This window comes from Derxia gummosa DSM 723 (genome assembly GCF_000482785.1).
GTDB lineage: Bacteria > Pseudomonadota > Gammaproteobacteria > Burkholderiales > Burkholderiaceae_E > Derxia > Derxia gummosa.
On sequence record NZ_AXWS01000018.1, the window covers coordinates 55312 to 111026 of the forward strand.

56 protein-coding genes and 1 tRNA gene (1 of these 57 running past the window's edge) are annotated in these 55715 nt (G+C 67.3%); 36 read left to right on the forward strand and 21 right to left on the reverse strand.

Annotated features, from left to right (window positions below; genetic code table 11):
• The 6 genes from H566_RS0116730 to H566_RS0116755 all read right to left on the reverse strand — a co-directional run.
• Positions 1-476, reverse strand: the 5' portion of a protein-coding gene (locus tag H566_RS0116730) for a cytochrome b/b6 domain-containing protein (RefSeq protein WP_028312330.1). Its footprint begins 46 nt before the window's first position; 476 of the gene's 522 nt are visible here — the first part of the coding sequence; the start codon lies at positions 474-476; the stop codon falls past the left edge of the window.
• 1 nt (position 477) lies between these two features.
• A complete protein-coding gene (locus H566_RS0116735; RefSeq protein ID WP_028312331.1) occupies positions 478-747 on the reverse strand; it encodes a PepSY domain-containing protein in 270 nt (89 codons plus the stop codon).
• Positions 748-854: 107 nt separating this feature from the next.
• Positions 855-1535, reverse strand: a complete 681-nt coding sequence (locus H566_RS0116740) for a Fe2+-dependent dioxygenase (RefSeq protein ID WP_028312332.1) — start codon at positions 1533-1535, stop codon at positions 855-857.
• A 36-nt stretch (positions 1536-1571) separates the two neighbouring features.
• Positions 1572-2753, reverse strand: coding sequence for an alpha-hydroxy acid oxidase (locus H566_RS25910; RefSeq protein ID WP_084545219.1), 1182 nt, complete (start codon positions 2751-2753; stop codon positions 1572-1574).
• 127 nt (positions 2754-2880) lie between these two features.
• A complete protein-coding gene (locus tag H566_RS0116750) occupies positions 2881-5226 on the reverse strand; it encodes a TonB-dependent receptor (protein WP_028312333.1) in 2346 nt (781 codons plus the stop codon).
• Positions 5227-5483: 257 nt separating this feature from the next.
• Positions 5484-5888 carry an acyl-CoA thioesterase gene (locus H566_RS0116755; protein ID WP_028312334.1) on the reverse strand — a complete coding sequence of 135 codons (405 nt, stop codon included), beginning with the start codon at positions 5886-5888 and terminating at the stop codon, positions 5484-5486.
• A 236-nt stretch (positions 5889-6124) separates the two neighbouring features.
• Here H566_RS0116755 and H566_RS25915 point away from each other — a divergent pair, with 236 nt between their 5' ends.
• Complete coding sequence (locus H566_RS25915; protein WP_156924479.1) at positions 6125-7969, forward strand: ABCB family ABC transporter ATP-binding protein/permease; 1845 nt, start codon at positions 6125-6127, stop codon at positions 7967-7969.
• Between the two features lie 73 nt (positions 7970-8042).
• Here H566_RS25915 and H566_RS0116765 read toward each other — a convergent pair whose 3' ends face one another.
• Both H566_RS0116765 and H566_RS0116770 read right to left on the reverse strand, forming a co-directional pair.
• Positions 8043-8639, reverse strand: a complete 597-nt coding sequence (locus H566_RS0116765; RefSeq protein WP_028312335.1) for a glutathione S-transferase family protein — start codon at positions 8637-8639, stop codon at positions 8043-8045.
• Positions 8636-9175 carry a VOC family protein gene (locus tag H566_RS0116770; protein ID WP_084545220.1) on the reverse strand — a complete coding sequence of 180 codons (540 nt, stop codon included), beginning with the start codon at positions 9173-9175 and terminating at the stop codon, positions 8636-8638. The genes H566_RS0116765 and H566_RS0116770 overlap by 4 nt, the downstream gene beginning before the upstream one ends.
• Positions 9176-9256: 81 nt before the next feature.
• Between H566_RS0116770 and H566_RS0116775 the strand changes: the two genes are divergently transcribed.
• Positions 9257-10114 (forward strand): LysR family transcriptional regulator, encoded by an 858-nt coding sequence (locus H566_RS0116775; protein ID WP_028312337.1) that lies wholly within the window; start codon positions 9257-9259, stop codon positions 10112-10114.
• Between the two features lie 67 nt (positions 10115-10181).
• On the opposite strand, the gene H566_RS0116780 is transcribed toward H566_RS0116775, so the two are convergent.
• Together H566_RS0116780 and H566_RS0116785 are read right to left on the reverse strand one after the other, a co-directional pair.
• Positions 10182-10607, reverse strand: coding sequence for a PIN domain-containing protein (locus H566_RS0116780; protein ID WP_028312338.1), 426 nt, complete (start codon positions 10605-10607; stop codon positions 10182-10184).
• The gene (locus H566_RS0116785) at positions 10607-10858 is read right to left on the reverse strand and encodes a type II toxin-antitoxin system Phd/YefM family antitoxin (RefSeq protein WP_028312339.1); all 252 of its coding nucleotides are present in this window, start codon (positions 10856-10858) and stop codon (positions 10607-10609) included. Before H566_RS0116785 ends, H566_RS0116780 begins: the two co-directional genes overlap by 1 nt.
• 288 nt (positions 10859-11146) lie before the next feature.
• On the opposite strand from H566_RS0116785, the gene H566_RS0116790 reads away from it, so the two are divergent.
• Positions 11147-12214: an asparaginase gene (locus tag H566_RS0116790; protein ID WP_028312340.1), complete on the forward strand. Its 1068-nt coding sequence runs from the start codon at positions 11147-11149 to the stop codon at positions 12212-12214.
• Positions 12215-12333: 119 nt separating this feature from the next.
• Here the strand turns inward: H566_RS0116790 and H566_RS25920 are convergent, their stop codons facing one another.
• From H566_RS25920 to H566_RS29170, 3 genes are all read right to left on the reverse strand, one after another.
• Positions 12334-13602 carry an MFS transporter gene (locus tag H566_RS25920; RefSeq protein ID WP_051378902.1) on the reverse strand — a complete coding sequence of 423 codons (1269 nt, stop codon included), beginning with the start codon at positions 13600-13602 and terminating at the stop codon, positions 12334-12336.
• Positions 13603-13675: 73 nt separating this feature from the next.
• On the reverse strand, positions 13676-14188 hold the full coding sequence (locus H566_RS0116800; protein ID WP_034412066.1) for a glycine zipper family protein: 513 nt from the start codon (positions 14186-14188) through the stop codon (positions 13676-13678).
• The gene (locus H566_RS29170; protein ID WP_156924480.1) at positions 14185-14478 is read right to left on the reverse strand and encodes a hypothetical protein; all 294 of its coding nucleotides are present in this window, start codon (positions 14476-14478) and stop codon (positions 14185-14187) included. Before H566_RS29170 ends, H566_RS0116800 begins: the two co-directional genes overlap by 4 nt.
• 270 nt (positions 14479-14748) lie before the next feature.
• Between H566_RS29170 and H566_RS0116805 the strand changes: the two genes are divergently transcribed.
• The 5 genes from H566_RS0116805 to H566_RS29500 all read left to right on the forward strand — a co-directional run bounded on the left by H566_RS0116805 (position 14749) and on the right by H566_RS29500 (position 18161).
• Positions 14749-15672, forward strand: a complete 924-nt coding sequence (locus H566_RS0116805; protein WP_028312342.1) for an amino acid ABC transporter substrate-binding protein — start codon at positions 14749-14751, stop codon at positions 15670-15672.
• Positions 15673-15797: 125 nt separating this feature from the next.
• Positions 15798-16514, forward strand: a complete 717-nt coding sequence (locus H566_RS0116810) for an amino acid ABC transporter permease (protein WP_028312343.1) — start codon at positions 15798-15800, stop codon at positions 16512-16514.
• A gap of 1 nt (position 16515) precedes the next feature.
• On the forward strand, positions 16516-17184 hold the full coding sequence (locus H566_RS0116815; protein ID WP_028312344.1) for an amino acid ABC transporter permease: 669 nt from the start codon (positions 16516-16518) through the stop codon (positions 17182-17184).
• A 40-nt stretch (positions 17185-17224) separates the two neighbouring features.
• A complete protein-coding gene (locus H566_RS0116820) occupies positions 17225-17959 on the forward strand; it encodes an amino acid ABC transporter ATP-binding protein (RefSeq protein ID WP_028312345.1) in 735 nt (244 codons plus the stop codon).
• Between the two features lie 31 nt (positions 17960-17990).
• Positions 17991-18161 carry a hypothetical protein gene (locus H566_RS29500; RefSeq protein WP_169732548.1) on the forward strand — a complete coding sequence of 57 codons (171 nt, stop codon included), beginning with the start codon at positions 17991-17993 and terminating at the stop codon, positions 18159-18161.
• Positions 18162-18228: 67 nt separating this feature from the next.
• Here the strand turns inward: H566_RS29500 and H566_RS0116830 are convergent, their stop codons facing one another.
• On the reverse strand, positions 18229-18768 hold the full coding sequence (locus tag H566_RS0116830; RefSeq protein WP_028312346.1) for a hypothetical protein: 540 nt from the start codon (positions 18766-18768) through the stop codon (positions 18229-18231).
• A gap of 276 nt (positions 18769-19044) precedes the next feature.
• On the opposite strand from H566_RS0116830, the gene H566_RS0116835 reads away from it, so the two are divergent.
• Entirely contained in the window at positions 19045-20394 is a 1350-nt protein-coding gene (locus H566_RS0116835) for a carbohydrate porin (RefSeq protein ID WP_156924481.1), read from the forward strand.
• Between the two features lie 126 nt (positions 20395-20520).
• A complete protein-coding gene (locus H566_RS0116840) occupies positions 20521-20757 on the forward strand; it encodes an FmdB family zinc ribbon protein (RefSeq protein WP_028312348.1) in 237 nt (78 codons plus the stop codon).
• A gap of 199 nt (positions 20758-20956) precedes the next feature.
• Here the strand turns inward: H566_RS0116840 and H566_RS25925 are convergent, their stop codons facing one another.
• Positions 20957-22357, reverse strand: a complete 1401-nt coding sequence (locus H566_RS25925; RefSeq protein ID WP_034412067.1) for a (Fe-S)-binding protein — start codon at positions 22355-22357, stop codon at positions 20957-20959.
• 235 nt (positions 22358-22592) lie between these two features.
• On the opposite strand from H566_RS25925, the gene H566_RS0116850 reads away from it, so the two are divergent.
• The 3 genes from H566_RS0116850 (at position 22593) to H566_RS0116860 (ending at position 25108) form a co-directional block, all read left to right on the forward strand.
• Positions 22593-23588: an LLM class flavin-dependent oxidoreductase gene (locus tag H566_RS0116850; RefSeq protein ID WP_028312349.1), complete on the forward strand. Its 996-nt coding sequence runs from the start codon at positions 22593-22595 to the stop codon at positions 23586-23588.
• Between the two features lie 46 nt (positions 23589-23634).
• Positions 23635-24696 (forward strand): dihydroorotase, encoded by a 1062-nt coding sequence (gene pyrC, locus H566_RS0116855; protein ID WP_028312350.1) that lies wholly within the window; start codon positions 23635-23637, stop codon positions 24694-24696.
• 124 nt (positions 24697-24820) lie between these two features.
• A complete protein-coding gene (locus H566_RS0116860) occupies positions 24821-25108 on the forward strand; it encodes a high-potential iron-sulfur protein (protein ID WP_028312351.1) in 288 nt (95 codons plus the stop codon).
• A gap of 151 nt (positions 25109-25259) precedes the next feature.
• Here the strand turns inward: H566_RS0116860 and H566_RS0116865 are convergent.
• A tRNA-Phe gene (locus tag H566_RS0116865) sits at positions 25260-25335 on the reverse strand.
• 146 nt (positions 25336-25481) lie between these two features.
• On the opposite strand from H566_RS0116865, the gene H566_RS0116870 reads away from it, so the two are divergent.
• The 5 genes from H566_RS0116870 to H566_RS0116890 all read left to right on the forward strand — a co-directional run bounded on the left by H566_RS0116870 (position 25482) and on the right by H566_RS0116890 (position 31031).
• Positions 25482-26690 carry an FAD-dependent monooxygenase gene (locus H566_RS0116870; RefSeq protein WP_028312352.1) on the forward strand — a complete coding sequence of 403 codons (1209 nt, stop codon included), beginning with the start codon at positions 25482-25484 and terminating at the stop codon, positions 26688-26690.
• 19 nt (positions 26691-26709) lie between these two features.
• Positions 26710-27528, forward strand: coding sequence for a DsbC family protein (locus tag H566_RS25930; RefSeq protein ID WP_084545221.1), 819 nt, complete (start codon positions 26710-26712; stop codon positions 27526-27528).
• A gap of 282 nt (positions 27529-27810) precedes the next feature.
• Entirely contained in the window at positions 27811-28359 is a 549-nt protein-coding gene (locus H566_RS0116880; protein ID WP_028312353.1) for a GbsR/MarR family transcriptional regulator, read from the forward strand.
• A gap of 267 nt (positions 28360-28626) precedes the next feature.
• Positions 28627-29985 (forward strand): cytochrome ubiquinol oxidase subunit I, encoded by a 1359-nt coding sequence (locus H566_RS25935; protein ID WP_034412068.1) that lies wholly within the window; start codon positions 28627-28629, stop codon positions 29983-29985.
• On the forward strand, positions 29982-31031 hold the full coding sequence (locus tag H566_RS0116890; protein WP_028312354.1) for a cytochrome d ubiquinol oxidase subunit II: 1050 nt from the start codon (positions 29982-29984) through the stop codon (positions 31029-31031). The genes H566_RS25935 and H566_RS0116890 overlap by 4 nt, the downstream gene beginning before the upstream one ends.
• Before the next feature lie 835 nt (positions 31032-31866).
• Here the strand turns inward: H566_RS0116890 and mltA are convergent.
• Positions 31867-33192: a murein transglycosylase A gene (gene mltA, locus H566_RS25940; RefSeq protein WP_051378911.1), complete on the reverse strand. Its 1326-nt coding sequence runs from the start codon at positions 33190-33192 to the stop codon at positions 31867-31869.
• Between the two features lie 55 nt (positions 33193-33247).
• Here mltA and H566_RS29505 point away from each other — a divergent pair, with 55 nt between their 5' ends.
• Positions 33248-33553, forward strand: coding sequence for a hypothetical protein (locus H566_RS29505; protein ID WP_169732547.1), 306 nt, complete (start codon positions 33248-33250; stop codon positions 33551-33553).
• 3 nt (positions 33554-33556) lie between these two features.
• Here H566_RS29505 and apaG read toward each other — a convergent pair whose 3' ends face one another.
• Positions 33557-33937, reverse strand: a complete 381-nt coding sequence (gene apaG, locus H566_RS0116905) for a Co2+/Mg2+ efflux protein ApaG (RefSeq protein ID WP_028312355.1) — start codon at positions 33935-33937, stop codon at positions 33557-33559.
• 108 nt (positions 33938-34045) lie between these two features.
• On the opposite strand from apaG, the gene rpe reads away from it, so the two are divergent.
• The 5 genes from rpe (at position 34046) to trpD (ending at position 39281) form a co-directional block, all read left to right on the forward strand.
• On the forward strand, positions 34046-34765 hold the full coding sequence (gene rpe / locus H566_RS0116910) for a ribulose-phosphate 3-epimerase (protein WP_028312356.1): 720 nt from the start codon (positions 34046-34048) through the stop codon (positions 34763-34765).
• 235 nt (positions 34766-35000) lie between these two features.
• Positions 35001-35702, forward strand: coding sequence for a phosphoglycolate phosphatase (gene gph, locus H566_RS0116915; RefSeq protein ID WP_028312357.1), 702 nt, complete (start codon positions 35001-35003; stop codon positions 35700-35702).
• A 322-nt stretch (positions 35703-36024) separates the two neighbouring features.
• Positions 36025-37545, forward strand: coding sequence for an anthranilate synthase component I (trpE, locus tag H566_RS0116920; RefSeq protein ID WP_028312358.1), 1521 nt, complete (start codon positions 36025-36027; stop codon positions 37543-37545).
• Between the two features lie 34 nt (positions 37546-37579).
• Positions 37580-38161, forward strand: a complete 582-nt coding sequence (locus H566_RS0116925; RefSeq protein ID WP_028312359.1) for an aminodeoxychorismate/anthranilate synthase component II — start codon at positions 37580-37582, stop codon at positions 38159-38161.
• Between the two features lie 70 nt (positions 38162-38231).
• Complete coding sequence (gene trpD, locus H566_RS0116930) at positions 38232-39281, forward strand: anthranilate phosphoribosyltransferase (RefSeq protein ID WP_028312360.1); 1050 nt, start codon at positions 38232-38234, stop codon at positions 39279-39281.
• Positions 39282-39397: 116 nt separating this feature from the next.
• Here the strand turns inward: trpD and H566_RS0116935 are convergent, their stop codons facing one another.
• Positions 39398-40171 (reverse strand): hypothetical protein, encoded by a 774-nt coding sequence (locus H566_RS0116935; RefSeq protein WP_156924482.1) that lies wholly within the window; start codon positions 40169-40171, stop codon positions 39398-39400.
• A gap of 181 nt (positions 40172-40352) precedes the next feature.
• Between H566_RS0116935 and H566_RS0116940 the strand changes: the two genes are divergently transcribed.
• The 11 genes from H566_RS0116940 to H566_RS28530 all read left to right on the forward strand — a co-directional run bounded on the left by H566_RS0116940 (position 40353) and on the right by H566_RS28530 (position 51781).
• A complete protein-coding gene (locus tag H566_RS0116940) occupies positions 40353-41276 on the forward strand; it encodes a hypothetical protein (protein ID WP_156924483.1) in 924 nt (307 codons plus the stop codon).
• A 154-nt stretch (positions 41277-41430) separates the two neighbouring features.
• Positions 41431-42846: an oxygen-independent coproporphyrinogen III oxidase gene (hemN, locus tag H566_RS0116945; protein WP_245591394.1), complete on the forward strand. Its 1416-nt coding sequence runs from the start codon at positions 41431-41433 to the stop codon at positions 42844-42846.
• A gap of 42 nt (positions 42847-42888) precedes the next feature.
• Positions 42889-43734, forward strand: a complete 846-nt coding sequence (locus H566_RS25950) for a sulfite exporter TauE/SafE family protein (protein ID WP_084545223.1) — start codon at positions 42889-42891, stop codon at positions 43732-43734.
• Entirely contained in the window at positions 43731-46136 is a 2406-nt protein-coding gene (locus H566_RS0116955) for a heavy metal translocating P-type ATPase (RefSeq protein WP_028312364.1), read from the forward strand. Before H566_RS25950 ends, H566_RS0116955 begins: the two co-directional genes overlap by 4 nt.
• 20 nt (positions 46137-46156) lie before the next feature.
• The gene (gene ccoS / locus H566_RS0116960; RefSeq protein ID WP_028312365.1) at positions 46157-46348 is read left to right on the forward strand and encodes a cbb3-type cytochrome oxidase assembly protein CcoS; all 192 of its coding nucleotides are present in this window, start codon (positions 46157-46159) and stop codon (positions 46346-46348) included.
• Positions 46349-46461: 113 nt separating this feature from the next.
• Positions 46462-47898 carry a cytochrome-c oxidase, cbb3-type subunit I gene (gene ccoN / locus H566_RS0116965; RefSeq protein ID WP_028312366.1) on the forward strand — a complete coding sequence of 479 codons (1437 nt, stop codon included), beginning with the start codon at positions 46462-46464 and terminating at the stop codon, positions 47896-47898.
• A gap of 17 nt (positions 47899-47915) precedes the next feature.
• On the forward strand, positions 47916-48527 hold the full coding sequence (ccoO, locus tag H566_RS0116970) for a cytochrome-c oxidase, cbb3-type subunit II (RefSeq protein ID WP_028312367.1): 612 nt from the start codon (positions 47916-47918) through the stop codon (positions 48525-48527).
• Between the two features lie 27 nt (positions 48528-48554).
• Positions 48555-48716, forward strand: a complete 162-nt coding sequence (locus H566_RS0116975) for a cbb3-type cytochrome oxidase subunit 3 (RefSeq protein ID WP_028312368.1) — start codon at positions 48555-48557, stop codon at positions 48714-48716.
• A 12-nt stretch (positions 48717-48728) separates the two neighbouring features.
• Complete coding sequence (gene ccoP, locus H566_RS0116980; RefSeq protein WP_028312369.1) at positions 48729-49658, forward strand: cytochrome-c oxidase, cbb3-type subunit III; 930 nt, start codon at positions 48729-48731, stop codon at positions 49656-49658.
• Positions 49659-49719: 61 nt separating this feature from the next.
• Positions 49720-51243 carry a cytochrome c oxidase accessory protein CcoG gene (ccoG, locus tag H566_RS28525; RefSeq protein WP_084545226.1) on the forward strand — a complete coding sequence of 508 codons (1524 nt, stop codon included), beginning with the start codon at positions 49720-49722 and terminating at the stop codon, positions 51241-51243.
• Between the two features lie 16 nt (positions 51244-51259).
• Complete coding sequence (locus H566_RS28530; RefSeq protein WP_169732549.1) at positions 51260-51781, forward strand: FixH family protein; 522 nt, start codon at positions 51260-51262, stop codon at positions 51779-51781.
• A gap of 282 nt (positions 51782-52063) precedes the next feature.
• Here the strand turns inward: H566_RS28530 and fnr are convergent, their stop codons facing one another.
• Complete coding sequence (gene fnr, locus H566_RS28540) at positions 52064-52843, reverse strand: fumarate/nitrate reduction transcriptional regulator Fnr (RefSeq protein ID WP_084545228.1); 780 nt, start codon at positions 52841-52843, stop codon at positions 52064-52066.
• Positions 52844-52990: 147 nt separating this feature from the next.
• On the opposite strand from fnr, the gene trpC reads away from it, so the two are divergent.
• The gene (gene trpC, locus H566_RS0116985; RefSeq protein WP_028312370.1) at positions 52991-53797 is read left to right on the forward strand and encodes an indole-3-glycerol phosphate synthase TrpC; all 807 of its coding nucleotides are present in this window, start codon (positions 52991-52993) and stop codon (positions 53795-53797) included.
• On the opposite strand, the gene H566_RS25955 is transcribed toward trpC, so the two are convergent.
• Positions 53789-55639 carry a M61 family metallopeptidase gene (locus H566_RS25955; RefSeq protein WP_051378903.1) on the reverse strand — a complete coding sequence of 617 codons (1851 nt, stop codon included), beginning with the start codon at positions 55637-55639 and terminating at the stop codon, positions 53789-53791. The genes trpC and H566_RS25955 overlap by 9 nt on opposite strands.
• Positions 55640-55715: the final 76 nt, after the last annotated feature.

The following is a 55715-nucleotide window of genomic DNA, read 5'->3' on the forward strand; positions in this document are numbered from 1 at the left end:
CGCACCAGATTCTCCCGCTGCCGATGGCCGGTAAACACCACCCCGGCCACATGCAGCGGCACCAGCGCGACGACGATCCAGCCCAGCGTCGCGTGCGTGAGATAGAGCCATTCGTAGCCCCAGAGCCAGTCGCTCACATACAGCGCGCCGCTCAGCGCGAGCGCGCCGGCGCTGCCGAGCAGCGCCAGCACCATCCAGCCGCCGAGCGGGTTGTGGCCGAGGTGATGCGGCTCGGTACCGGCCAGCACCGCGCGCGCATAGGCCAGCGTCGCGCGCGGCCCGCGCACGAACTGGGCGAAGCGCGCGTACCGCCCGCCGGCAAAGCCCCACACCACGCGCGCGAGCACGACCGCGCCCGCGCCGTAGCCGAGCCATTCATGCAGCGGTCCGGAACTGCCGCCGGTGCTCCAGGCCGCGATGACGAGCGCCGCGAGGCTCCAGTGCAGCAGCCGTACCGGCAGGTCCCAGACCTTCATCTCACTTGGCCTCGACCTGCTCGAAGGTCTTGGGATCGAAGAAGGCCTCGACGCGCTTGCCGTCCGGCGTCTTGGCATAGACCTCGTAGCAGGTGGGAGTCTTTTCCATGCGGCGCACGGTCCAGCCTTCCTTCGTGAGCTTGTCCTGAAGCTCGGTGTGCGGGCGCCATTCTTCCTTCGGGTACTTGGGGCAGCTGACGTCGCCGTGGGCCGAGGCGGCGGTGGCGAGGCCGGCGAGCGCGAGGGCGGCGAGGACGGATTGCAGCTTCATGGGGGTTTCCTTCGGTGGGTGATGCCCCGCGCGGGGCGGGCTTGCACGCCCGCGAGCGGGCGATCCGGGGGCGCGCCGCGTGGCGTCGGGCCGGCGGCGCGGCGGGTTCAGGTCACGGCCCAGCGCCGCAGCAGGTTGTGATAGACGCCGGTCAGGCCCAGCAGCTGGTCGTTGTCGCGGCCGACGACGGGCGTGAGTCCCTGGATGGCGCGGTCGAGGTCGAACAGCAGGCCGCGCTCGCCTTCGTCGCGCACGAGGCTCTCGATCCAGAAGAAGGAGCAGACGCGCGCGCCGCGCGTCACGGGCGTGACGCGGTGCAGGCTGGTGGACGGGTAGAGGATCAGGTCGCCGGCGTCGAGCTTGACCGACTGCACGCCGTACACGGTCTCGATCTCGAGTTCGCCGCCGTCGTACTCGTCGGCGTCGCACAGGAAGAGCGTGGCCGACAGGTCGGTGCGCAGCGTGCTGCCGTCGGGCAGGTTCATGACCGCGCCGTCCACATGCGCGCCATAGGTGCCGCCGTCGGCATAGCGGTTGAACTTGGGCGGATGGATGCGGCGCGGCAGCGCGGCCGACACGAACAGCGGGTTGGCGCCGAGCTTGCGCAGGATGTGGTGGCCGAGCGCGATGGCGGTCTCGCTCGCGTCGTCGAGCTGCTGGTTGCGCTTGACGAGCACGGCGAGGGCGCCGGCGGTGGCGGCGCCGTCCTGCCACTGGGCGGCGTCGAGCCGGGCGCGGAATTGCGCGACCTCGTCGCGGCTGAGCACGCCTTCGATCGGGATGAGCATGGGCTGGCCTGTGCGGTGTGCGGTGAAGGGCGGCGGTCAGTCCGCCGGCCCGCAGGGATGAGGGGGGATCGCGCGCACTGCGGCGAGCGGTTCATGCGCGGCGGCGAGGCAGTGCGGCCCGATGTCGGCGAGCGTCGCGCAGCCGGCCTGGGCCATGCAGGCTTCGAGTTCCTCGCGCAGCAGCTTGAGCACATGGGCCACGCCGAGCGCGCCGGCCACGCTCAGCGCCCACACCTGAAGCCGGCCGACGAGCACCGCGTTCGCGCCGAGCGCGAGCGCCTTGAAGGCATCGCCGCCGGAACGGATGCCACCGTCGAACAGCAGCGGATAGTCGGCGCCGACGGCGGCGCGCACGCCGGGCAGGGCGGCGAGGCTGGCGGGCGCGCCGTCGAGCGCGCGGCCGCCGTGGTTGGACACGATCACGCCCGCGATGCCGCGCGCGCGGCAGTCGGCCGCGTCATCGGGATGCAGCACGCCCTTGACCCACACCGGCAGGCGCGTTTCGGAGCGCAGCCAGTCGAGGTCGGCCCAGCCGGGCGCGGCGCGCATCGCGCCCTGGAAGATGCGGCTCTGCCCGGGCGGCGCGGCGGGAAAGGCTTCGGCCGATGCTGCAAGGGTTTGCAGATTGCCGGCCGCGCAGTCGGCCGGCATCACGAAGCCGGCGCGCAGCGCGCTCAGGCTCGGCAGGCGGATGGCGGCGTCGAGCGTGACCACCAGCGCCTCGTAGCCGGCGGCCTCGGCGCGCCGCGCGAGTGCCTGCGTGGCCGCGCGCTCGGGCTGGAAATAGAGCTGGAACCAGCGCCGTCCGTCCGCGTTGGCGGTGGCGATGTCCTCCAGCGGCGCCGACGACAGCGTGCTCGCAACGAGGCAGGCGCCGAGCGCGGCGGCGGCGCGCGCGGTCTCGGTCTCGGCGCCGGGATGGACAAGCTTCTGGAACGCGACCGGCGCGAGCAGGAAGGGATGGCTCAGCTCGGCGCCCGCGAGCGCGAGCCGGGTGTGGCCGTGGGTGACGTCGCGCAGCAGGCGTGGCCAGATCGTCCAGTCGTCGAAGGCGGCGAGGTTGGCGTCGCGCGTGCGGTCGTGCCCGGCGCCGCCGGCGAGGTAGGCGAGCGTCGGCGCCGGGATGAAGTGCTCGCAGAGCAGCTCGTAGTCGCGCGCGCAGGCGATCCCGGGCGGGATCTGCGCGAGCGGGGCATGGCGGGCGTCGGGCTGGCTCATGTCGGGGATGGCTGCTGCGGTGCCGGGCGGATCCGGCGCAAGGGAGGGCGAGCGGAACGCGCTGGCCGGCGCGCTCGGCTCGCCCCGCGCCGGGCGGCGAGGCCCGGCACGAAGCGATGTTCGGGGCTTACAGCTCGTAGCTGAGCGTCACGCGCACGGCGCGCGCATCGCCCTTGTACACATAGGAGCCCGAGCGGTAGGCGGCGAGATAGAAGTCCTTGTTGAACGCGTTGAGCACGTTCACGCGGATGTCCATGTTCTTGTTCACGCGATAGCTGCCGAAGAAATCGACCACGTGATACGCCGGCACCAGCCAGCTGCACTCGCCGGTGGCGAGCACATAGCCGGCGGCGGTGTCGGGCTGGCCCGCGCAGCGCGCGCTCTCGTAGCGCACCGTGCTGCCGGCCGAGAAGTCGGGCACGAAGCGGTACTTGAGCTGGGCGAAGGCCGACTTGTCGGCGAAGTTGCTGAGCGGACGGCCGACATTGGTGGCGGTCGCCGATTCGAGCACCTTCGATTTCATCCAGACGCCGCCGACGCTCGCGGTCAGGTCGTCGGTGACGTTGCCGACCACGTTGAACTCGACGCCCTTCACGCGGTTCTTGCCGCTGTTGAAGCTGCCGACGGTGGCGTAGCCGTTGCCTTCCATCACGTCGCGCTTGGTGGTCTCGAACACGGCGGCGGTGGCCAGCAGCTTGTCGTCGAGCAGGTTCCACTTGGTGCCCAGCTCGTAGTTGAGCGACTTCTCGGGCTTGGCCCCGGCGACCGAGCCGTTGCTGATGATCACGCCGCCGTAGCCGCTGTTGGTGCCGGCATCGGCTTCGCCGCCGTTGATGTCGGCCGCGCTCGCCACGCTGGCGTACACGATGCCCTTGGGCGTGAGCTTGTAGGTCAGGCCGCCGTGGGCGTTGACCAGGGTGTCGGAGTACTTGTAGCTGCCGTTGTTCGTGCCCGAGTTGAGCACGTCGAGCGACCAGCGGAAATGGTCGAGACGCAGGCCGCCGAAGGCGGTCCAGCGGTCGGTGAGGTCCACCGTGTCCATCACCGACGCGGCCAGGGTGCGGATGTGCCAGGCGTTGGTCTGCGCGCCCTTGGTGATGGTGCGACCCATGAGGGTGTTGAGCCCGTTCACCGTGTTGCCCGACGGGTCGTAGATGCAATAGCCGCCGCTGGTCGCGCCCGTGGTGGCGTTGCGCAGCGTGCAGTTGGTGGCGCCGGTGTAGCCGAGGCTGTAGTTGCCCTTGTCCACCTTGTGATCGGTGTATTCGACGCTGCCGATCAGCTCGTGCTTCATGCCGGCGAGCACGGTGTCGTGGCGCAGGTTGGTCTGGTGGGCGAAGTACTTCACCTCCTGCCAGCCCTGGTGGTTGTCGAGCTGCACCGGGGTGTAGGTGCTGCCGTCCGAGGCCACGGCCGTGCCGCGATACACCGCGCCGGTGGTCACGTAGCCGTTGCTGGTCTCGCCGTAGCGCGTGCTGCTGGTGAGGTGGGTGTCGGGCGCGATGTCCCACTTCACGCGCGCGGTGAGCGTGTCCACGTCCGACTTGATGAAGTCCTGGGCCTGGGTATAGACGGGCGTGTTGGCGGCCGGGCGGCTGCGCGTGCCGGCGCCGACCATGTAGCTGCCGAGATCGGGCTTGTCCTTGGCGCGCAGGCCGTAGTAGTCGAGCGTGACCGACAGGTCGCGGCTGATCTCGTACAGGCCCGACAGCGCCAGGCCCTTGCGGCTGCGGTTCGCGGGCGAGCGGTCGGGCACGTCCTCCTCGCCCCAGAGCGCGTTGACGCGCACCGCGATGTCGTCGGTGACGACGCGGTTCGAGTCCACGGTGATGCGCATGTAGTCGTCGCTGCCGAAGCCGGTGTTGATGCGCGTGAAGTCGTAGTCGAGCGTGGCCTGCTTGGTGATCGCGTTGATCGCGCCGCCTGCCGTGCCCCGGCCCGCGAAGCTGGAATTCGGGCCCTTCGAGATTTCGAGCTGCTCGATCGCGAAGCTTTCGCGCGTGGTCATGCCCGGATCGCGCAGACCATCGACGAACACGTCGGAGCGCGCTTCCTGGCCCCGGATGATGTAGCGGTCGCCGAAGGCATTGCCGTTCTCGCCGGTGCCGAGGGTGATGCCGGGCACGCTGTCGAGGATGCTCGTCATCTGTGTCTGGCCCGAATCGTCGAGCGCGTCGCGCGTGATGACGGTGATGACCTGGGGCGTCTCGGCCAGCGGACGGGTGTGGCGCACGTCGCCCGAGGTCTTGGCCTTGTAGGGCACGCCGACTTCGGCGTTCGGGTTCGGATCGATCTTCTTGCCCTCGACCTTGATCGCCGGCATCACCGATTCGCCGCTCTGGGCCTGGGCCGCGAGCGGCACGAGCATCGCGGCCGTGAGACCGAGGGCAACCCCGCCGAACGTGGCGTTGGCGGGCTGGCTGCGCATGCGCAGGCTGGCGGGCTTGTGGAGGGAGGGTTTGCGCCGGGACATGGTCTTTTCCGTGAGGACATCGGGTTGCGATGTAACAACCCTAGCTAATGTTGATAGTAATGAGAATGGTTCGTATTAAAAATTCAACGCATTATTTCCGAAGGGTTGCGGAAAGGGTCTGGAAGGTGGTTTGAAAGGTCGTCGCGACGGCTCGGACGGGCTCGACCGCAGCGCGGCGGCGCGGCAATGCGCGGCTGGCGCCGACGCGATGCCGGCCGGAGCGCGTCAGGCGCGCGGCCGAGGCCGCGGGCTTCGGCTCAGGCCTCGGCCGGCAGCTCGCGCGACTTGCCGTCGCTGCCCACGGCCACGTAGGTGAGCGTGGCGTCGGTCACCTGCACGAGTTCGGCCGCGCCCCAGCGACGCTGCGACCAGACCTCGACCTCGACGGTGATGGACGTGCGCCCCGTCTTGACGATGCGCGCGAAGAAGCTGACCAGATCGCCGATGTTGACCGGCGCCTTGAACGCGAAGGCATTGACCGCCACCGTCGCCACCCGGCCGCCCGCGCGCAGCACCGCCGGCACGCTGCCGGCCAGATCGACCTGCGACATGATCCAGCCGCCGAACACGTCGCCCGACGGATTGGCGTCGGCCGGCATCGGGATGAGGCGCAGGACCGGCATGACGCCGGGTAGGTGGGGCGGATTGAGCGGCTGGTTCATGGTGCTGGGCTGGCGCGTGGGTTCCGGGTGGATGCCGCGCCGCCGCGAGGGCCGGACGCGGGCGCCGATGATGGCATGCGACCCCGTACGGTCGGGCACGGAAACACCGCCACCGCGCCGACCCGCGCGCACGGGCGGCGTTCCGCCGCGCGTGATGGCGCGGGGCGCGCGGCGGGATAATCGCCGGCTTCCCCCTGCCAGCCTTCAGCCAGCGAAAGCCACATCCCATGCGCGGCATGCGTCGTCCCACGGCCGGACCGGCCCCCCAGATCGTTCGCCAGAAATCCGACTGGCAGGTGCTGCGCACGCTGCTGCCCTATCTGTTCGAGCACAAGGCGCGTGTCGCGCTGGCCCTGCTCATGCTCGCGGCGGCCAAGGGCGCCAACGTGGGCGTGCCGCTCGTGATGAAGGCCATCGTCGACCGGCTCGCGCCGGGCGCGGTGGCGCAGCAGTCGGCTGCGACGGTGGCCATCGTCGTGCCGGCGGCGCTGCTCGTCGGCTATGGCCTGCTGCGGCTCGCGACCACGCTGTTCACCGAGCTGCGCGAGTTCGTGTTCGCGCGGGTGACGCAGGGCGCGGTGCGCAAGGCGGCGATCGAGGTGTTCCGGCATCTGCATGCGCTGTCGCTGCGCTTCCATCTGGAGCGGCAGACCGGCGGCGTGACGCGCGACATCGAGCGCGGCACGCGCGGCATCCAGAGCCTCGTGAGCTACACGCTCTACTCGATCCTGCCGACGCTGATCGAGTTCGGGCTGATCATCGGCATCCTGGTCGCGCGCTACGACCCGTGGTTCGCGGGCATCACCGTGGTGGCGCTGGTGCTCTACATCGGCTGGACCATCAGCGTGACCGAATGGCGCACCGGCCTGCGCCGCACGATGAACGAGCTGGACTCGTCGGCCAGCACCAAGGCGATCGACTCGCTGCTCAACTACGAGACGGTCAAGTACTTCGGCAACGAGGACTGGGAGGCGCGCCGCTACGACGAGAGCATGGCCGCCTGGCAGCGCGCGGCGATCCGCTCGCAGACCTCGCTGTCGCTGCTCAACACCGGGCAGAGCGCGATCATCGCGATGGCGGTGACGGCCATCATGTGGCGCGCGACCTTGGGCGTGGTGGACGGCCGCATGACGCTCGGCGACCTCGTGCTGGTCAACGCCTTCATGATCCAGCTGTACGTGCCGCTCAACTTCCTGGGCGTGATCTACCGCGAGATCAAGCAGAGCATCGCCGACATGGACCGGCTGTTCGGCCTGCTGGAGCAGCACCGCGAGGTGGCCGACCGGCCGGGCGCGCAAACGCTTGCAATCCGCAGCCGCGCGCCCGAGGTGCGCTTCGAGCAGGTGGACTTCGGCTACGACAAGACGGCCGACGGCGCGCACAAGCGGCAGATCCTGTTCGGCGTGGGCTTCACGATCGCGCCGGGCGCCAAGCTGGCGGTGGTGGGGCACAGCGGCTCGGGCAAGAGCACGCTCGCGCGGCTGCTGTTCCGCTTCTACGACGTGGACGGCGGGCGCATCACCATCGACGGCCAGGACATCCGCGACGTGACCCAGCAGAGCCTGCGCGCGGCCATCGGCATCGTTCCGCAGGACACGGTGCTGTTCAACGACAGCATCGAATACAACATCGCCTACGGCCGGCCCGGCGCGAGTCATGACGAGATCGTCGCGGCGGCGCGGGCGGCGCACATCCACGACTTCATCGCCGGCCTGCCCGACGGCTACGCGACGGTGGTGGGCGAGCGCGGACTGAAGCTGTCGGGCGGCGAGAAGCAGCGTGTGGCCATCGCCCGCACCATCCTCAAGAACCCGGCGATCCTCGTGTTCGACGAGGCGACGTCGGCGCTCGACACGCGCAGCGAGCAGGCGATCCAGCGCGAGCTGAAAGCGATTGCAAGCGACCGCACGACGCTGGTCATCGCGCACCGGCTGTCGACGGTGGTGGATGCCGACGAGATCCTCGTGCTCGACAAGGGCCGCGTGGTGGAGCGCGGCGGCCATGCGGCGCTGCTCGCGCTCGGCGGGCTGTATGCGCAGATGTGGGCCTTGCAGGGCGCGGAGCGGGCGGTGGCGGCCTGAGCGGTACCGCGCCGCCGGCGTGGCCCGCGCGGCGGCTCGGCGGCGATGGCGAACAGGCCCGCCGCCGTGCCCGTCACTCGATGCCCGGCATCCCCACGAACCCCGGCAGCGCCTTGATCCGCCCGATCCACGCGCGCACGTTCGGCCACGGCTCCAGGCTGACGCCGCCCTCGGGCGCGAGCGCCACGTAGGGGAAGACGGCGATGTCGGCAATCGTCGGCCGGCCGAGTTCGAGCCAGTCGCGCGTGGCCAGATGCGCGTCGAGGATGGCCAGCAACTGGGCGCTCACGCGCAGCGCATGCGCCTTGTCGAGCGCATAGCCGAACTTGTCGATCAGCCGCGCATCCGCCGGCCCGTGCTGCACGTTGTTGGCTGCCGTTGAAAGCCATTGCATGACGCGCGCGAGCGGCTCGGCGGCGGTCGGCAGCCAGGCGTCGCCGCCGTGCTTGCGCGCGAGGTACACGAGGATGGCCTGCGAATCGCGCAGCACCACATCGCCATCCACCAGCACCGGAATCTCGCCGAAGGGGTTCATGCCGATGAGCGGCTCGCTCTTGTGCTCGCCGCCGAGAAAGTCCACCGGGACGATCTCGACGGGCGCGCCGGTCAGCGCGGCAAACAGGCGCACCTTGTGGCAGTTGCCGGACAGGCTCAGGTCGTAAAGCTTCATGCGTCGTCTCCTCCGATGAGTTGGTTGAATTCGAGGACGTTGCCGTCCGGGTCGCGCACGAACAGCGCGATTCGCCTCGGGCCGATCGGATGCGGCCCTTCGGTGATCGGGATGGCGTGCCGCGCGAGCAGCGTCTGCAGCGCGCCGAGGTCGGGCACGACGAAGGCCGGATGCGTCATGCCCGGCAGCTTGACCGGCTCGTCGAGCAGCACGTTGCGCCGCCCGGGCCGGCGCGCGCCGTTGAAGATCAGGTTGATGCGCACGCCGTCGGCCGTCTCCAGCTCGGCGGCCTCGTGGCGGGGCAGGTCGAGCACGAGCCGGAAGCCGAGCCGCGCGTAGAAGGCGAGCGCCTCGTCGCGGTCGGACACGCGGATGCCGACGTGGTCCCAGCCGGTGATGCGGGCGGCGGGAGCGCGGATGCCGGGCTGCCGCGCGGCATCGGCCCCGGCCGCGTCAAGCGGCGCGGCGGCCGCGAGTGGCGCATTGGTGGGTGTAAGCGGCGTGGCGGCCGGCGGCGACGGGCGGGCTGAGTTCATGCACCGCAGCTTATTCACGCCGCCCGCCGCCGATAATCCCCGCCATCCGCACTGGATTGATTCACCAAACGGAGCAATCGCATGGACCGCCTCGCCGCGATGGAAACCTTCGTGCGCATCGTCGATGCCGGCTCGCTGTCGGAGGCGGCGCGCCAGACCGGCCGGTCGCTGGCGAGCGTGGTGCGCGCGCTCGCGGCGCTGGAGGCGCATCTCGGCAGCCGGCTGCTCCAGCGCAGCACGCGCCGCCTGAGCCTGACCGAGGAGGGCGCCGACTATCTCGAACGCGCGCGCCAGGTGCTGCAGCTGGTGGGCGAGGCCGAGTCGAGCGCGCGCAAGGGTCAGACCGAGCCGAGCGGTCGGCTGATGGTGAGCGCGCCCCGCATGTTCGGCCGGCTGCATGTGGCGCCGGCGCTGTTCGAGCTGCTCGCGCGCGAGCCGGCGCTGTCGGCGACGCTGCTGCTCGACGACCGGCAGATCGACCTCATCGCCGAGGGCGTGGATGCGGCGGTGCGCATCGGCGAGCTGGCCGATTCATCGCTGCGCGCGGTGCGCATCGGCCAGACCCGCTGCGTCTGGTGCGCCAGCCCCGACTACCTCGCGCGCCACGGCGAGCCGGCCACGCGCGCCGACCTCGCCGGCCATGCGCTGCTCGAAGGCGTGCGCGACGGCCGCCTGCCCGGCTCGGAACACGGGCGCTTCGCCTGCAACGGGCTGGAGGCGCTGATCGAGGCGGCGCTGCGCGGTCACGGCATCGTGCGGGTGTTCAGCTATCAGGCGATGCCGCATCTGCGCGACGGCAGCCTGCGCGAGGTGCTGGCGGGGCAGGCCGGCGGGCCGAAGCCGATCCATGTGGTGTACCCGCGTGCGCGGCTGCTGTCGGCGCGGGTGCGGGCCTTCCGCGACCATCTGGCGGGGCAGGGCGGGCGCTTCGAGTTCTGAGGCGGCGCGGGTGGCGGCTTGCGGCCGGGCGCGCCGCGAGGCCGGCGCGGGCGCGGCCGGCTCCGCGTCAATGCGTGGCCTGCCAGGGGTCGAGCAGGCGGGCGCCGGTGGCGGCGTAGTTGCCGGTCTTGCCGGTCACGACCGTCATGTTGTGGACGATGGCGGTGGCGGCGAGCAGCGCGTCGCGCTCGGCGTCGGGCGTGGCCATCGGCATGCGCGCATGGCACTGCGCGACCGCCGTGTCGATCGGCAGGATGCGGTCGGCGAAGGCCGGCAGCACCTGCTGGTGCAGCCAGGCGGCGAGCAGCGCGGCGCGGCGGCGGTCGCTGCGTTCCATGAGCGCGATGCTGCGCTCGATCTCGAACACGCTCAGCGCCGACAGGTAGAGCCGCCCGGTCGCCACTTCGGCGGCCCAGGCCGTCACATGCGGATCGGCGCTGCCGTCGCCGGCCTTGCGCAGTTCGCACACCACGTCGGTATCGAGCAGGAACATCAGCCGCGCTCCGCGAGACAGGCGGCGCCCGCGCGCACCGGCTCGAAATGCGCATGCTCGGGGCAGGGCATGGCGAGCAGATCGACGATGCTGGCGCGCTTGCCGACCAGGCGTTCGTAGTCGGTGATGCTGAGCAGCACATGGGCCGGGCGACCGCGGTCGGTGATGAATACTGGACCGTTCAGCGCGGCCTTCTTGGCCTTGCTGGTGTCCTGGTTGAACTCGCGGCTGGAGAAGGTGGTGATGGACATCGCGGGGCTTCCGGCGTTCGGTTGGATTCGGACGGGGGGCCGCGCATGTTGGCCGGACCGTCCATCGACCGACAAGCGGTATTGCAATCAAGGCGTCATGCCTGCCTCGCGCGAAAGGGCGATGCGAGCACCCGCTGGAACGGACGCGGGGCCGATGCCGGTCTTCATCCCGGCTGCCGGTGGCAAGGTCGCCGGCCGACGGCATGCGGCGCGGGCGGCAGCGCGGCGCGCGGGGCGGGACGCGGCCGGGCGGCTAGGCTTGGCGTTTTTCCCGCCTCCCGCCACGTCATGAATCCGTCCTCGCCACGCCGCCGCATCGCCATCGTCTCGACGGGCGGCACCATCGCCGGCCTCAGTTCCAGGCCCGGCACGCGCACCGACTACCGCGCCGGACTGCTGCAAGCCGACGACCTGATCGCCTCGGTGCGCGGCCTCGCGGGGCTCGCCGACATCGAGGCCGAGTCGCTGGCCGGCATCGACAGCAAGGACATGCATGCCGGCCTCTGGATCGCGCTCAGCCACAAGGTGATGTCGTTGCTCGGGCGCAACGACATCGACGGCGTGGTCGTGACCCATGGCACGGACACGATGGAGGAGACGGCCTGGTGGCTCGCGCTCACCGTGGCGTCGGACAAGCCGGTGGTGCTCACCGGCGCGATGCTGCCGGCCGACGCGCTGTCGGCCGACGGCCCGCTCAACCTGTACGAGGCGGTGGCCGTCGCGGCCAGCCCGGCGGCGCGCGGGCGTGGCGTGCTGTTGAGCTTCGCGGGCCGCGTGCATGCGGCGGCGCGGGTGCGCAAGGCCAGCGCGAGCGCGCTCGACGCCTTCGATTCCGGCGAGGCCGGCGTGGAAGGCTGGGTGCGCGGCGCGACGGTGGAGTTCGCCCGGGGCGCCGGCCCGGCGCACGCGGGCGATGAAACGGTCGCGGCGCAGGCGGCGGACGGCGCGACGGCCGCGCCGGCGGCTGCCGCTTCGGTGTCCGGCGCCGCGCCGCGCTGGCCTGTCGCCGGCTACGACGTCTCGGCGCTGACGGCGGCGGCGCTGCCGCGCGTCGCCATCCTCGCGAGCCATGCGGGCGTGGAAGCGGCCTTCGTCGAGGCGCTGGTGGCGACCGGCATCGAGGGGCTGGTGATCGCCGGCACGGGCAATGGCAGCGTGCACGGCGCGATCGAGGAGGCGCTGGTCGGCCCGGTCGCCGACGGTCTGCGCGTGATGCTCGCGAGCCGCATCGGCGGCGCGGCCGTGCTGCGCGACCGCCTGCCGCCGGGCTGGACTTCGGCGGGCGCGCTCGGGCCGTACAAGGCGCGCATCAGCCTGATGCTGGAGCTGTCGGGCGCGGCGCGGCGGAGGGGCTGAGGCCGGGCACCGCCGCCCTGGCGGAGCGTCGCGGGCGCGGCCGCCCGGGCCGCACGCTTGCGCGGGCTGCCCGGAGGCAGAAGACGGCCGATGGCCCGTCTCGCCTTTGCGAATGCGGTTCAGCCTGCCTTCGCCGCCCGCTTCGCCATCGCGTGCAGCAGCAGCGCGCAGGCCAGGCAGGGCAGCAGCTGGGCCGCGACGAAGCCCGTCACGCCGGCCCAGCCCGCATGCATCCAGAACCAGCCGCCGGTCGAGCCCATGACGCTCGCGCCGAGGTAGTAGGCCAGCAGGTAGAGCGCCGACGCATGCCCCTTGTTGCCGCGCGCGAGCCGCCCGACCCAGCCACTTGCAAGCGCATGCACGGCAAAGAAGCCGAAGGTGAGCACGCCGATGCCCGCGACGAAACCCGCCAGCGGCACGAGCAGCGTCAGCCCCGCGCCGGCCAGCGTGATGAGTACCGCGCCGATCATCACCGGCCCGCGCCCGAGCCGGTCGGCCAGCCAGCCCGCCGCCGACGACGCGACCGTGCCCGTCAGGTAGAGCAGGAAGATCAGCCCGATGTGCGCCTGGTTGAGCGAGTAGGGCGGCGCCATGAGCCGGAAACCCGCGTAGTTGTAGACCGCCATGAACGAGCCCATCACCAGCAGCCCGATCGCGTACAGCGGCGCCAGCCCCGGCGTCGCCAGATGCGCGCCCCAGGCCTTGAGGTGGAAGCCCGGCCCCGTCGGCGGCCGTGGCCGGAAATTGCGCGACGCCGGCAGCAGCGCCACGAAGCCCGCCGCCGCCAGCAGGCCGAGCAGCCCCGTCAGCCCGAGCGCCGCGCGCCAGCCCCAGGCCTCGGCGGCGAGACCGGTGATGACGCGCCCGGTCATCCCGCCGATCGAGGTGCCGCTCACGTAAAGCCCCATCGCGAAGCCGAGACCGCGCGGATGGATCTCCTCGGCCAGATACGCCATCGCCACCGCCGGCACCCCGCCCAGCACGATGCCCACCGCCATGCGCGCCGCGAGCAGGCCGTGCCAGCCGGGCGCCAGCGCCGCCACCAGCGTGAGCGCCGCCGCGCCGAACATCGACACCGTCATCGTCCGCTTGCGGCTCCAGCGCTCGGAAAACGCGCCGACGAGCAGGATCGCCCAGGCCAGCGCGCCGGTGGACATCGACAGCGCCAGCGACGCCACCGCCGGGCTCACCGCGAAGCTGTCGGCGAAGGCCGGCAGCAGCGGCTGCACGCAGTGCAGCAGCGAGAAGGTGGAATAGCCCGCCAGAAAGAGCGCGGCGACGATGTGGCGGTAGGCCGCGCTGCCGGGTTCGGTCCAGTGCGCGGCGTCGGTGGCGGGTGGCGTGGCGCCGGCGGCCGGCGCGGAGGCGGTTGCTGTGGGGGAAGTCATCGGCCGGATTGTCCGCTCCGGCCCGGGCCGCCGAAAGCGCCGGATGCGCGTTGGCGCGAGGGGCCGGTGCGTCTCACCAGCGCGGCGGCGGTCCCGGCACGATCACCACCGGCGGGCGGTCGTAGTAGTAGCGGTAGTAGTGCGTGACCGTCGCGGCAGGTGCCGGCGTGGCCGGCACCTGGTTGCCCTTGGCGTACATGCATTGCAGATAGGCCGTGTCGTAGCGGCGCTGAGCCTCGCTGCCGGCGTAGCGGGCGCTGTCGGAGCCGACGGCCGCGGCCGTCACCATGCCCACCGCCGCGCCCACGCCGGCCGCCTCGCCGCTGCCGCCCGCGAGCGCGCCGGCCGCCGCGCCGAGCACCGTGCCCGCGGCCGCGCTCGTGGCGAGGCTGGCATTGGCGCTGTCGGCCACCTGGCCGCCGCCGATCGCGCGCTGGCCCCAGGCGCGGCATTGCTCGTCCTCGGCCATGAAGACCTCGAAGGGCTTGTTGGCCGCCGGCATGACCATGACGCTCGGGCCGGTCGGCAGCTGGGCGCAGGCGCCGAGCAGCGCCAGCGCGGCGAGAGGGAGCAGGGCGCGCTTCATCGTGTGACTCCGTTGCTGCTGCCGCGCCGGCCCGGTCTGCGTTCCTGCGCCGCCGCCGCGCCACCCGTCGCCGCGAGTGTCAGTGCGATGACCGATGCCGTCGCCACGCGCCACGCGCGCGCCGCCTTGTCGCAAACCATGTCCGTTCTCCGCGATGCCGACCCTGCGTGGCCGTGGCCGAAGTTCAGCGCCGGCGCGCTGCCGCTTTCTTGCGCTGCGACGCGGGATTGCCAGCGGGTGTAACCGTCACCCTCGGCACGGCGCGGCGCGGACGCTGCAAAGGTGTGCATCGCGGTGCGCCGCAGCATCGCGGGCGGAGCCGGCGGGCGCCGCGTGACGCGCGCGGGCCACGCCGACAGGCTGCGCGCGCACCGCCGCGAGGCGGCATGTGGCTTGCAAGTGGCTTTCGCGATACGCGCCGCAGAAGCGTCCGCCGCCCGGCGCAGCCCCGGGTGCCGGCGCCGAAGTGGCGTGCCATGATCGGTTCGCGTCCTGGCGCTCGACCGCGCAGCGCGGTCGCGTCGCGGCGCCCCGTCTTTCACTCGTCATTCGGAGTCGTCATGACCAAGAAAGTGTTGCTGGCCGCCCTCCTCGCCGTCGGCGCGGCCCTGGCCGCCCACGGCGCCAGCGCCCAGGAACTCACCGGCACGCTCAAGAAGATCAAGGACACCGGCAAGGTGACCATGGGTGTGCGCGATTCCTCGGGCGTGCTGTCGTACACCCTCGGCAACGGGCAGTACGCCGGCTTCCACGTCAACCTGTGCCAGAACCTCCTGGCCGACCTGCAGAAGCAGCTCAAGCTGCCCAAGCTGAACATCGAATACATGTCGGTCACGTCGTCCAACCGCATTCCGCTGGTCGAGAACGGCACCGTCGATCTCGAATGCGGCTCGACCACCAACAACGTCGCGCGCCAGAAGCAGGTCGCCTTCGGCCTCACCACCTACGTGACCGAGGTGCGCATGGCGGTGCGGGCCGGCCAGCGCTTGTACTCGGTGGCCCAGCTCGACGGCAAGACGGTGGCCACCACCACCGGCACCACCTCCGTGCAGACGCTGCGCAAGAGCGAGCGCGGCCAGAACATCAAGTTCAACGAGGTGTACGGCAAGGACCACGCCGAAAGCTTCCTGCTGCTGGAGTCGGGCCGCGCCGACGCCTTCGTGATGGACGACTACATCCTCGCCGGCAACATCGCCAATTCGAAGGACCCGAAGCAGTTCGACATCGTGGGCGAGCCGCTGTCGGTCGAGCCGATCGCGATCATGTTCCGCAAGGACGATCCGGCCTTCAAGACGGCGGTGGACGACTACATCCGCAAGACCATGAAGAGCGGCGAGTTCGAGAAGCTCTACAACAAGTGGTTCATGTCGCCGATCCCGCCCAAGAACAACAACCCGGGCGTGCCGATGAGCCAGCGCCTCAAGGACGCGATCGCCAATCCGAACGACAAGCCGATGGAGGACTACGCGGCGAAGAAGTCGTGACGCGCTGAAGCACCGGCGGGCCTGCGTCGCTTTCGTGGCGCGGGCCCGTTTTCATGCCGCGCGCGGCGTCGCTGCCTGGCACCGGCGCCGCGTCGCTTTCCCAACCTCAACGCAACGGAGGCCGCATGGCCCTGCAATGGGACTTCTTCACCGAGGACATCGGCGACGGCACGACCTATCTCGACTGGATGCTGTCGGCCTGGGGCTGGACGGCGGCGGTCGCCGGGCTGTCGCTGCTGCTCGCGCTCGTGGTGGGCGCCGTCGTCGGCACGCTGCGCACGCTGCCGTCGAAACCGGCGCAGATCGTCGGCACGGTCTGGACCGAGCTGTTCCGCAACATCCCGCTGCTGGTGCAGATCTTCGTCTGGTACCACGTGGTGCCGGCGCTGATCCCGCCGATGAAGGCGGTGCCGGGCTTCGTGCTGGTGGTGTTCGGGCTCGGCTTCTTCACGTCGGCGCGCATCTCTGAGCAGGTGCGCTCGGGCATCCAGGCGCTGCCGCGCGGCCAGCGCATGGCGGGCATGGCGCTGGGCCTGACGACGGCCCAGACCTATCGCCACATCATCCTGCCGATGGCCTTCCGCATCATCCTGCCGCCGCTCACGAGCGAGTCGATGGGCATCGTCAAGAACTCGGCGGCGGCCTTCGCGGTGAGCATTTCCGAACTCACGATGTTCTCGATGCAGGCGACCGAAGAAACCTCGCGCCCGATCGAGGTCTATCTGGCCGTGACCGGGCTGTACGTGGTGACGGCGGCGGTCATCTACGTGGTCATGAGCTTCATCGAGAAGCGCGTGCGCGTGCCGGGCTTCGTCGGTCCCGCGATGGGCGGAGGCCACTGACATGCTCAATCTCGACTGGGATTTCTTCAGCTGGCAGCTCGTCACCGACTACCTGCTGAAAGGGCTTGCATTCAGCCTCCAGCTCACGGTGGTGGCGATGCTGGGCGGCATCTTCTTCGGCACGCTGCTGGCGCTGATGCGGCTGTCGGGCCGCAAGTGGCTCGAATGGCCGGCCACGTTCTACGTCAACGCGATGCGGGCGATCCCGCTCGTGATGGTGATCCTGTGGTTCTTCCTGCTGATGCCCTATCTGCTCGGCCGGCCGATCGGCGCCGAGGCGTCGGCGGTGATCACCTTCATCGCCTTCGAGGCCGCCTACTACGCCGAGATCATGCGCGCCGGCATCCAGAGCATTCCGCGCGGGCAGATCTTCGCGGGCCAGGCGCTGGGCCTGACCTATGCGCAGAACATGCGGCTCGTGATCCTGCCGCAGGCCTTCCGCAACATGCTGCCGGTGCTGCTCACGCAGACGATCATCCTGTTCCAGGACACCTCGCTGGTGTACGCGATCGGCGCCTACGACCTGTTCAAGGGCTTCAACGTCGCGGGCCGCAACTTCGGCCGGCCGATCGAGAGCACGCTGCTCGCGGTGGTCGTGTACTTCCTGATCAGCTTCAGCCTGTCGACGCTCGTCAAGCGGCTCCAGGCGCGCATTGCCATCATCCGCTGAGCCGCGCGCTCCAACTCCCAAAGGTGCATTCACGATGCCGATGATCGAACTCAAGGGCGTGTCGAAGTGGTACGGCAGCTTCCAGGTGCTGACCGACTGCACGACGAGCGTCGAAAAGAAGGACGTGGTGGTGGTGTGCGGGCCGAGCGGCTCGGGCAAGTCCACGCTCATCAAGACCGTCAACGGGCTGGAGCCTTTCCAGAAGGGCGACATCGTCGTCAACGGCACGAGCCTCACGGCGCCCGGCACCGACCTGCCCAGGCTGCGCAGCAAGGTGGGCATGGTGTTCCAGCACTTCGAACTGTTTCCGCACCTGAGCATCACCGAGAACCTGACGCTCGCGCAGATCAAGGTGCTCGGCCGCAGCAAGGACGAGGCGAACGAGAAGGGCCTGAAGCTGCTCGACCGCGTGGGCCTCAAGGCGCATGCGAACAAGTTTCCGGGCCAGCTGTCGGGCGGTCAGCAGCAGCGCGTGGCGATCGCGCGGGCGCTGGCGATGGACCCGATCGTGATGCTGTTCGACGAGCCGACCTCGGCGCTCGACCCCGAGATGGTCAACGAGGTGCTCGACGTGATGGTCCAGCTCGCGCAGGAGGGCATGACGATGATGGTCGTCACCCACGAGATGGGCTTCGCGCGCAAGGTCGCCAACCGCGTGATCTTCATGGACGCGGGCAAGGTGGTGGAGGACGTGAGCAAGGACGCCTTCTTCGGCCAGCCCGAGGCGCGCTGCGAGCGGGCACGACAATTTCTTTCGAAGATCCTCAGCCACTGAGGCGCGACAACTTCGACAAGAAAGGCCCGAGATGAACGTCAGGCAGATGATCGAACTGCTCCAGGCATTCCCGCCCGACGCGGTGGTGATGTTCGAGGGCGAGACCGGCTATGACGCGATCTCGGGCATCACGCTGCAACCGGGCGTGCAGGCCGGCATGCCGGACGAGGTGATCCTGCATCCGGACATGACGCCGGATTGAGCGGCGGCTGCCCGGGCGCGCTGCGGTTGCCCGGCCGCGGGTCGCGTGACCGACACGCGGGCCGCCTTCAGAACGTCCGCACCGCCTCGCGCGGATGGCCGTGGCGATGCAGGCTCAGGTTGGCCGCGGCCGCCTGATGCTCGTCCACCGGGTGCCCCACCACGGCCCAGCGCCCGCTGCCCACCGCCTTGCGCGCCGCCGAGATGAGCGGCGTGTGGTCGGGTCGCATGCTCACCGCGCCGCCCGCGATCAGCCCGAAGATCATCCCGAAGCCGCCGATCGCCAGCGCCGCCAGCCAGGGCGACGACGCGACTGCCGGCTGACCTGCCGACAGCAGTCCCCAGTACAGCAGCAGACCGAGCCCGAGACCGATCGCGCCGCAGGTGGCATGCGCGCGCAGCACCGTGTGCCAGATGCCGTCGTCCTCGGGTTCGACCTCGGCGCCGAAATCCGGCTCGCCCGGCCGCAGGATGCGCACCTGCCAAGCTTCCATGCCGCTTTCGCGGCGCATGGCGTCGGCGGCGATGCGGGCTTCTTCGGGGTTGTCGTACACGGCGGCGACCTTGGTGACCGAGCGTTCGCCGAAGAACAGGGCACGAAGTTTCATGGCGACTCCTTTATGCGAGTGGGCATGGGCGCACGGCATGACGAAGTGGCGCGCCGGGACCGCCGCCGACGGCATCGGCACCGGGGCCGGGCATGACGGCGAGTCTTGCGGCGAGCATCGGCCGACGCCGCCGCGCGCGGTGTCGGGCCGGCGCGCACGCGGCTGTAGGAAGCGGCCGTTGGTCAGCGTCCGTAACCGCGCGCGGGATTGAAGTCCGGATGACATGAGTCCGTGGCAGCCTGCGCGGCTTTTTGAATCGCTCAGGCAGGAGAAGTCATGCGCGGCAGGCAATGGGGATGGAGCGGAATCGCGCTGGCGCTGGCCTGCGCGTTCATGCCGGCGGCGCGTGCGGCGCAATGGGAGGCGGGTGATCTGGGCGAGGTCGCGCTCAACGGTCAGGCAACGCTGGTCGGCCAGGCCAAGGAGCGCCTGCGCTCGCCTTATGCCAGCCCGGTAAGCCTGGAGCCGGAGTACGAGCGCAGCTATTCGCTGTCGGCCACGGCCTTCATGGGCTGGCGGCCGGCGCGCGATACCGAGCTGTTCTTCAACCCCGAGATGGTCCAGGGCCTGCCGCTGTCGCACCTCACGGGACTGGGCGGCCTCACCAACGGCGAGATGCAGAAGGTGGGCGGCACCAGCCCGACCTTCTACCGGGCGCGGCTGTTCGCGCGCCAGACCTTCGGCCTAGGCGGCGGCGAGGAGCAGGTCGAGGCCGACGCCAACCAGTTCGCGCGCACGGTGGACCGGCACCGCGTGGTGATCACGCTCGGCAATTTCGCGGTGAATGACGTGTTCGACGACAACGGCGTCGCCCACGATCCGCGCACGCAATTCCTGAACTGGAGCTTCCTCACCTACGGCGCCTGGGATTTTCCGGCCGACGCGCGCGGCTATACCGGCGGTGCCGCGGCCGAACTCGTCTGGGACGACTGGACGCTGCGCGCCGGCCGCTTCCGGCTGCCGAAGGAAGCCAACGGGCTGCGTCTTCAGAACAATCTGGGCGCCGACGTCGGCGATGCGCTGGAGCTGGAACGGCGCCACGAGGTCGGCGGCCGGCCCGGCGCGCTGCGGCTGCTGGCCTTCCGCAACCGCACGTCGATGGGCAGCTTCCAGGACGCACTCGACGCCTGGGCGGCGGCCGGCGGCGCGGCCTCCGGCACCGTGCCCGAGGTGACGGCGGTGCGCCGGCGCCAGGACAAGCGCGGGCTCGGCCTGACCGTCGAGCAGGAACTGGCCGACGACGTGAGCGGTCTCGTGCGCGCCGCTCGCAGCGACGGAGGCTCGGAAGTGTTCGCCTTCGCCGAGATTGACGCCTCGCTCGCGGCGGCGTTGCGCGTGGGCGGCTCGTACTGGGGGCGCGGCGAGGACGAGATCGGGCTGGGGCTGGCGCAGAACGGGCTGTCGTCGGCGCATGTGGCCTATCTGCGCGCGGGCGGGCTGGGCTATTTCGTGGGCGACGGCGCGATCGACTACGCGCCCGAGCGCATCGCCGAGGCCTACTACAGCCTCGGCCTGCCGGGCGGTCTGAGCCTGACCTTCGACTATCAGCGCATCGTGAATCCGGCCTACAACCGGGCGCGCGGGCCGGTGGATGTGGCGGCGCTGCGCTTGCACGCGCAGTGGTGAGACGGTCGGGAGAGCGGCGGCATTCTTCTTGCAAAACGGCCTGCGAACCCCGGGCTTGTCGCAAACCCGACAAGCCTCGCAAGCACGCAGAGCGGCCCCGGCCGCGACAGATCACCGAGGAATCCCATGCCGATCTACGAATACCGCTGCACGACCTGCGAAGAAGAGTTCGAGGTGCTGGTGCGCTCGTCCACCGTCGTGTCCTGCCCCAAGTGCGGCGCGCAGGAAGTCGAACGTCTCGTGTCGCGCATCGCGCCGCACGGCAAGATCCCCGAGATGCGCCGCAAGATGCGCGCGATGGCCTCGGCCGAAGGCGACACGAGCAACTTCAGCAAGAAGGAACTCAGCACCTTCAAGAGCTGAGCGGGCAGGGCGGCAGGCAGCTCGCGCTGCCGCGTCGCCCGCCGCCGGCGGCAGACAGCGCCGCGTTTCCCGCGAGGGAGCGCGGCGTTTTGCATCGAGGGGCGCGTTCCTTCATCGACGCCGTGGTCCGGGGCGCACCGACCCGATGCGAGGGCCGGCACCGGGGCGCGCGGGTTCTGCCGGCGCCCGCGCCGCGCGGTCAGTCGAGCGCCGCTGCAAGCGTGTGCACGAAGTGCCGCGCCTCGCGTTTCGCGCCGTCGGCGATCTGGCTGCGGCAGCTCGTGCCGTTGGCGATCACCTCGGTGGCGGCGTCGCAGGCGCGCACGGCGGGCAGCAGCGCGAGTTCGCCCATCTTCATCGACACCTCGTAGTGCTCGGCCTCGTAGCCGAAGCTGCCGGCCATGCCGCAGCAGCTCGATTCGATGAACTCGACCTTGAGATTGGGCACGAGGCCCAGCACCTTGCGCATCGCCTTCATCGCGCCGAAGGCCTTCTGGTGGCAATGGCCGTGCACGACGGCGTTGCGCTCGGGCAGGTCGGCGCGGAAGGGAATCTTCAGGCGCTTGCCGTCGTGCTCGCGGGCGAGGAATTCCTCCAGCAGCCAGGCGCTCTTGGCGACCTTCTGGGCGCGCGCGCCGAAGCCCATCTGCTGGTACTCGTCGCGCAGCATGACGAGACAGCTCGGCTCCAGCCCGAGCACCGGCAGGCCGCGCTCGACCATCGGCTCCAGCGCGTCGAGCATGCGCGTGGCGTGTTCCTTCGCGCGCTCGATGAAGCCGCCCGAATGCGCGGTGCGGCCGCAGCACAGCGGCGCGCCACCGTCGAGCGCGCGCGCGATGTGCACGACGTAGCCGGCCTTGGTCAGCAGCTTGACGGCGGCGTCGGCGGTGGACGGGTCGAGCTGGTTGGTGAAGCTGTCCACCAGCAGCACGACCTCGCGCAGCGTCGGCGCGGCGGCAGGCGTGGCGGCCGCGTCGGGAGCCACCGGCGCCACGGCCGGCGCATACACCGAGGGCGAGCGATCGAGGAAGGCCGTCGGCGCGAGGCGCGGCAGCGGCCGCCTGGCCGAGATGCCGTAACGGCTTTCGATGAAGGCCGCGACGGCCGGCAGCTTTTCGCGCAGCGTCAGCGCGAGACCGGGCAACGGACCGAGCCTGCGTGCCTTCGCCGCCATGTCCGGGAAGTTGGCGAACCATTGGTCGCGCGCCGAGGCCGGCTCATGCTCGCGGCGCTGGGCCAACGCCTCGGTGCGCAGCGCGGCCATGTCGACGCCGTTCGGGCATTCGCGCTTGCAGCCCTTGCAGCCGACGCACAGGTCCATCGCCTCGGCCACCTGGGGCGCCATGAACGGGTCGGGGCCGTATTCGCCGTCGAGGGCGGCGCGTAGCGCGGCGGCGCGCGCCTGGGTGGAATGGGCGACGTCCATCGTCGCGCGAAAGCTCGGGCACATCAGGCCCTTGGGCGCCGTGCCCTGGCATTGCCGGGCGCCGATGCAGACGGCCGTGGCCTTGGCGTAGTCGCCGCCGGTGGCGGGGATGTGGGCGTAGGCGTCGCCCTGGCCATAGCTTTCGTAGGCCGACCAGTCGAGATGGGTGCGCACTTTTCTGTAGCTCTCGGAGGATGTTTCGGTCCACGGATGCAAGAGGGGTGCCGAAGGGTTTTGTCGGCTTTGTCGCGTGGCAAAGCTCTTGCAGAACAGTCGGGAAATCCGGCGCCGCGGGCTGCCGGTTCAGCGGCCCGGCCGACGCGCGCGATGCGCGCGGGCCGGTCCGCCGAACCGCCGCGACGCGCTGGCGCCGGGCCGTCCTTCTCACCCACCACGTTCGACACGAGCCATGACGACGCCCCCACCCCGCATCGGCTATCTCTGCCTCTGCGAAAACCCGACGGCCGAAGCCGGTCGCGCGCTGATCCGCCAGTTCGTCCTCGTGCGCGAGGCCGACCGCATGGGCTTCGACGACATCTGGATCGGCGAGCAGCATTTCGACGACGTGTGGCCGACGGGCGCCTCGATCGCGCTGCTCGGCCATCTGACCGGCGTGACGAGCAAGGCGCGCATCGGCTCGGCGGCGCTGCTTGCGGGGCTGCGCGATCCGGTCGCGCTGGCCGAGGATGTCGCCACGCTCGACCTGCTCAGCAAGGGCCGGCTCAATCTCGGCGTCGGCCGGGGCGCGCCCTTCGGGCTCGTGGGCAAGCACTTCGGGCTGGACGCGGCGACGGTCGAATCGCGCATGTTCGAGGCGCTCGAACTGATGCGGAAGCTCCATGCCGAGACCGACGTGAGCTGGAGCGGCAAGCACTTCAGCACCACCGACCTCACGCTCGTGCCGCGCCCGCCCAAGCCGATCCCGGTGTGGATCGCGGCCGGCGGCGAGGCCAACATCATCGAGGCGGCAAAGCTCGGTCACGGCCTCATGGCCGGCGCGACCTGGACCGTGGCGCGGCTCAAGAAGGCGGTCGCGCTCTACCGCGAGCACTCGGGCGGCGCCGATCCCCAGCTCATCGTGCCGCGCTTCTGCATGACGGCCGCGACGCGCGAGGAGGCGGTCGCGGTCGCCGAGCCCTATCTCGCCGCGCTGGCCGAGCGCCTGGGCGCGGCCGGCGTCAACGCCGACCCGGCGCAGTCGCTCGCGCTCGACCCGGCCGCGCTGCTGGAGATGTCGATCGTCGGCAGCCACGAGCAGGTCGCCGCGCGCATCAAGGCGCTCAACGAGGAACTGGGCGGCGTGTACAGCGTGCCGCTCATCCCCACGAGCGGGCAGTTCGACACCGTCAAGCACTGCCTCGCCGACCTGGTGGACGAGGTGCGCAAGCTGCTGATGGACGACTGAGGTCGCGGCGGCGGGCGGCGCTGTCGGCCCGCCTAGAATCGCGGCCATGACCACCACCGCCACTCCCGCCGCCACGCCTTCGTCGATCACCCTGCGCCGCCCCGACGACTGGCATCTCCACCTGCGCGACGGCGCCGCGCTCGCGGCCGTGCTGCCGCACACCGCGCGCCAGTTCGCGCGCGCGATCGTCATGCCCAACCTCAAGCCGCCGGTGACGACCACCGCGCTGGCCGCCGACTACCGCGAGCGCATCCTCGCCGCGCTGCCCGCCGGCATGAGTTTCGAGCCGCTCATGACGCTCTACCTCACCGACAACACCACGCCCGACGAGATCCGCCGCGCCAAGGCTTCGGGCTTCGTGCATGCGGTCAAGCTGTATCCGGCCGGCGCCACCACCAATTCCGACGCCGGCGTGACCGACCTCGTTAGGTGCGATGCCACGCTCGAAGCGATGCAGGAAGTCGGCATGCCGCTGTGCGTGCACGGCGAGGTCGCCGATCCCAGCGTTGACGTGTTCGACCGGGAAGCGGTGTTCATCGACCGGCACTTCATTCCGCTGCGCCAGCGCTTTCCGGGGCTGAAGGTGATCTTCGAGCACATCACCACGCGCGACGCGGCCCAGTACGTGGCCGAGGCCGACGATCTGGTGGCCGCGACCATCACGCCGCAGCACCTGCTCTACAACCGCAACGCGATCTTCACCGGCGGCGTGCGGCCGCACTGGTACTGCCTGCCGATCCTCAAGCGCGAGACGCATCGTCAGGCGCTCGTGGCCGCGGCAACCTCGGGGAACAGGAAATTCTTTCTGGGCACCGACTCGGCGCCGCATGCCAGGGGCGCCAAGGAAGCGGCCTGCGGCTGTGCCGGTTGCTACAGCGCGCTACATGCGGTGGAGCTTTATGCAACGGCTTTCGAGCAGGCCGGCGCGCTCGACAAGCTCGAACCGTTCGCCAGCGAATTCGGGGCGGATTTCTACGGGCTGCCTCGGAACGAGGGCTCGCTTACCCTTGTCCGCGAGCCTTTCGAGGTGCCCGCATCAGTCGCGTATGACCGCGATCAACTCGTGCCGCTGGCCGCCGGGACTGTCCTGAATTGGCACGTCGTCTGAGGCCAACGCCGTGTTGCACTGCGTCATGCACTGAACTTGGCGCTTCGATTAAGGTCCACCGCTCGCGCGCGGACGGCTGAAGCCGTCCAGCAGCGCGACGACCTGCCACCCCCAAAGGACTGTCATGAGCCAAACCGATCTGTCGCGTCGCCAAGTGTTCAAGATGGCCGGCGCCCTCGCCGCCATCCCCGTCATCGCCGTCTGCGGCTCGGCCCACGCCGCCAGCAACGCTGCCATGCGCAATGCGCTCAAGTACGTCGACCAACCGGGTCCGGATGGCAAGCACTGCGCGATCTGCATCCAGTTCGTGCCGGGCGCCAAGCCGACCGACAAGGGCGGCTGCAATGCCATCCCGGGCGACACCGAGATCAGCCCGAACGGCTACTGCGGCGCCTTCGTCCAGAAGAAGTGATCGCCGCCCGGCGCATGCCGGGTTGCATCATCGAACGGCCATTTCCGGCAACGGGATGGCCGTTCTGCTTTTCGGGGCTGTGGATCGCGATGCATTTCTCGCGCGCAAAGCAAAACGCCCGACCGGTGAGGGTCGGGCGTTTGCGGAATCTTGGTGGCCAGAGGCGGAATCGAACCACCGACACGCGGATTTTCAATCCGCTGCTCTACCAACTGAGCTATCTGGCCACGTCAACTGCTGAGCCAGCAATTATAGACAGGTTTTGGATAAATGCACGCACGAATTTCTGCCGGCTGAGGTTGCGGCACCACGAATGGCGCTTGAAATACGCGGTCTATGATGGCGCCCTCGCCAGCCAACAGCTCATCTCAACGTGAACAACGCCAGTTTCGATCTCGTCGTCGCCGGTCGCGGCGCGGCGGGTTGCTCCGTCGCCATCGGGGCGGCGCAGCTTGGTCTGTCGGTGCTGCTCGTGGGGCCCAAGCCGGCGCCGGTGCGCGAAACCTGGGATCTGCGCGTGTTCGCGATCTCGTCGGCGTCGATGCGGCTGCTGGAGCGTCTGCGCGTCGCCGGCCAGCTCGACCGCGAACGCATCGCGCCCGTGTACGACATGCTCGTCCACGGCGATGCAGCGCCCGGCAGGCTGCGCTTCTCGGCCTACGAGGCTTGCGTGAAGGAGCTGGCCCACATCATCGAGGGCCGCAATCTGCAACGCGCGCTGACACGCGGCTGCGAGATGAATCCGCGCATCGAGATCGTCGATGACGAAGTGACCGACGCCGCCATCGACGCCCGCGAGGCGCGCGTCACGCTGGCGCGGCGCGGCACGGTGAGCGCGAAGCTGCTGGTCGCGGCCGACGGTGCGCGCTCGAAGCTGCGCGACGCGGCCGGCCTGCGCGGCGAGATCCGGCCCTACGGCCATGCCGGCGTCGTGACCGACCTGCTCTGCGAACGCCCGCATGGCGATGCGGCGCGGCAATGGTTTCTCGGGCCGGAGGCGGGCGGCGCGATCCTCGCGCTGCTGCCGCTGCCGCCGGCCGGTCTGCCCGATGAGGGCGACGGCCCGTCGCGCCATGTGTCGATGGTGTTCTCGGTACCGGAGGCGCGCGCTGACGCGCTCGTCGCGATGGACGACGCCGCCATCGCCGCCGAGGTCGAGGCCGCCTGCGGCTCGGCGCTCGGCCGCATGCGCGTGCTGACGCGCCCGGCCGCCTTCCCGCTGCGCTTCATGCACGGCTCGCCGGTCGTGGCGCCGCGCATCGCGCTGGTGGGCGACGCCGCCCACCTCATGCATCCGCTCGCCGGCCAGGGCCTGAATGCCGGCCTGCTCGACGTGGCGGCGCTGCTCGACGCGCTCGCGGCGCGCGAGCCGATGCGCGATCTCGGCGACCTCAAGCTGCTGCGCCGCTATCCGCGCGCGCGCCGCGAAGACCTCGCCCTCATGCTCAACACGACCGACGCGCTCCAGCGCCTGTTCACCACGACCGATCCGCTGCTCGGCCTCCTGCGTAATGCCGGCATGGATCTGCTCGACCGTATCGGGCCGGTCAAGAACCGCCTCATCCGCCACGCGCTCGGCTGAAGCGCCCCGAAGGAATCTCATGAAATTCAACGTCCCCAAGGCTGCGCTCGCGGCCCTCGCCGCCGCGGTCGCCCTGGCCGTCGGTGCCACCGCAGTCGCGATCGACAAGCCGGCGGACAAGCCCGCCGACAAGCCGGTTGCCGCCAGGCCCGCCGCGAAGCCGGCCGATCCCGCCACCGCCGCCACCATTGCCGCGATCCGCGCCAAGCTCGGCGAACGCCTCGGCACCAGCGCGCCGCCGATCGGCGACATCCGCAAGCTGCCCCAGGCCGATCTGTGGGAAGTCCAGCTCGGCGACGAGCTCGCCTACACGGACAGCAATGCCGAGCTGCTGCTCGTCGGCGCGGTGTTCGAGACCCGCACGCGCAAGAACCTCACGCAGACGCGCATGGACGAGCTCACGCAGGTCGCTTTCAAGGACCTGCCGCTCGACCTCGCGAGCAAGAGCGTGCACGGCAAGGGCGAGCGTGTGCTGGCGGTGTTCGTCGATCCGAACTGTGGCTATTGCAAGCGCTTCGAGGCCGCGCTGAAGGCGACCGACAACCTCACGCTCTACCGCTTCTACTACCCGGTACTGGGCGAGGACTCGGTCACCAAATCGCGCCTGCTCTGGTGCGCGCCGCAGCGCGAAAAGGCCTGGCAGGACTGGATGCTCGAAGGCAAGGCGCCCGAAGGGAAGGGCGATTGCGAGAATCCGGTCGATCGCACTGTCGCGCTCGGCAAGAAGCTGCGCGTGACCGGCACGCCCACGCTCATCCTTGCCGACGGCAAGCGCATCCCTGGCGCGATCGACGCCAACGCGCTTGAAACCGCGCTCCAGCAGGCCGGCAAGCGCTGATCCGCTCTTGGCTCCGGCAAGAACGACGGCGCTTCGGCGCCGTTTTTCTTTTGAAGTCGTCGGCGCTTTTCCTTGATCCGGCGACGCGACGCGGGGGCTGATTTGCCGGCGCGGTGGGCGCCGCGTCGCGCCGACCATCGTCCGCGCCACAAAGCACTTGCCACCGGACTTTGATCGCATGCAATAATTTCAGTAATTTCTGAAATTACAGGAGAGGCGCATGCGCGAGCGCAATGACATCGACGGCCCGGCCTTCGTCCGCCGGCCCGCGGGAGTCCGCGCATGACCCCGCTCGTCCAGCGCTTCGTCATGCACTTCGGCGAGATGGGCAGCCGCTGGGGCATCAACCGCACGGTCGGGCAGATGTACGCGCTGCTCTTCCTCTCGCCGCAGCCGCTCAACGCCGACCAGATCGCCGAGGAACTCGGCTTCTCGCGCTCGAACGTGAGCATGGGTCTCAAGGAGCTGACGAGCTGGCGGCTCGTCAAGTTGTCGCATCTGCCGGGCGACCGGCGCGAGTACTTTTCGGCACCCGAGGACGTGTGGACCATCTTCCGCACCCTGGCCGAGGAACGCCGCCGACGCGAGGTCGACCCCACGCTGTCGATGCTGCGCGACGCGGTGCTCGAAGAGCCGGGCGGCGAGGATGACCGCCATGCCCAGGCCCGCATGCGCGAGATGCACGACTTCATCGAGCTGCTCATGGGCTGGTTCGACGACGTGAACAGACTGGAGCCGGCCACGCTCGAAAAGCTCATGAAGCTCGGCACCGGCGTGGTCAGGCTGCTTGAAATGAAGGACCGGCTGACGCTCGGACGCGGCAGCGGCTGACCGCCCGCCACGTCGCGCGCCGTCAGCATCGGCGCTGACCCACGGCCCGTCCCGCGCCGCGAAGCGGGACCCAAAGCACCAGCACCTTCGCCCCGACGGGGGCGAGGGCGGCGCTCGGCCTGCCGGAACGGGCCGCGGCGCGACGGCCGCCGTCAGCAACGGCGGAATCCGCGCCAGACGCGGAACCACGCAGCACCGATCCGCGCGCAATGCACGCGCGGGCAGGGCAGTCGAGACCAACCTCCACGCACCCAGAGGCGCAAGGCAATGGACGCATTCCTCCTGTCGCGGATCCAGTTCGCGGCCAACATCACCTTCCACATCCTGTTCCCGTCGATATCGATCGCGCTGGGCTGGATGCTGCTGTTCTTCAAGCTGCGCTACAACGCGACCGGCGCCGAGAAGTGGAATCTCGCCTACCGCTTCTGGGTCAAGGTCTTCGCGCTCACCTTCGCCGTCGGCGTGGTGAGCGGCGTGACGATGAGCTTCCAGTTCGGCACCAATTGGCCGGGCTTCATGAACACGGTCGGCAACATCGCCGGGCCGCTGCTCGGCTACGAGGTGCTCACCGCCTTCTTCCTGGAGGCGACCTTCCTGAGTGTGATGCTGTTCGGCCAGCAGCGCGTCGGCGCGAAGATGCATACGGCGGCCACCTTTCTCGTGGCCGGCGGCACCACGCTGAGCGCGTTCTGGATCATCGCGCTCAACTCGTGGATGCAGACGCCGCAGGGCTTCGAGATGCGCGACGGCGTCGCCCATGTGACGAGCTGGATCGAAGTCATCTTCAACCCGTCGATGCCCTACCGGCTCACGCACATGCTGCTCGCGTCGGGGCTGACGATGGCCTTCCTCGTCGCCGGCGTGTCGGCCTATCGCTGGCTGCGCGGCGACCGCGTGGACGAGGTGCGCGCCACGCTGCGCACGGCGGCCACGCTCGCCGCCATCCTTATTCCGCTGCAGATCGTCGCCGGCGACATGCACGGCCTCAACACGCTGCATCACCAGCCGGCCAAGATCGCCGCGATGGAAGGCATCTGGACGACCGAGACGCGCGTGCCGGCGGTGCTGTTCGCCCTTCCCGACGAAGCCACGCGCAGCAACCGCTACGAGGTCGCCATTCCCGGCCTGGCCTCGCTCTACCTCGGCCACGACTGGGATGCCGAAATCCAGGGCCTCGACCGGTTCGAAGGCAAGCATCCGCCGGTGGCGCCGGTGTTCTTCGCCTTCCGGATCATGGTCGGCGCGGGGCTGCTGATGCTCGCGCTGTCCTGGGCCGGCGCGTGGCAGATGCGCGGCGGCCGCGAGATGAAGCCGTGGCTTGCGCGCGGCTTCGTTGCCTGCACCTTCCTCGGCTGGATCGCGCTTGTGGCCGGCTGGTACACGACCGAGATCGGCCGCCAGCCCTGGCTCGTGACGGGCGTGCTCACCGCCGCCGACGCGGCCACGCAGATCGCGCCGGTCAACGTCGCCTTCACGCTCGCGATGTACGTGGCGCTCTACCTCGCGCTCATCGTCGCCTACGTGTCGGTGGTGTTCTTCATGGCCGGCAAGGCGCGCCAGCTCGCCAATCAACCCGACGACCCACGCATCGCCACCGGCGGCGAACCGGCAAGGAGCCACGCATGAACGACCTCATCCCCGCCGGCCTCACCGGCGACGCCCTCTGGCTGCCCGTCGTCTTCCTCGCGCTGATGGGCTTCGCGATCCTCGCCTACGTCATCCTCGACGGCTACGACCTCGGCGTCGGCCTGCTCATGAGCCGCGCCGGCGACGACGACAAGGACGTGATGGTCTCGACCATCGGCCCGTTCTGGGACGCGAACGAAACCTGGCTGGTACTCGGCATCGGCCTCCTGCTCATCGCCTTCCCGAACGCGCACGGCGCCATCCTCCAGGCGCTCTACCTGCCGGTGGCGCTGATGCTGTTCGGGCTGATCCTGCGCGGCGTCGCCTTCGACTTCCGCGTCAAGGCGCGCGACCACCACAAGCCGCTGTGGAACCGGCTGTTCTTCGCCGGCTCGCTGATCGCGTCGCTGACCCAGGGCGTGATGCTCGGCCGGCTGGTGACGGGCTTCGTGCCGAGCCTCGTGAACGACGTGTTCAGTCTCGCGATCGGCTTCTGTCTCGCGGCGGGCTACGGGCTGCTCGGCGCGGGCTGGCTGCTCATCAAGACCGAGGGGCCGTTGCAGGCGCGCGCGGTGCGCTGGGCCCAGGTCTGTCTGGTACTGACGGCGCTGGGCGTGGCGGCGGTGTCGATCGCGACGCCGATCGTCAGCGCGCGCATCTTCGAGAAGTGGTTCTCGCTGCCGAACATCCTCTTCCTCGCGCCGATTCCGCTGCTGACGGCGGCGCTCTTTCTGGCGTGCTGGCTGTTCCTGCGCCGGCTCGGACACGACGCCGACGAAGGCAATGCGCGCGGGCTGGAGCGCTGGTGCTGGGCGCCGTTCGCCTGCACGGTGGGCATCTTCGTGCTTAGCTTCAACGGGCTGGCGGTGAGCCTCTTCCCCTATCTCGTGATCGACCGGATGACAATCTGGCAGGTGGCGGCGGCGTCGGAGAGTCTGTGGTTCGTGCTGGCGGGGGCGGCGGTGGTGCTGCCGGCGATCCTGGTCTACACGGCGTTCGTGTACCGGGTGTTCCGGGGGAAGACTCGGGCGCTCAGCTACTACTGACTTCGAGGTTCGTTCGGCTGGTTGGTTGGCAGCGGCGCCGGGCGCGAGGGCGGTGCCGCGCGGCCGACTGGCGCACCCGCCGCCGGGGCGGCGGGTTCCCTCGCGGAGCCTTGCGGCTTGCAAGCCGCAAGGCTCCGCAGCCTTTTCCGCCTACGCCCTTCGGTAGCTCGCGGGTCGGCTTGCCAACTCGGCTTTGCTGCGCAAAGCCTCAAACAGGCAAGCCTGAACGGCCTATGGCCGTTCCCCCGCGCCTACCTCGTTCGCTCGGTGCGCCAGACGGCCGCGCGGCACCACCCTCGCGCCCGGCGCCTCGTGAAGGTTCGAAGGCACCGGGTGCTGCGCGAAGGCTGTGCACCGTGGAAACGATCAGACGGTTCGAGCAGCAATCCGCACGCAAGCGGCAATCCGCGCTCGTGCGGCAGGGCGTGCCCAAGCGGCAAGCATGTTGGAGCGACCACGCATGCTCGGGCGGCAACTCCCGCTCCCGCAGCAGCGCATGCTCGGGCAGCAACCTTTGCTCATGCGGCAGTGCCTGCCGAAGCACCCACGCAGCTCGCCCCTTCCCAGCCGCGCGCAGCGCGGCCATGTCCCTCAAGGCAGTGGAAGGCGTCGGGTGGGGCTGGCGGTGGCGGGCGGATGTCGCAGGCGCCGAGCGCAGGAGGTAGACGACGGTGAGCCGCGCAGCGGCTCAGGGCTGGCTGTTTGAGGGAGGCGCAGCCGACCGAGTTGCCAGCCCGGCCGTCGGGCTACCGAACGGAGCGAAGGGGAGCCGCGCCGTCCAGGCGCGGCCGCCAGCGTCATCCGTCCGCCACCGCCAGCCCCACCCGACGCCGTATCACCGCCGCGCGGCTTCGTTGGGGAGCAGCGCCCACATCTCGGCCTTCTGCTTCATCCGCCCGGCCAGCTCGCCCGCCGCCGCGCCCGAGCCGAAGTACACATCCGCCCGCACGCCGCCCTTGATCGCGCTGCCCGTGTCCTGCGCCAGCACCAGCCGCCGCAGCGGCACCGGCGAATTCGGCTGGGTGGTCGAGAGCCAGACCGGCACGCCGAGCGGGATCGAGCGCGGATCGACCGCGATCGAGCGCTCGGCCGTCAGCGGCACCGCGAGCGCGCCGACCGGCCCGATGCGCTCGTCGCCGTCATCCGGCAGCTCGCGGAAGAAGATGTAGCTCGGGTTCTGCGCCAGCAGCTCGTCCACCTTGGACGGATTGGCGCGCGCCCAGGCCTGGATGCCCTGCATCGATGCTTCCTCCAGCTTCATCTGCCCGTGGTCGACGAGCCAGCGGCCGATCGACCGGTAGGGATGGCCGTTGGTATCCGCATAGCCGAGCCGCATCGCGCGCCCGTCGGTGAGCCTGATGCGGCCCGAGCCCTGCACCTGCAGGAAGAAGGCCTCGATCGGGTCCTCCACCCACACGATCGCCTTGCCCACGAGCGCGCCGGCGCCCGCGCCGGTCATGAGTTCGGCGCGCGTCCAGTAGGGGATGAGCAGCTTGCGGCCGTCAGCCAAGGTGCTGAGGCGGCCGCGCAGGCGCAGGCCCTTGAGCGTGTCCTTCAGGTCGGGCTGGCTGTCGCCGAGGTCGATGCCGATGAGGTCGTCGGGCGGCGCGTACAGCGGCACGCCGAAGCGGGCGCTGCGGGTGCGCGAGGCGGTCAGCATCGGCTCGTAGTAGCCGGTGGCGAGGCCGGTGGTGCCGGCGTCGGCGTTGCGGATGCGCCAGGGCGTGAAGTGCTCGCTGAAGTAGCGGCGCACGGCGGTCTTGTCGCTGGCGTCGATGCGGGCGGCGCCGGCGCAGGCCGTGGCCCATTCGGCGCGGCCGCGCAGGGCGCCGCAAGTGCGCTGGAGCGCGGGCCAGGCTTCGCGCGGATCGTCGTCGTCCCAGCCGGGCAGGTCAGCGAAGCGGGCCGGGACCATCGCTGGTGTGACGAGCGAGGCGGGCGCGCCGGGCGCGGGGCGCGGGGCGGGTGATGGCTTTGCGGGTCGGGTCGGCGTGCCGGCGGGGGTGGGCGAAGGCGTGCCGGGCTCGGCGGCGGGCGCGGGTTCGGCACCGGCGGGGCCGGGTTCGACCGGCAGGCCGTCGGGCGGGCCGCCGGCGCTCTGCGTCGCGCAACCGGCGACGAACAGCGCGCCCGCGAGGGCGAGTAGCGCTCTGGCGCTCACGCCCGCGCCCGAAGTCGAGGCCGGGCCGGCGCGCCCGTCATCAAGGTTTCGAGGGTTGTCGGCGACTCGCGGCGCGGCCGGCGCGGTGGCAGGCTGGGCGCTGCCTGCATTCGATGCGCGCAGGGCGGCAGCGATGGCGCGAAGGCGCATCCGGATTCTTGCTGCGGGGGAAATCATGTGGCTGATGCTGGTCGAAGCGCTGTTCGCGCTCGGACTGTTGATGTTCATCGTCTGGTGGACGATGGCAACGCCGCGCGAAACCGAAAGCGGCGTGCATGAGGTGGAAGCTGGCAATTTCGAGATTTCGCCGCCGATGGACCGCGATACCGAACCGGACCGCGATCCGCGGCGCGAGGGCTGAGCCTCAGTGCAGCGCGTGCGGCGCCGCGAGGGTGAACATCGGGATCGGTGCCGAGAACTGCGTGCCGTCCTCGGCGGTGAAGTAGTACTCGCCGTGCATCGAACCGGTCGGCGTGCTGATCGCGGTGCCGCTCGTGTACTCGAAGGTCTCGCCTGGCGCGAGCAATGGTTGCTGGCCCACGACGCCGAGGCCGCGCACCTCCTCCACATCGCCGTTGGCATCGGTGATGACCCAGTGCCGCGAGATGAGCTGGGCTGGAACGCTGCCGGCATTGCGCATGCGAACCGTGTAGGTCCAGGCGTGTTGACCGCGCTCGGCGCCGCTCTGCTCGGGCAGGTAGCGCGTCACGACCGTGATATCGACTTCGTAGCGGGGCTTATCCATGGCGCAATAGGGTAACGCGTGGTATGGGCGATCGGCGGCGGTTTTCGGGGCCCGGCTTAGAATCCGCCGCCCGACCGCCATCGTCACCGTACTAGAAGCGAGAAATCCATGAGCCACGAGCGTACCTTCCGGATCGCCCCGTCCATTCTTTCGGCCGATTTTGCGCGGCTCGGCGACGAGGTGAAGGCGGTGATCGACGGGGGGGCGGATTTCATCCACTTCGACGTGATGGACAACCATTACGTCCCCAACCTGACCTTCGGGCCGATGATCTGCCAGGCGGTCAAGCCCTATTGCAAGAAGGCTGACGGCACGCCGGTGCCGCTGGACGTGCATCTGATGGTCGAGCCGGTGGACGAGCTGGCGACGCAGTTCGCCAAGGCGGGCGCCGACTACATCACCTTCCATCCCGACGCGAGCAAGCATGTGGATCGCACGATCCAGCTCATCCGCAGCCTCGGCTGCAAGCCCGGCCTGGTGTTCAACCCGGCCACGCCGCTGAGCTGGCTGGAGTACACGCTGAAGAACATCGACATCGTGATGCTCATGTCGGTCAACCCGGGCTTCGGTGGCCAGAGCTTCATCGAAAGCACGATTTCGAAGCTGGGTTATGCGCGCTCGCTCATCGACGTGCAGGTGGCGATGGGCGGCAACCCGGTGCTGCTCGAAGTGGACGGCGGCGTGAAGACCGACAACATCCGCCGCATCGCCGAGGCGGGCGCCGACACGTTCGTGGCGGGCAGCGCGATCTTCGGCAAGCCGGATTACGCGGTGGTTGTGGCGCAGATGCGCGACGAGCTGGCGCTCGCCGGCGGCCGCGAGGTCTGAGCCGGCATCGGCTGTCCGTCGTCGCGCGGTGCCTCGTCGCGCGGTGCCTCGTCGCGTGGCGACGTCACTGCCGGTTCGCTGCGGCGTGGCATGCCGGGCAGTCGCGTCGCCGTCGCGTGGCGGATGCCGCCGCCGCGCATCTTCGCGTCATCCGGCGGCCGGCAAACGCGGCTAGGCTTCGCACTCCTTTCCGGGGTCGCGGTCGCGCGGCCCAGCTTCCACGCCTCCGACGCCAATGACGAATCCCATCCGCGCTGCGCTCCTCGACCTCGACGGCACCCTGCTCGACACCGTGGAGGACATGCTCCACGCCGGCAACGCGATGCTGCGCCAGGCCATCGACGCCGAGCCGCTGCGCTTCGACGACGCGGCCGCGATGATCGGCAAGGGCTCGCGCAACTTCGTCGAGCGCGCGTTCGCCGTGTCGTCCGGCCAGCCGATGGACGCGCCGGTCGATCAGGACCAGGTCGAGAAGTGGTTTCCGGTGTTCATGCACCACTACCGCGTCTTCAACGGCAAGACGGCCAGGCGCTATCCCGGCGTGGCCGAAGGGCTCGCGGTGATGCGCGCGCGCGGCCTCAAGCTCGCCGTCGTCACCAACAAGCCGAGCGAGCTGGTGCGGCCGCTGCTTGAGCGCTTCCAGCTTGCACACTTCTTCGATGCCTTCGTGGGCGGCGGCGACACGCCGCAGAAGAAGCCCGATCCGCAGCCGCTGCGCCATGCCTGCGCGCTGATGGACGTGGCGCTGGAATCCGCCGTGATGATCGGCGACTCGATGAACGACGCGCTCGCCGGCCGCAATGCCGGCTGCAAGGTGCTGCTGCTGCCTTACGGCTACAACGAAGGCCACCCGGTCGAGTCGCTGGAGGCCGATGCTATAGTCCCCACGCTTCTCGACGCCGCGCTCTGGATCGACGGCTACAACGCCGCGCAATGAGGGCAGGCCGTAATCGCGGCCGCATCGCCCTCGCTGCATGATCCGTCCGGTAGCACCGAGCATCCCGGCCGCGCACCCCGCCCGGCCGACCAATGAAGCCAAGAACCACCACGTTCCATGCCTTCCCTGAAGACGACTTCCTATCTCGCGCAGCTGCGCTGGTGGCGCTGGCCCTCGGGCCAGTGAACGTCTTCGCGCGTCCCGGCCAGGACGCCTCAATCCCCTCAGGCCAATTCCACGCAGAACATCCCAGGGCTCGCCATCGCAGCGCGGGCCTCGCGGCGCAAGCCATGCGCGCGCCGCGGCTCCACACAGCCAAGCCATGACAGAAATCGAATTCAACGCGATCGCCGCCGAGGGCTACAACCGCATCCCGGTGATGCTGGAATGCTTCGCCGACCTCGACACGCCGCTGTCGCTCTATCTCAAGCTCGCGCACGACCCGTCGGGCCGCGCGCATTCCTTCCTGCTCGAATCGGTGGTCGGCGGCGAACGCTTCGGCCGCTATTCCTTCATCGGCCTGCCGGCGCGCACCGTGGTGCGCTCGCGTGGGCACGTCACCGAGGTCGTCACCGACGGCAAGGTGGTCGAGACGCACGAGGGCAATCCGCTCGACTTCGTGACCGAATTCAAGTCGCGCTTCAAGGTCGCGATCCGCCCCGGGCTGCCGCGCTTCGCGGGCGGGCTGGCCGGCTACTTCGGCTACGACTGTGTGCGCTACATGGAGCCGCGCCTCGAACGCCACGCGCAGCAGATCCATCCGCAAGGCAAGCCCGATCCGCTCGACGTGCCCGACATCCTGCTGCTGCTGACCGAGGAGCTGGTGATCGTCGACAACCTCGCCGGCAAGACCTACATGCTCGTGTACGCGAATCCCGCCGAGCCGGAAGCCTATTCGCGTGCGAAGGCACGGCTGCGCGAGCTGCACGCGAGCCTGCGCAAGACGGTGGACATCCCCTACAGCAAGCCGTCGATGCAGACCGAGATCCGCCGCGATTTCGCCAAGGAAGACTTCAAGGCCGTGGTGCTCAAGGCCAAGGAGTACATCGCGGCCGGCGACCTGATGCAGGTGGTGCTCGGCCAGGTGCTGCGCAAGCCCTTCCGCGATTCGCCGCTGACGCTCTACCGCGCGCTGCGTTCGCTCAATCCGTCGCCGTACATGTACTTCTACGACTTCGGCGACTTCCAGGTCGTCGGCTCCAGCCCGGAGATTCTCGTGCGCGAAGAGAAGCTCGCGGCGGGCGAGGGCAGCAAGGTGGTGGTGCGGCCGATCGCCGGCACGCGTCCGCGCGGCAACACGCCCGAGGAGGACGCCCGTCTCGCCGCCGAGATGGCCGCCGACCCGAAGGAAGTGGCCGAGCACGTCATGCTCATCGACCTCGCGCGCAACGACATCGGCCGCATCGCCGACACCGGCAGCGTGGTCGTGACCGAGCGCTTCGCGACCGAGAAGTACAGCCATGTGCAGCACATGGTCAGCAATGTCGAGGGCCGGCTCAAGCAGGGGCTGAGCAATCTCGACGTGCTCAAGGCGACCTTTCCGGCGGGCACGCTGAGCGGCGCGCCCAAGGTGCGCGCGATGGAAATCATCGAGGAGCTGGAGCCGGTCAAGCGCGGCGTGTATGGCGGCGCGGTCGGCTACTTGAGCTTCGGCGGCGAGATGGACCTGGCCATCGCCATCCGCACCGGCGTGGTCAAGGACGGGATGCTCTACGCCCAGGCCGGCGCCGGCATCGTCGCCGACAGCGATCCCGAAATGGAATGGAAGGAGACCGAGCACAAGGCGCGCGCCGTGATGCGCGCCGCCGAGCAGGTCCAGGAAGGTCTGGACGAGCGCTTCTGACGCCGCCGTCCCTCAAGAACACCGGAGAGATTCCATGCTGCTGATGATCGACAACTACGACAGCTTTACCTACAACCTCGTGCAGTACTTCGGCGAACTGGGCGCCGACGTGCGCGTCGCGCGCAATGACGAGATCACGCTCGACGAGATCGAGCGGCTCGCGCCCGAGCGCATCTGCATCTCGCCCGGGCCGTGCTCGCCGCGCGAGGCGGGCATCTCCTGCGATGTCATTCAGCACTTTGCCGGCAAGCTGCCGCTGCTGGGCGTGTGCCTCGGCCATCAGGCCATCGGCCATGTGTTCGGCGGCGATGTGGTGCGCGCCAAGGTGGTGATGCATGGCAAGACCTCGCCGGTGACGCACATCGGCGAGGGCGTGTTCGCCGGCCTGCCAAGCCCCTTCACCGCGATCCGCTACCACTCGCTCGCCATCAGGCGCGAGACGCTGCCCGACTGTCTGGAAGTGACGGCCTGGACCGAGGACGGCGAGATCATGGGCGTGCGCCATCGCCGGTTCCAGATCGAGGGCGTGCAGTTCCACCCCGAGTCGATCCTGAGCGAGCACGGCCACCGGCTGCTCGAAAACTTCCTGAAGCAGCCAGCGCTCGTCGCTGCCTGAAAGCGCTTGCAAGCGGCGGCGCGGCCACGGCGCCGCGCCGTTTCACCTCCACGAACCAGAACCGCAGACCATGTCCATCACGCCCGCCGAAGCCCTGTCGCGCTGCATCGAGCACCGCGAGATCTTTCACGACGAAATGCTGTCGCTGATGCGCCAGATCATGCGCGGCGAGATGTCGCCGGTGCTGATCGCCGCGCTCGCGATGGGCCTGCGGGTGAAGAAGGAAACCGTGGGCGAGATCGCCGCCGCCGCGACTGTGATGCGCGAGTTCGCCACCAAGGTCGAGGTGCCCGAACTCGACAACCTGCTCGACATCGTCGGCACCGGCGGCGATGCCTCGCACACCTTCAACATCTCGACCTGCGCGAGCTTCGTCGCGGCGGCGGCGGGCGCGACGGTGGCCAAGCACGGCGGCCGCGCGGCCAGCTCAAGCTCCGGCGCGGCGGATGTGCTGGAGCAGCTCGGCGTCAACCTCAAGATGACGCCGGAGCAGATCGCCGACGCGATCCGCAAGGTGGGCATCGGCTTCATGTTCGCGCCCAACCATCACTCGGCCATGAAGCATGTGGCGCCGGTGCGCAAGGAACTGGCGGTGCGCACGATCTTCAACATCCTCGGGCCGCTCACCAATCCGGCCGGTGCGAAGCATCAGCTGCTGGGCGTGTTCCACCGCGATCTGGTCGGCATCCTGGTGCGCGTGCTGCAACGGCTCGGCGCGAAGCATGTGCTGGTGGTGCATGGCAGCGATGCGGTGACGGGCGCGGCGCTCGACGAGATCTCGCTCAGCGGCCCGACGCTCGTCGGTGAACTGCGCGACGGCGAGGTGCGCGAATACGTGCTCAACCCCGAGGACCTCGGCTTCGCGCCGATCGAATTTGGCGCGCTCCAGGTGAAGACGGCCGAGGAGTCGAAGGCGCGGCTGCTCGGCGTGCTCGACGGCGAGGCGGGTCCGTCGCGAGACATCGTGCTCGCCAACGCGGGCGCGGCGCTGTATGCGGGCGATGTGGTCGGCTCGATCGCCGAGGGCATCGCGAAGGCGCGCGGGGCGATCGACGGCGGCGCCGCGCGCGCCAGGCTCGACGCCTTCGCCGAGTTCAGCCGCGGATGCGCTGCGGCTTGAGCCGACTCAGCTGCCCCGCCCGGTCGCGGAGGACCGAGCTGGCGGCCATGACGGTGGACGGATGCGAAGTCGTCGGCGCTTTCCGTCTGCCGATCCGAGGGCGGACACCTTCTGTTTCATCGACGCCCGGGGGCGCCTTCGGCGGCGGGTAACTCGGCTTCACGGAAGCCGGTCACGTCGATGTCGTGCTTGCGGATGAGTTCGAAGAACGCCCGTCGGTTCTTGCGCGCCATCCGGGCCGACTGGGAAATGTTGCCCGCGCTGCGGCGCAACAGCCCTTCGATGTAGCCCCGTTCGAAGGACGCGACGATGCGGCTCTTGATCTGGCGGAACGATTCCTCGCAGGCCATCGTCGAGCCGACCAAGAGCGGCCATTCGCTGGTCTGGCCTCTCACGGTGTCGGTCATGGCCCGGGCGATGGCGGCATCGATCCGCGCGCGCAGTTGCTGCGCATCGAAGGGCGCGACCACGAAATCGCAGATGCCGGCGGCGACGAGTGCGCGCAGCATCGAGCCGTTCACCTGCTCGAGCGCAACGATAACCGCCAGCTGCGGGCTTGCGATGCGCCAGCCCGCGATGCGCGCGACGAGGTCATCCGGTGAATCGCAGGCCACGACGATCGCGGCCGACTCCGCGACCTGGCTCGTGAATGCCTCATGACGCCCGGCAAAGCCCAGTTCGCGGTCGCAGGCCGCGGTGAGCGCCTCGGCGAGCCTGAGCCCCATCGGGCTGGTCGGTGCGAGATCGAGCACCACACAGCGTCGCTCGGGCTGGCCGGTACGCAGGATCCGGCTCGGAATTCGCGTCGTCGCGCGTCCTGCCGCAGACGTGCCCGCAGCAACCGGGGTTGGTTCATCGCGGACTCGCATCCAGCTGAGGGCTTGATCCACGAGTGCACTTCTGGATTGCGTCATTCGTCCCTCCAGCATCGATCATTGTGAGCAAAAGTTTCACGGTGCTGGAGCCATATCGCATCCTGCATTTGAGGGGTGCGACGGGGCTTTGGCGCGTTTGTACGTTGGCATGGACCATGCTGAACACGGGCATGGAGGGGTGACCGTGGACATGTCCGTGTACGACCAGCTTGAGACCGCGATCGATGCCGTGAGCCAGCGCCAAGATGACGTCGGCAACTGGCGCGCGATGCTCGAGGTGCTTGCCCGCGCCTGTGGGCAGCCCAGCCTGCGATACGAGGTCTGGCGCGACGGCGAACCGGTTCACGTTGTCACGTCCGACCGGGTTGATCTCGATCCTGCCGACGCCCAGGTCGTGGTCGGCGCCAATGGCCTGCTGGGGCAGCTCATGCACGACCGTGAACTGCTCCGGCATGCCTCGCCCGAGCAGCGTGCCGTATGGGCGCTCGCCGGATCACGGCTCGCCACGGCGGTACGCGCTCATCTCCAGACCGTGGCCGCACGTCTGCCTGCGCGTGGTGTTGCCGAGTTGCCTTTCCTGGTGGTCGCCGGCAAGGGCGGTGTGATTCGCATCAATGCGGCGATGCGTGACTGGATTGCGGTGCATCCGGGCTGGCTGCGTCTTGTCGGCCGGCAGATCGAGGATCCGCGCCGTGCCATCGAAAGGCTTACCGTCGGCGTTTCCGAAGCTGGCCGTGCCGTGCTGCCGCTGGGGGTCGAGGTGGGGGCGCCGGGAACCCGGCCGCTGGCGCTCGTGGGTTTGCGCAGTCCCCTTGTCCAAGGCGCGGTGCTCCTGCTCGTCGCTCACACGGGACAGCTTCGCGCGATGCCAGCCGTCCTCGAAGACGGTTCGAATGCGCACAGTTCCGATGTGCCTGTCCTGCGTGCGCTTTGCGAAGGGGGCGAGATCCATGAATTGGTGGATTGGCATGCAATGGTGCGCATTGCTGCGAGGCCGGCGTCTCGCCCCCCCATCGGTATGCGCGAGTCGGACAGGGCCGGCATCGGCACCGTGCATGCGCCCGTCTCCAATCTGGTAACGGCAACCGGCATTTGCGCGCCTGGTGTCGATTGCCGCTGAAATGGGTCATCACCGGGCTTTCATGCAGGCAATGACAGGTCAGTGCTTACCGCCCGGAGGCCGTTGACGCATATCAAGCCCGTCAGGCAGCCCGATGCTTACAGTCAGCTCCATTCCCGCAACGGGGGCCAAAAGCATCTGAAAGGAGACGATCGTGCACGAAGTCGGCCACGCGTTTGCCGGCGTCGAGTTCGACGCTCCGCTGATCAGGCGGCTCGATCGGTCCGGCCCGCGCTACACCTCGTATCCCACCGCCGACCGCTTCCATGCGGGCTTTGGCGCCGAGCATTACGCGCTCGCCGTCGAGCAACGCAAGTTGCTGGGCAATCGCCGCCCGCTCTCGCTGTACGTGCATGTGCCGTTCTGCGAGTCCATCTGCTACTACTGCGCCTGCAACAAGATCGTCACCCGCCATCGTGAGCAGGCTGACGAATATCTCGGCTATCTCCTGAGAGAGCTGGCAATTCACCGAGGGCTGTTCGGTGGGCAGCAGAAGCTTGAGCAATTGCACTTCGGTGGTGGCACACCCACCTATCTCTCGCATGACCAGCTTGAATGCCTCATGCGCGCCATCGACGATGCCTTTCCGCTCGTGGCCGATCAGATGGGTGAGTTCTCGATCGAGGTAGACCCGCGTACCGTCACGCCCGAGCGCATCGCGCATCTGCGCCAGATCGGCTTCAACCGCATCAGCCTCGGCGTGCAGGATTTCGATCCGGTAGTGCAGAAGGCGGTCCATCGCGAGCAGAGCTTCGAGCAGACCAGGGAGCTGGTCGCAGCCGCGCGTGAGCATGAATTCCGTTCGGTGTCGGTCGACCTGATCTATGGCCTGCCGCACCAGAACGTCATCAGCTTCAACCGGACGCTCCAGCAGGTGCTCGACATCTCGCCCGACCGGATCGCGATCTACAATTACGCGCATCTGCCGCACCTGTTCAAGCCGCAGCGGCGCATCAGTGCTGAAGACCTGCCGTCGCCCGACCAGAAGCTCGATCTGCTGCACATCTGCATCATGCGGCTGACCGAGGCGGGCTACGTCTACATCGGCATGGACCATTTCGCGAAGCCGACGGACACGCTGGCGATCGCGCAGCGCCATGGCCGACTGCATCGCAACTTCCAGGGCTACTCGACCCACGCCGACGCCGATCTCATCGCGCTCGGTGTGTCGGCCATCGGCGCCGTCGGGCCGACGTACCACCAGAACGCCAAGACGCTCGCCGAGTACTACGCACCGCTTGATCAGGGGCGGCTGCCGATCGCGCGCGGCATCGCGCTTACGCATGATGACCTGCTGCGTCGCACCGTCATCCACACGCTGCTCTGCCATGCCGAACTGAACAAGCGTTCCATCGAGACCGCCTACCCGATCCATTTCGACGAGACCTTCGGCCCTGAGCTGCGCGATCTCGCCGCGATGGAACGCGACGGTCTGCTCACGATGGACGAGGACTGGATTACCGTGACGCCGAAGGGCCGGCTGCTGGTGCGCAACATCGCGATGGTCTTCGACAAGTACCTGCGCACACCGGCCAAGGAACAGGTCATGCGTTATTCGCGCACCATCTGAGGCGCGTGAAGGCCCGGAAGGGCCTTGGCGCACAATGGCGCGATGCTTGATCTACTGACTCACCCAGCCCCCTTTCCCTCTGCCGTCACCGCCGGTTCCGCCTTCATCGTTGGGCTGATGGGCGGCGTGCATTGCGCCGGCATGTGCGGCGGCATCGTCTCGGCGCTCGGCGTCTCGGGACCCGCACTGCAGCCCGCGCCGATCACCGTGGTCACGCATCGGGAGGCGCTGGCGGCGACGGTAGTCGGCGGTCATGAGGTGAGCACGCCGGCGGTTTCCCGTCTGGCGCTTCAACTGGCCTACAACACGGGGCGGTTGCTGACCTATGCCTTCATCGGTGCGATCGCCGGATCGGTCGGTGCTGCCGCATTGCTGGCTGACGCTGTGTTCCCGGTGCAGCACATGCTCTATCTGCTGGCCAATCTCTTTCTGCTCGCGCTGGGTGCCTACCTGACCGGCATGTTTCCCATGCTGGCGCAAGTGGAGCGTATCGGCGGGCGCCTGTGGTCGGCGTTTCGGCCGGTGCTCGGGCGCCTGCTGCCGGTGCGATCCGTCGGGCAGGGCGTGCTGATGGGCGGGCTCTGGGGTTTCGTGCCCTGCGGGCTGATCTATTCGATGATCCTGAGCGCCATGCTGGCGGGGTCCCCGCTACGAGGTGCGGCCGTGATGCTCGCCTTCGGGCTGGGCACGCTGCCCAACCTGCTGCTGCTCGGCCTGGCGATGTCGCGTGGCGGCAGATGGTGGCGCCGTCCGGCGGTGCGCGTGGTGGCCGGACTGTTCGTGATCGCATTCGGTTTGCTTGGACTCTGGCGTGCAAACGCCGTGGTCCAGCAGCAGGGGGGATGGTTCTGCCTCACGCCGGCTACCGCGTCGGGAGATGTTCGATGACGGAGCAGGCGGGTCAGCGCGCCGAGTGCTTCCATTGCGGCGCTCCGGTGCCGCCCAGGCTCGGTCTGTTCGTCAATTTCAAGGGGCGCATGGAGCCTGTCTGTTGTCATGGTTGCGAGGCCGTGGCGCAGACGATCATCGAGGGCGGTTTCGACGCCTATTACGCGCGGCGCGAAGCGCTGGCCCTGCAGGCCGAGGCGGCGCGCCCGGGTCGTGATCTGGAGGCCTTCGATGACGAGCGCTTCCAGCGTGGCTTCGTGCGCGAACCCGCACCTGGCGAGCGCGAGGCCGTGCTCACGATGGAAGGGATCCGCTGTGCCTCCTGCGTCTGGCTGGGCGAGCAGGCAGCGGGCCGTGTGCCCGGCGTGTTGTCGTTCAACATCAACCTCATGACCGAGCGCGCGACGCTGCGCTGGGATCCGGTGCGGGTGAAGCTCTCGCAGATCCTGCATGCGCTCGATGTCGTGGGCTACCGGGCCTGGCCTTTCGATGTAGACCGGCACGAGGCACTCATCAAGACCAACCAGCAACGCATGCTCCGCCAGCTCTTCGTGGCAGGCATGGGAATGATGCAGGTGATGATGTATGTCGTGCCCTTCTACCTGCACGGCGACGACATCGAGCCCGAGTTCGTGACGCTGATCCGCTGGGTCAGTCTGCTGCTGACCACACCGGTGGTGCTGTATTCCGCTGCGCCGATGTTCGCCGGTGCGTGGCGCGACCTGCGTGCCCGGCGGGTCGGCATGGATGTGCCGGTGGTCCTGGCGATCATTGCTGCCTTCATAGCGAGCACCTGGCATACCGTAATCGACGCGGGTGAGGTGTATTTCGACTCGATCACGATGTTCGTGTTCCTGCTGCTCTGGGGGCGGTATCTGGAAGTCGGGGCTCGGCGTAAGGCGATGCAGGGTGTCGACAGCCTGTTGCGGCTGGCGCCTCGCCGTGTCGACCGTCTGGGTGCCGGCGGGACGCGCGAGTCGGTGCGAGTCGAGGAACTGCTGACCGGTGAATGCATCGAGGTTGCGGCCGGCCAGGCTCTGCCGGTGGACATGGCGCTTCAGTCCGAAAGGGCGCAACTCGATCTCTCGCTGCTGACCGGTGAATCCCATCCGGTTACGCGGCGGCCCGGTGATGTCCTGCCCGCCGGTGCCGTGAACCTCGGGGATCCGATCACTGGCACGGTGGCGCGCATAGAGGCGGACAGCACCGTGTCGGTCATGCGCCGACTCATCGATCGCGCTGCGAGTGAGCGGCCTCGCGTCGGCCGCGTTGCCGATCGCATCGCCTCATGGTTTCTCGCCGGGCTGCTGGTCTTCACGCTGCTCGTGTCCGTCGTCTGGTGGTTCGTCGAGCCGCAACGCGCCCTGCCGATCGCGATCGCGCTGCTGGTCGTGTCCTGCCCGTGCGCGCTGTCGCTCGCGACGCCCGCGAGCTTCGCGGCTGCCATCAGTGCGCTTTCCCGACGTGGGGTACTGCTGGCCAGGGCCGACGCCCTTGAGGCATTGGCTGGCGTGACCGACGTCGTCTTCGACAAGACCGGGACGCTGACGCAATCGACGCTTTCCGCCGAGATCGAGGTGGTCGGCGAATTGCCCGAGCGCGACTGTTGGGAAATGGTCGCGGCGCTGGAGGTGGGGAGCACGCATCCGGTCGGACGGGCGCTACTCCGTGGTGCGCGCGAGCGCGGCATTAACGAGAGGACGCTCTCCGAGCGGGAAGTCGTCGTTGGCCGTGGCGTGCAAGCAACAGTCGATGGCGCGGCCTGGCGAGTCGGCAATGGCGTGTTCGCGCTCGCTTTTTCTGTTGCCGACATGACCGACGGTGTCTGGCTGTCGCGCGATGGCGTAGCAGTCGCTCGCTGGCGGTTGACCGCTCCGGTCAGGGCGGGTGCCGCGCAACTCGTGGCTCGGCTCAGGGCTCGCGGGCTGCGTGTCTGGCTGATGTCCGGCGATGGACAGCCGGCCACGGAAATGGTCGCGCAAGCAGTCGGGATCGATGCCGCGCACGGCAGCCTTTTGCCTGAGCAGAAGCTCAAACGTGTGCGCAAGCTTCAGTCGGAAGGGGGGCGAGTGGCGATGATCGGGGACGGCATCAATGACGCGCCCGTGCTGTCAGGCGCCGATGTCTCGATCGCGATGAGTGAAGGCGCCGAGATAGCCCAAGTGTCGTCTGATGCGGTGATGGTGTCGCGTGATCTGGTGGCGATCGACACGGCCTTCGGCGCCGCTGCTACCGCGATGTCGGTGACGCGGCAGAACCTCTGGTGGGCTTCGATCTACAACGCGCTGGCGATTCCGGCAGCCGCCTTCGGGCTGGTAACACCTTGGGTAGCCAGTCTCGGGATGTCGCTCAGTTCGCTGCTGGTGGTGCTGAACGCCTTGCGACTGTTACGAATCCGTTAGACTTAGTCGGGTTTGCGTGTATGGAAAGCCTGTTCATCCTCATCCCGCTGTCGGTCGGCATCGTCTTCGCGGCAGTGTGGATCTTCTTGCGCATGTCTAAGGACGGCCAGTTCGACGACCTCGAAGGGCCGGCGTGGCGCATTTTGCAGGACGAGGATGATCCCGGCGGCGGGCCGAAAGAGCCGACAGCACGCGACGAACGTCCCACCTAAGCATCGTCCGTGCCCGGGGTGCGCCTTGATCGGTGTCAAGCCTGTCAATCCCTGCACGGTTACGATTTCATACCGATTTTGGGTCCAATTCCTAGGTCTGCACGAGGGGTGCCATGGGTTCTTCAACTCGCGAAAGCACATATAACTACAAGGTGGTGCGCCAGTTCGCTGTCATGACGGTGATCTGGGGCATTGTCGGCATGCTGGTTGGCGTACTCATCGCCGCCCAACTGGCTTGGCCGCAACTCAACTTTGACACGGCGTGGCTGAGTTTCGGCCGCCTGCGTCCGCTGCATACCAATGCGGTGATCTTTGCCTTCGGTGGGTCGGCGCTCTTCGCGACGTCGTACTACGTGGTCCAGCGTACCTGCCAGACCCGGCTGTTCTCGGATGCGCTCGCTGCCTTCACGTTCTGGGGCTGGAACGCAATCATCGTTTCGGCTGTCTTCACGTTGCCGCTTGGGATCACGACCGGCAAGGAGTACGCCGAACTCGAATGGCCGATCGACATCGCGATCACGCTGATATGGGTGGCGTATGCGATCAACTTCTTCGGCACGATCGCCATCCGCAAGGTCAAGCACATCTACGTCGCCAACTGGTTCTATGGCGCGTTCATCCTTGCGGTGGCGCTGCTCCATGTCGTGAACTCGGCTGAAGTGCCTGTCACCATGTGGAAGAGCTACTCGGCCTACGCCGGGGTGCAAGACGCGATGGTTCAGTGGTGGTATGGCCATAACGCGGTTGGTTTCTTCCTGACCGCCGGCTTCCTTGGAATGATGTATTACTTCGTTCCGAAGCAAGCCGAACGTCCCGTGTACTCGTATCGCCTGTCGATCGTGCACTTCTGGGCTCTGATCTTCACGTACATGTGGGCGGGCCCCCACCACCTGCACTACACCGCGCTGCCCGACTGGACCCAGTCGCTGGGCATGGTTTTCTCGCTCATCCTGCTTGCTCCGAGCTGGGGCGGCATGATCAACGGCATCATGACCCTGTCGGGTGCCTGGCATAAGCTGCGTGACGATCCGATCCTCAAGTTCCTGATCGTGTCGCTCTCGTTCTACGGCATGAGCACCTTCGAAGGCCCGATGATGGCCATCAAGACGGTGAACTCGCTCTCGCACTACACCGACTGGACGGTGGGTCATGTGCACTCTGGCGCGCTTGGCTGGGTCGGCTTCATCTCGATTGGCTCGATCTACTACCTGCTGCCGCGCGTCTTCGGCCGCACTACGATGTACAGCGTGCCGGCCATCAACCTGCACTTTTGGATCGCAACCATCGGCGTCGTGCTTTACATCGCCGCAATGTGGATTGCCGGTGTGATGCAGGGCCTGATGTGGCGCGCCACGAATGCCGACGGCACGCTGACCTACACCTTCGTCGAAGGCGTGAAAGCGACCTACCCGTACTTCGTCATCCGCGTCTGCGGTGGTGTCCTCTATCTGAGCGGCATGATCCTGATGGGCTGGAACATGGCGAAGACCATCGCTGGCGCGCAACCGGTTGACGCGCGCATCCCGGCTGTCGCCGCCCACGCGCACTGAGCCGAGGAGAGAACGTAATGAAGTTGAAGAATGATCTGATCGAGCAGAACGTCGGCTGGCTGTTGGTGCTGACGCTCATCGTGATCCTGTTCGGCGGTTTGGTTGAAATCGTTCCGCTGTTCTTCCAGAAGTCGACGACTCAGCCTGTCGACGGCCTCAAGCCCTACACCGCACTCCAACTTGCTGGCCGCGATGTGTATCAGCGCGAGGGGTGCTACAACTGCCATTCGCAGATGATTCGCCCCTTCCGCGCCGAGACGGAGCGTTACGGTCATTACTCGGTTGCAGGCGAGTTCGTCTATGACCATCCGTTCCAATGGGGCAGCAAGCGCACCGGTCCGGATCTGGCTCGTGTTGGCGGTCGCTATTCCGATCGTTGGCATGCGGTCCACCTGAACAATCCTCGCGCTGTCGTGCCTGAGTCGATCATGCCGGCCTATCCCTGGCTTGAAGCGACGGCAGTTGCCGCCGATGGACTGCCAGCCCGCATGAAGGCGCTTCGTGCTGTGGGTGTCCCGTACACCGACGAAGAAATCGCGGCTGCAGCTGACACCGTTCGCGGCAAGACGGAGCAGGAGGCGGTAATCGCCTACCTGCAAGTTCTCGGCACGGCGATCAAGTCGCGCTGACATTCGCTACCGCTGAAAGGAATGCGCATGGAACTGGACGTGTTGCGGAGCGTTTCCACCGTTCTGAGTTTCCTGGTCTTTGTCGGAATTGTGGTCTGGGCCTGGAACGGCAGCAGACGGCGGGATTTCGATCAGGCAGCGCAACTCCCTTTCGCGGACGACGGTCACGCAGACATGGCGGACAAATAAAGGGGATTTGAAATGGCTGACTTTCTGAGCGGCTTCTGGAGCTACTACATTGCCGGTATCACGATTACCGGCATTCTTGGGTGCGCGTGGGTGCTCTGGTCCAATATGACCGCGAAGGTCAAGGGGCCGGTGGAAACCATGGGGCATACGTGGGACGAAACTCTTGAGGAGTACAACAACCCGTTGCCGTCCTGGTGGGTGTGGCTTTTCGTCATCACTATTGTGTTCGGCTTTGCCTATCTCTATCTGTATCCGGGCTTGGGTTCGAACAAGGGTTCGCTGGGCTGGTCGTCCACGGGTCAATACGATGCCGAGGTTGTTAAGGCCAGCCAGCAGTTTGACCCGATCTTCGATCGCTATGCCAAGCTCGATCTGAAGGAGGTCGCGGCGGACCAGCAGGCGCACCAGATCGGCGAGCGTCTTTTCCTGACCTATTGCTCGCAATGTCACGGTTCTGATGCTCGTGGAGCCAAGGGCTTCCCGAATCTGACCGACAAGGACTGGCTGGGTGAGGGATCTGCTGAATACATCGAGCAAACGATCCTGAATGGCCGGATGGCTGCCATGCCTTCGATGGCAGCGGTGCTCGGTACTGCAGATGATGTGGCCAACATGGCGCAATATGTTCTCAGTCTTTCCGGCTCTGGACACGACTCAGTCAAGGCAGCACTCGCCAAAGACAAGTTCGTAGCCTGTGCCGCATGTCATGGTCCCGAAGGCAAGGGCAACCCGGCCATTGGAGCCCCGAACCTGACTGACAAGACGTGGCTGTATGGTGGTTCCGCACAAACCATCACTGAAACGATCACACTTGGCCGTACCAATCAAATGCCGTCTTTCCGTGCCTTCCTGGGCGAAGCCAAGATCCATCTGATCGCCGCTTACGTATGGAGCCTGTCGAACAAGCCGGAAGCTCCGGCAAAGACCGCTATGGTTCAATAAGGTATTGCTGGGCAGTTTCAGCCGGGAGGGTCAATGTGCCCTCCCGGCCGAGGAGACTTAAATGGGTAGTGAAAGTAAGCAGCAGGGCGTATCGTCCAGTGATGCTGCAGTCAATTCCTCCAAGGAGGCCGCTTCGCAACCGCAAGCGGCCTCTTTTGCATTGAAGGGGACTTCCGAGAAGTCCGCGGCAGGAACTGATGTCAAGGATGATGGACGTAGCCTTTATCAGAAGCGCATCAAGATTTATCCAAGAGCCATAAAAAATGGCTGGTTTGACCGCTGGCGTTGGGCATTGGTCTGGTTTACCCAGATCATTTTTTACGGCACCGCTTGGCTGCAGTGGAATGATCGCCAAGCGGTACTTTTTCATCTCACCGAGCGCAAATTCTATATTTTTGGCTTTGTGCTCTGGCCGCAGGATTTTATTTATCTGACCGGATTGCTGATCATCTCGGCATATGCATTGTTCTTGTTTACGGCAATTGCTGGCCGTCTGTTTTGTGGTTATGCCTGTCCACAAACGGTCTATACCGAGATATTCACGTGGGTGGAGCGTCTGATCGAAGGTGATCGCCACAAACGCATGCGTCTGGACGAGTCGCCATGGGATGGGCGCAAGATTGGTTTGCGTTTGGCAAAATTCAGCATTTGGGCGGTTATTGGATTGTGGACTGGTTTCACTTTCGTGGGATATTTCACTCCAATTCGAGAGTTGTTATCGGAGGTTGTGCATTTGGATGTGAGCGGCTGGTCGTTATTCTGGATGCTCTTTTATGCAGGATTCACGATTTTGCAGGCTGGTTTTATGCGGGAGCAGGTATGCAAGTACATGTGCCCGTATGCGCGTTTTCAGAGTTCGATGTTTGACCGTGACACTCTTGTCGTCACTTATGATGCAGCGAGAGGTGATCCACGCGGTTCGCGCCCTCGTAAGCTCGACCATCGGTCGCAAGGGTTCGGTGATTGCGTCGATTGTGGTGTTTGCGTACAGGTTTGTCCGACCGGTATCGATATTCGAAACGGTCTTCAATATGAGTGCATTGGCTGCGGTGCTTGCATCGACGGATGCGATGACATCATGGAGAAGATGAATTACCCGCGAGGACTGATTCGTTACACCACTGAAAATGCACTTGAAGGCAAATATCCAGACAAGCACGTGGTGAAGCATATCCTTCGTCCGCGCACATTGATTTACACCGTCGTCTTGTTTGTGATCGTAGGGGCTTGGATAGGTACGCTGATCAATCGAAACCCGTTGAAAGTTGATGTGATCAGAGATAGGGGAGTGCTTGCGCGTGAGATAGAGGGCGGTGAGATAGCCAACGTTTATCAACTCAAGATCATGAATACTGACGAGGCACCGCATAGGTATCGAGTCATGGTCAACGGTATCCCCGGTATTCACGTGCAAGGCGCACAGCTCATTGAAGTGGAGGCGATTACCACACGTGCTGTTGCGATTGAGGTCGCAGCTCCGATGGGCAGCGGCGAACGCGGTTCCAACAAGGTGGAGTTTGTGGTGGAGAGCCTAGAATCGCCAGTGCAGTCAACGAGCGAAAAGTCAGTCTTCTACTTGCCCTGACATGTCGGATAAGCAAATGAACACGATTTCAACTGCTCAGCGGCCGTGGTATCGCCAATTCTGGCCGTGGGCTTTGGCTGCCGGTCCGGTTGCAGTGCTCATTGCGGGCAGTGTCACGATTTGGCTGGCTGTGACTCGTCCGGAAGCGTTAGTAGTCGACGACTATTACAAACAGGGCAACGCAATTAATCAGTCGATACAGCGTGACCGTGCTGCGGCTCAATTGGGGTTGAAGGCCGATCTTGAAATTGTCGCAGATGGCCAGTTGGAAGTTCGGCTGATTGGGGATGCGGCTTATGCGTGGCCCCCCGTGATTGGATTGCTACTGACTCATCCAACGCTTGCCTCTGAGGACATCAAGGTGCAGCTAGTTGCAAAATCCCTTGCAAATGGAAGGGGAGTGTATGTCGCTGCAGCGCCTCTTCTCAAGGATGTGTCTTATCAACTGCAATTGCAGGATGGTGATCGGTGGCGTTTGACTGGGGAATGGCCTAAGTCGGCAAAAATAGTTGTTGGAGTACAGTCTGCAGACAAATAATCGGTGGGAGGTTCTGTTATTGCCAGAACCGCCAACTGTTAAAACTCGGAGGCGTCATGTTGAAGCTTTTGCAGGTGCTTTGGCCATCGTTTCTGATGGCTGCATTCGCTGACGTCTCTTTTTTTGCAATATTTGAACCGTCGGATTTGACGATTTTCGGATACTTGCTGCCAGTCAATTCTCTGGCGCTGTATACGATGGGGTTTTTGGCATTTTGGTCACTGTGCGCGCTTTCGTCTGCAATGACATGCATGCTGATACGCGATGTTCCAGAAAGCCCGTTTAATCACAGGGTTTGATGGACAGTGACTCGCTGTTATTAGTAGTGGAGATGAGAGTTTTGAGCCCCTCGATGTCCAACAGCACAATTTCCTTGTGCGCTACTGCAATGAGACCTTGTTTGCGAAAACGGGTGAGCAGCCTGCTGATGCTTTCAATCGTCAGCCCGAGATAGCTGCCAATCTCTTCACGAGTCATGCGAAGTTGAAAAGCTTTTGCAGAATAACCGCGCCTTGCATAGCGAGTAGCAAGATTCACCAAGAAAGCCGCTAGGCGTTGTTCAGCACGCATGGCGCCGAGCATCAACATGAGACCCTGCTCGCGAGTGATCTCCTGACTCATCATGCGGTGAAAGTGCCTTTGAAGATTCGGTATCTCTCTAGAAAGATCCTCAATCCGACTAAATGGAAGTTCGCAAACTTCCGAGTCTTCGAGGGCTACGGCGTTGCAGTGATGGCTCTCGGTCGCAATCGCGTCAAATCCAAGCAGTTCTCCGGCCATTTGAAAGCCGGTCACTTGCTCAAGGCCCGTCGAATCGATATGAGTCGTCTTGAAATGACCAACGCGAACCGCGTAAAGATTCGTGAAACGCTCTCCCATCCTGAAAAGCATTTCGCCTTTCAATACGCGACGACGTTTCGTAATGACAGAATCAAGTCGACGCATGTCGTCAACGTCCAGACCCACGGGCAAGCACAGCTCATGCATGCTGCAGGTTGAGCATTTATTGCGCAGTGCAGCAATCTCAATGCCTGGGGAAAGCTGCGTCGGTATACTGGACATGCTTGATCTCGCGGCGCGTAGGCACCGATGGTTTACCCAATTCGGAACTATCTTCGAAAGATAGCATTCCCCCCCTTGGCTTGCCAGTCACATCACTGACCGTAGCCGACCGAACAAAGCCAAGGCAGCCTTCGCTGCCCAGATCTTATGAGCGACATTCTCAAGAAAATCCTGGCAACAAAGCACGAAGAAGTCATTGCCGCCAGGCAGCGGCAGAGCTTCGTGGAACTTGACGTAGACGCACGCTCCGCAGCTCCGCCCTTGGGTTTTGCGCGTGCGCTGATTTCCAAGTCCGAGTGCGGAATCGCTGGTGTGATCGCTGAGGCCAAGCGCGCATCGCCTTCCAAGGGGCTCTTGCGTGAATCATTCGATGCCGCGGCCATTGCACGAAGCTATGAGCTGCATGGGGCAGCTTGCATGAGCGTATTGACCGATCGCGACTACTTCAGGGGCGATGCTGCCGATCTTAAGGCTGCGCGTGCTGCGTGCCGGTTGCCGATCATTCGCAAGGATTTCATCGTCGACGAATGGCAGATCGCCGAGGCGCGTGCCTGGGGGGCGGATGCCATTCTCCTGATCGTCGCCGCGCTTGATGACTCTCAGTTGGCGGCTCTTGAGTCCACGGCGTTCGACTATGGCTTGGACGTGCTCGTCGAGGTGCACGATGGGGCCGAGCTTGAGCGTGCGCTCAAGCTACGGACTCCGCTGGTTGGCATCAACAACCGCAATCTGCGCACGTTCGAAACCAGTCTGGCAACGACGCTCGGGCTGCTAGCCCAGGTTCCCGCGGATCGTCTCGTGGTGACCGAGAGTGGAATCCTTTCCGCGGCGGATGTCGAACTGATGCGCGGTGCCGGCGTCAACAGCTTTCTGGTCGGAGAGGCGTTCATGCGTGCGCCGGAGCCAGGTGAGGCCCTGGCCAGATTGTTCGGGTTCGGCACGGCCTCACGCTGATTTGCTACGGCGCCTCGTTTTCGGAGGTGCGGCTTCGAGCCAGGCGTTGCTGAGCGTGGGGTCGATGCCCGGGCGGAGTTCAACGGCGGACTCACTCGAGCCCAGGCGCAACTGGCGCTGGAACAGCTGGTCGCGCCGGAAGCCGGTGACCTCGACGATTTCACCAGGCTGATGCCGTTCCGTCAGGGGGCCAAGATTTGTATGCGTGACCCGGCGTCCGTTGATGGCGACGATCACGTCGCCGGCAGATAAGCCCGCGCGCATGGCGGCGCTATCCCGGTACACGGTGGTGATAAGGCAGTCGCTGCCCGAACTGCGCGTCTTGATACCCAGAGATGCGGCAGTCGAGGTCTTGCTCGCCGAGTCGATGCCGATGCTCCCTAGCAGTGCCGCGAGCGGAAGGTCGTCGCAGCCATAGGCAAATGCGTGGACAGCATCGTGCACGTCGACGCCGGTGGCTTCCATAACCAATGTCGGAAATTCATCTTCTGCGAGTCCATGGCGTCCGTCGGGCGACAGGCTGTAGAAGTCGCGGCCGAGGCGCTGCCAGAGCAGGCGCATCACGTCATCGAGGGAATGCCTGCCTGCTGATTCGCGGCGGATGAGCAGGTCGAGCGCGAGCGCGACGAGCGAGCCCTTCTGGTAGTAGCTGACGATCTCGTTGGGCGAGTTCTCGTCCTGGCGGTAGTACTTGGTCCAGGCGTCGAAGGAGCTGTCGGCCACGCTCATGCGCAAACGGCCGGGGCCGCGCGCGACATCGTTGATCGTCTTGGTCAGCATGCGCAGGTATTGCGGGCGATCGACGAGGCCGGTGCGCACGAGGAAAAGATCGTCGTAGTAGCTCGTGAAGCCTTCGAAGATCCACAGCAGGCGGGTGTGCTGTTCGCGGTCAAAGTCGTAGCGTGCAAACGCTTGCGGCTTGATGCGCTTGACGTTCCAGGTGTGGAAGTACTCGTGCGACACCAGCCCGAGGAAGTTGCGATAGGCGTCGCTCGTTTCGGACTTGTCGACGGTGGGCAGACTTTCGGGCGTGCAGATAAGCGCAGTCGAGGCGCGGTGTTCCAGACCGCCATAGCCATCCGGCACGGCGTTGACCATAAACACGTAGCGGTCCATCGGCGCCTTGCGCGACTTCGGCTCGAAGAAGGCGATCTGGGCTTCGCAGATGCGCTTGAAGTCCGCCGCGATCCGGGCGCGGTCGAGCTTGCCGTCCGCGCCGCTGATGGCAACGCCGTGTGGCACGCCGTGGGCCTCGAACTCGATCCAGTCGAAATGGCCCAGTTCGACCGGATGATCAACGAGTTCATCGTAGTCGGCGGCGACGTACCGGCCGAAGCCCATTGGCCGGGCGGCCCCCTTGCCGCTGTCGGGCCGCAGCGCGGTGGCGACCTTCCATGACGCGAGTGCACCGCCCGGCGCTTCGATGTCGACGCTGACCGGCTCGTCCTCTCGCCCGACCACGCGCAGGAACACGCTCGTGCCGTTGAAGAAGCCGCGCGTGTCATCGAGCAGCGCCGCGCGCACGCTCGCATCCCAGGCATAGACCTCGTAGCGCAGCAGCACGCCGTGCCTGCTGGCCGCGACGCGCCAGGTCTGCTTGTCGAGCTTGGTGAGGGCGAGCCTGCGACCGGCCTTTGCACCATCGGCGCCAAGTGCGCGAGCCTCGATCGACACGATGTGGCGCGCGAACTCGCGGATCATGTAGCTGCCGGGAATCCACGCGGGCAGGGCAACCGTCACGTCGGCGGCGGCATCGGCCGGCGGGTCGATGGCAAGCCTGACTTCGAACAGATGCGCTTCGGGGTGGCGGGCTGCAATCGTGTAGCGGATCGACGCGGGCATGGCGGAGGCTGGATGTGTTGATGAACAAGGGACGCAGACGAGCGCGGGTCACGGGCAGCACGTCTCGCGCGCCGGC

Bases quoted from the DNA above. Each gene is read 5' to 3' on its own strand.
- H566_RS25920 (WP_051378902.1), bottom strand. From the start codon at position 13,602: ATGACTTCCCCCACAGCAACCGCCTCCGCGCCGGCCGCCGGCGCCACG.
- H566_RS0116810 (WP_028312343.1), top strand. From the start codon at position 15,798: ATGGCCCTGCAATGGGACTTCTTCACCGAGGACATCGGCGACGGCACG.
- trpE (WP_028312358.1), top strand. From the start codon at position 36,025: ATGACAGAAATCGAATTCAACGCGATCGCCGCCGAGGGCTACAACCGC.
- H566_RS0116955 (WP_028312364.1), top strand. From the start codon at position 43,731: ATGACGGAGCAGGCGGGTCAGCGCGCCGAGTGCTTCCATTGCGGCGCT.
- fnr (WP_084545228.1), bottom strand. From the start codon at position 52,843: ATGTCCAGTATACCGACGCAGCTTTCCCCAGGCATTGAGATTGCTGCA.
- H566_RS0116975 (WP_028312368.1), top strand. From the start codon at position 48,555: ATGGAACTGGACGTGTTGCGGAGCGTTTCCACCGTTCTGAGTTTCCTG.
- ccoN (WP_028312366.1), top strand. From the start codon at position 46,462: ATGGGTTCTTCAACTCGCGAAAGCACATATAACTACAAGGTGGTGCGC.
- H566_RS29170 (WP_156924480.1), bottom strand. From the start codon at position 14,478: ATGCACACCTTTGCAGCGTCCGCGCCGCGCCGTGCCGAGGGTGACGGT.
- ccoO (WP_028312367.1), top strand. From the start codon at position 47,916: ATGAAGTTGAAGAATGATCTGATCGAGCAGAACGTCGGCTGGCTGTTG.
- ccoG (WP_084545226.1), top strand. From the start codon at position 49,720: ATGGGTAGTGAAAGTAAGCAGCAGGGCGTATCGTCCAGTGATGCTGCA.
- H566_RS0116840 (WP_028312348.1), top strand. From the start codon at position 20,521: ATGCCGATCTACGAATACCGCTGCACGACCTGCGAAGAAGAGTTCGAG.
- H566_RS0116740 (WP_028312332.1), bottom strand. From the start codon at position 1,535: ATGCTCATCCCGATCGAAGGCGTGCTCAGCCGCGACGAGGTCGCGCAA.
- H566_RS0116750 (WP_028312333.1), bottom strand. From the start codon at position 5,226: ATGTCCCGGCGCAAACCCTCCCTCCACAAGCCCGCCAGCCTGCGCATG.
- H566_RS0116735 (WP_028312331.1), bottom strand. From the start codon at position 747: ATGAAGCTGCAATCCGTCCTCGCCGCCCTCGCGCTCGCCGGCCTCGCC.
- H566_RS0116755 (WP_028312334.1), bottom strand. From the start codon at position 5,888: ATGAACCAGCCGCTCAATCCGCCCCACCTACCCGGCGTCATGCCGGTC.
- H566_RS0116780 (WP_028312338.1), bottom strand. From the start codon at position 10,607: ATGTTCCTGCTCGATACCGACGTGGTGTGCGAACTGCGCAAGGCCGGC.
- H566_RS0116890 (WP_028312354.1), top strand. From the start codon at position 29,982: ATGAACGACCTCATCCCCGCCGGCCTCACCGGCGACGCCCTCTGGCTG.
- H566_RS25950 (WP_084545223.1), top strand. From the start codon at position 42,889: ATGCTTGATCTACTGACTCACCCAGCCCCCTTTCCCTCTGCCGTCACC.
- trpC (WP_028312370.1), top strand. From the start codon at position 52,991: ATGAGCGACATTCTCAAGAAAATCCTGGCAACAAAGCACGAAGAAGTC.
- H566_RS25910 (WP_084545219.1), bottom strand. From the start codon at position 2,753: ATGAGCCAGCCCGACGCCCGCCATGCCCCGCTCGCGCAGATCCCGCCC.
- H566_RS0116815 (WP_028312344.1), top strand. From the start codon at position 16,516: ATGCTCAATCTCGACTGGGATTTCTTCAGCTGGCAGCTCGTCACCGAC.
- H566_RS0116850 (WP_028312349.1), top strand. From the start codon at position 22,593: ATGACGACGCCCCCACCCCGCATCGGCTATCTCTGCCTCTGCGAAAAC.
- H566_RS0116860 (WP_028312351.1), top strand. From the start codon at position 24,821: ATGAGCCAAACCGATCTGTCGCGTCGCCAAGTGTTCAAGATGGCCGGC.
- apaG (WP_028312355.1), bottom strand. From the start codon at position 33,937: ATGGATAAGCCCCGCTACGAAGTCGATATCACGGTCGTGACGCGCTAC.
- H566_RS0116805 (WP_028312342.1), top strand. From the start codon at position 14,749: ATGACCAAGAAAGTGTTGCTGGCCGCCCTCCTCGCCGTCGGCGCGGCC.
- H566_RS0116820 (WP_028312345.1), top strand. From the start codon at position 17,225: ATGATCGAACTCAAGGGCGTGTCGAAGTGGTACGGCAGCTTCCAGGTG.
- H566_RS0116835 (WP_156924481.1), top strand. From the start codon at position 19,045: ATGCGCGGCAGGCAATGGGGATGGAGCGGAATCGCGCTGGCGCTGGCC.
- H566_RS0116880 (WP_028312353.1), top strand. From the start codon at position 27,811: ATGACCCCGCTCGTCCAGCGCTTCGTCATGCACTTCGGCGAGATGGGC.
- H566_RS0116765 (WP_028312335.1), bottom strand. From the start codon at position 8,639: ATGAAGCTTTACGACCTGAGCCTGTCCGGCAACTGCCACAAGGTGCGC.
- pyrC (WP_028312350.1), top strand. From the start codon at position 23,635: ATGACCACCACCGCCACTCCCGCCGCCACGCCTTCGTCGATCACCCTG.
- H566_RS0116925 (WP_028312359.1), top strand. From the start codon at position 37,580: ATGCTGCTGATGATCGACAACTACGACAGCTTTACCTACAACCTCGTG.
- ccoP (WP_028312369.1), top strand. From the start codon at position 48,729: ATGGCTGACTTTCTGAGCGGCTTCTGGAGCTACTACATTGCCGGTATC.
- H566_RS29500 (WP_169732548.1), top strand. From the start codon at position 17,991: ATGAACGTCAGGCAGATGATCGAACTGCTCCAGGCATTCCCGCCCGAC.
- gph (WP_028312357.1), top strand. From the start codon at position 35,001: ATGACGAATCCCATCCGCGCTGCGCTCCTCGACCTCGACGGCACCCTG.
- ccoS (WP_028312365.1), top strand. From the start codon at position 46,157: ATGGAAAGCCTGTTCATCCTCATCCCGCTGTCGGTCGGCATCGTCTTC.
- H566_RS25955 (WP_051378903.1), bottom strand. From the start codon at position 55,639: ATGCCCGCGTCGATCCGCTACACGATTGCAGCCCGCCACCCCGAAGCG.
- H566_RS25935 (WP_034412068.1), top strand. From the start codon at position 28,627: ATGGACGCATTCCTCCTGTCGCGGATCCAGTTCGCGGCCAACATCACC.
- H566_RS0116830 (WP_028312346.1), bottom strand. From the start codon at position 18,768: ATGAAACTTCGTGCCCTGTTCTTCGGCGAACGCTCGGTCACCAAGGTC.
- H566_RS0116785 (WP_028312339.1), bottom strand. From the start codon at position 10,858: ATGTCCATCACCACCTTCTCCAGCCGCGAGTTCAACCAGGACACCAGC.
- H566_RS25930 (WP_084545221.1), top strand. From the start codon at position 26,710: ATGAAATTCAACGTCCCCAAGGCTGCGCTCGCGGCCCTCGCCGCCGCG.
- trpD (WP_028312360.1), top strand. From the start codon at position 38,232: ATGTCCATCACGCCCGCCGAAGCCCTGTCGCGCTGCATCGAGCACCGC.
- H566_RS0116800 (WP_034412066.1), bottom strand. From the start codon at position 14,188: ATGAAGCGCGCCCTGCTCCCTCTCGCCGCGCTGGCGCTGCTCGGCGCC.
- H566_RS0116775 (WP_028312337.1), top strand. From the start codon at position 9,257: ATGGACCGCCTCGCCGCGATGGAAACCTTCGTGCGCATCGTCGATGCC.
- H566_RS0116790 (WP_028312340.1), top strand. From the start codon at position 11,147: ATGAATCCGTCCTCGCCACGCCGCCGCATCGCCATCGTCTCGACGGGC.
- H566_RS28530 (WP_169732549.1), top strand. From the start codon at position 51,260: ATGAACACGATTTCAACTGCTCAGCGGCCGTGGTATCGCCAATTCTGG.
- rpe (WP_028312356.1), top strand. From the start codon at position 34,046: ATGAGCCACGAGCGTACCTTCCGGATCGCCCCGTCCATTCTTTCGGCC.
- H566_RS0116770 (WP_084545220.1), bottom strand. From the start codon at position 9,175: ATGAACTCAGCCCGCCCGTCGCCGCCGGCCGCCACGCCGCTTACACCC.
- H566_RS25915 (WP_156924479.1), top strand. From the start codon at position 6,125: ATGCGTCGTCCCACGGCCGGACCGGCCCCCCAGATCGTTCGCCAGAAA.